The sequence below is a fragment of the Vibrio sp. Y51_MX_L26 genome (assembly GCF_024181935.1).
GTDB lineage: Bacteria > Pseudomonadota > Gammaproteobacteria > Enterobacterales > Vibrionaceae > Vibrio > Vibrio diabolicus.
Window position 1 is genome coordinate 57,672 of the sequence record NZ_JAMZAS010000013.1, and the last position, 57,671, is coordinate 115,342.

The 57,671-nt window shown below is 46.4% G+C and carries 54 protein-coding genes (2 of these 54 cut by a window edge); 31 read left to right on the forward strand and 23 right to left on the reverse strand.

Going from position 1 to position 57,671, the window contains the following annotated elements; translation table 11 throughout:
• Positions 1–196 carry the final stretch of a hypothetical protein gene (locus tag NL645_RS20080; protein WP_253652286.1) on the forward strand. 242 nt of this gene lie to the left of the window's left edge, so only the last 196 of its 438 coding nucleotides appear in the window; its start codon lies off the left edge, out of view; it ends in the stop codon at positions 194–196.
• Positions 197–386: 190 nt separating this feature from the next.
• On the opposite strand, the gene NL645_RS23220 is transcribed toward NL645_RS20080, so the two are convergent.
• The 3 genes from NL645_RS23220 to NL645_RS20095 all read right to left on the reverse strand — a co-directional run bounded on the left by NL645_RS23220 (position 387) and on the right by NL645_RS20095 (position 2,785).
• Positions 387–752, reverse strand: coding sequence for a hypothetical protein (locus NL645_RS23220; protein WP_309248900.1), 366 nt, complete (start codon positions 750–752; stop codon positions 387–389).
• A 411-nt stretch (positions 753–1,163) separates the two neighbouring features.
• A complete protein-coding gene (locus NL645_RS20090; protein ID WP_253652288.1) occupies positions 1,164–2,021 on the reverse strand; it encodes a hypothetical protein in 858 nt (285 codons plus the stop codon).
• 437 nt (positions 2,022–2,458) lie between these two features.
• On the reverse strand, positions 2,459–2,785 hold the full coding sequence (locus NL645_RS20095) for a helix-turn-helix domain-containing protein (protein ID WP_253652289.1): 327 nt from the start codon (positions 2,783–2,785) through the stop codon (positions 2,459–2,461).
• A gap of 93 nt (positions 2,786–2,878) precedes the next feature.
• Here NL645_RS20095 and NL645_RS20100 point away from each other — a divergent pair, with 93 nt between their 5' ends.
• Positions 2,879–3,262 carry a hypothetical protein gene (locus tag NL645_RS20100; protein WP_253652290.1) on the forward strand — a complete coding sequence of 128 codons (384 nt, stop codon included), beginning with the start codon at positions 2,879–2,881 and terminating at the stop codon, positions 3,260–3,262.
• A 289-nt stretch (positions 3,263–3,551) separates the two neighbouring features.
• On the opposite strand, the gene NL645_RS20105 is transcribed toward NL645_RS20100, so the two are convergent.
• Complete coding sequence (locus tag NL645_RS20105; RefSeq protein ID WP_253652291.1) at positions 3,552–4,613, reverse strand: LacI family DNA-binding transcriptional regulator; 1,062 nt, start codon at positions 4,611–4,613, stop codon at positions 3,552–3,554.
• Between the two features lie 233 nt (positions 4,614–4,846).
• On the opposite strand from NL645_RS20105, the gene NL645_RS20110 reads away from it, so the two are divergent.
• The 21 genes from NL645_RS20110 (at position 4,847) to glmU (ending at position 29,052) form a co-directional block, all read left to right on the forward strand.
• Positions 4,847–6,949, forward strand: a complete 2,103-nt coding sequence (locus tag NL645_RS20110; protein ID WP_253652292.1) for an alpha-galactosidase — start codon at positions 4,847–4,849, stop codon at positions 6,947–6,949.
• A gap of 132 nt (positions 6,950–7,081) precedes the next feature.
• On the forward strand, positions 7,082–8,803 hold the full coding sequence (locus NL645_RS20115; RefSeq protein WP_253652293.1) for a solute:sodium symporter family transporter: 1,722 nt from the start codon (positions 7,082–7,084) through the stop codon (positions 8,801–8,803).
• A 130-nt stretch (positions 8,804–8,933) separates the two neighbouring features.
• Complete coding sequence (galE, locus tag NL645_RS20120; RefSeq protein ID WP_253652294.1) at positions 8,934–9,944, forward strand: UDP-glucose 4-epimerase GalE; 1,011 nt, start codon at positions 8,934–8,936, stop codon at positions 9,942–9,944.
• An 84-nt stretch (positions 9,945–10,028) separates the two neighbouring features.
• Positions 10,029–11,081: a UDP-glucose--hexose-1-phosphate uridylyltransferase gene (locus tag NL645_RS20125; protein ID WP_253652295.1), complete on the forward strand. Its 1,053-nt coding sequence runs from the start codon at positions 10,029–10,031 to the stop codon at positions 11,079–11,081.
• A 111-nt stretch (positions 11,082–11,192) separates the two neighbouring features.
• Positions 11,193–12,365 (forward strand): galactokinase, encoded by a 1,173-nt coding sequence (gene galK, locus NL645_RS20130; protein ID WP_253652296.1) that lies wholly within the window; start codon positions 11,193–11,195, stop codon positions 12,363–12,365.
• Positions 12,366–12,857: 492 nt separating this feature from the next.
• Complete coding sequence (locus tag NL645_RS20135) at positions 12,858–14,096, forward strand: sensor domain-containing diguanylate cyclase (protein WP_253652297.1); 1,239 nt, start codon at positions 12,858–12,860, stop codon at positions 14,094–14,096.
• A gap of 1,161 nt (positions 14,097–15,257) precedes the next feature.
• Positions 15,258–15,692, forward strand: coding sequence for an FMN-binding protein MioC (mioC, locus tag NL645_RS20140; RefSeq protein WP_005394096.1), 435 nt, complete (start codon positions 15,258–15,260; stop codon positions 15,690–15,692).
• Between the two features lie 477 nt (positions 15,693–16,169).
• Complete coding sequence (gene mnmG / locus NL645_RS20145) at positions 16,170–18,065, forward strand: tRNA uridine-5-carboxymethylaminomethyl(34) synthesis enzyme MnmG (protein WP_253652298.1); 1,896 nt, start codon at positions 16,170–16,172, stop codon at positions 18,063–18,065.
• A complete protein-coding gene (gene rsmG, locus NL645_RS20150; RefSeq protein ID WP_005378902.1) occupies positions 18,065–18,700 on the forward strand; it encodes a 16S rRNA (guanine(527)-N(7))-methyltransferase RsmG in 636 nt (211 codons plus the stop codon). The genes mnmG and rsmG overlap by 1 nt, the downstream gene beginning before the upstream one ends.
• 10 nt (positions 18,701–18,710) lie before the next feature.
• A complete protein-coding gene (locus NL645_RS20155; protein WP_005383838.1) occupies positions 18,711–19,484 on the forward strand; it encodes a ParA family protein in 774 nt (257 codons plus the stop codon).
• Between the two features lie 24 nt (positions 19,485–19,508).
• Positions 19,509–20,390: a ParB/RepB/Spo0J family partition protein gene (locus tag NL645_RS20160; RefSeq protein ID WP_253652299.1), complete on the forward strand. Its 882-nt coding sequence runs from the start codon at positions 19,509–19,511 to the stop codon at positions 20,388–20,390.
• A gap of 189 nt (positions 20,391–20,579) precedes the next feature.
• Complete coding sequence (locus NL645_RS20165; protein ID WP_005378921.1) at positions 20,580–20,969, forward strand: F0F1 ATP synthase subunit I; 390 nt, start codon at positions 20,580–20,582, stop codon at positions 20,967–20,969.
• Between the two features lie 8 nt (positions 20,970–20,977).
• Positions 20,978–21,790 carry a F0F1 ATP synthase subunit A gene (gene atpB / locus NL645_RS20170; RefSeq protein ID WP_005378922.1) on the forward strand — a complete coding sequence of 271 codons (813 nt, stop codon included), beginning with the start codon at positions 20,978–20,980 and terminating at the stop codon, positions 21,788–21,790.
• A 57-nt stretch (positions 21,791–21,847) separates the two neighbouring features.
• The gene (atpE, locus tag NL645_RS20175) at positions 21,848–22,102 is read left to right on the forward strand and encodes a F0F1 ATP synthase subunit C (protein ID WP_002540812.1); all 255 of its coding nucleotides are present in this window, start codon (positions 21,848–21,850) and stop codon (positions 22,100–22,102) included.
• Positions 22,103–22,176: 74 nt separating this feature from the next.
• Entirely contained in the window at positions 22,177–22,647 is a 471-nt protein-coding gene (gene atpF, locus NL645_RS20180; protein WP_031780375.1) for a F0F1 ATP synthase subunit B, read from the forward strand.
• 14 nt (positions 22,648–22,661) lie between these two features.
• Complete coding sequence (gene atpH, locus NL645_RS20185; protein ID WP_005394085.1) at positions 22,662–23,195, forward strand: F0F1 ATP synthase subunit delta; 534 nt, start codon at positions 22,662–22,664, stop codon at positions 23,193–23,195.
• 13 nt (positions 23,196–23,208) lie between these two features.
• Positions 23,209–24,750 (forward strand): F0F1 ATP synthase subunit alpha, encoded by a 1,542-nt coding sequence (gene atpA, locus NL645_RS20190; protein WP_005394084.1) that lies wholly within the window; start codon positions 23,209–23,211, stop codon positions 24,748–24,750.
• 44 nt (positions 24,751–24,794) lie between these two features.
• A complete protein-coding gene (atpG, locus tag NL645_RS20195) occupies positions 24,795–25,661 on the forward strand; it encodes a F0F1 ATP synthase subunit gamma (protein WP_005394082.1) in 867 nt (288 codons plus the stop codon).
• Positions 25,662–25,696: 35 nt separating this feature from the next.
• Positions 25,697–27,100: a F0F1 ATP synthase subunit beta gene (atpD, locus tag NL645_RS20200; RefSeq protein WP_005383849.1), complete on the forward strand. Its 1,404-nt coding sequence runs from the start codon at positions 25,697–25,699 to the stop codon at positions 27,098–27,100.
• Between the two features lie 18 nt (positions 27,101–27,118).
• Positions 27,119–27,541, forward strand: a complete 423-nt coding sequence (locus tag NL645_RS20205) for a F0F1 ATP synthase subunit epsilon (RefSeq protein ID WP_005378937.1) — start codon at positions 27,119–27,121, stop codon at positions 27,539–27,541.
• Positions 27,542–27,690: 149 nt separating this feature from the next.
• Complete coding sequence (gene glmU, locus NL645_RS20210) at positions 27,691–29,052, forward strand: bifunctional UDP-N-acetylglucosamine diphosphorylase/glucosamine-1-phosphate N-acetyltransferase GlmU (RefSeq protein ID WP_005394079.1); 1,362 nt, start codon at positions 27,691–27,693, stop codon at positions 29,050–29,052.
• Positions 29,053–29,133: 81 nt separating this feature from the next.
• Here glmU and NL645_RS20215 read toward each other — a convergent pair whose 3' ends face one another.
• Positions 29,134–29,874, reverse strand: coding sequence for an amino acid ABC transporter permease (locus NL645_RS20215; protein WP_006742913.1), 741 nt, complete (start codon positions 29,872–29,874; stop codon positions 29,134–29,136).
• Positions 29,875–29,989: 115 nt separating this feature from the next.
• On the opposite strand from NL645_RS20215, the gene NL645_RS20220 reads away from it, so the two are divergent.
• Positions 29,990–30,766 (forward strand): transporter substrate-binding domain-containing protein, encoded by a 777-nt coding sequence (locus tag NL645_RS20220; protein WP_048625599.1) that lies wholly within the window; start codon positions 29,990–29,992, stop codon positions 30,764–30,766.
• Positions 30,767–30,811: 45 nt separating this feature from the next.
• Here NL645_RS20220 and punC read toward each other — a convergent pair whose 3' ends face one another.
• A complete protein-coding gene (gene punC / locus NL645_RS20225; protein WP_031780373.1) occupies positions 30,812–32,017 on the reverse strand; it encodes a purine nucleoside transporter PunC in 1,206 nt (401 codons plus the stop codon).
• Between the two features lie 152 nt (positions 32,018–32,169).
• Between punC and punR the strand changes: the two genes are divergently transcribed.
• Positions 32,170–33,072: a DNA-binding transcriptional activator PunR gene (gene punR, locus NL645_RS20230; RefSeq protein ID WP_005394068.1), complete on the forward strand. Its 903-nt coding sequence runs from the start codon at positions 32,170–32,172 to the stop codon at positions 33,070–33,072.
• 55 nt (positions 33,073–33,127) lie between these two features.
• Here punR and ilvA read toward each other — a convergent pair whose 3' ends face one another.
• Genes ilvA through ilvG form a run of 5 tightly spaced genes read right to left on the reverse strand, consistent with a single transcriptional unit; the run spans position 33,128 to position 39,427 of the window.
• Positions 33,128–34,675: a threonine ammonia-lyase, biosynthetic gene (gene ilvA, locus NL645_RS20235; RefSeq protein WP_253652300.1), complete on the reverse strand. Its 1,548-nt coding sequence runs from the start codon at positions 34,673–34,675 to the stop codon at positions 33,128–33,130.
• A gap of 2 nt (positions 34,676–34,677) precedes the next feature.
• Positions 34,678–36,519: a dihydroxy-acid dehydratase gene (ilvD, locus tag NL645_RS20240; protein ID WP_253652301.1), complete on the reverse strand. Its 1,842-nt coding sequence runs from the start codon at positions 36,517–36,519 to the stop codon at positions 34,678–34,680.
• Positions 36,520–36,533: 14 nt separating this feature from the next.
• Entirely contained in the window at positions 36,534–37,472 is a 939-nt protein-coding gene (gene ilvE / locus NL645_RS20245; RefSeq protein WP_005378953.1) for a branched-chain-amino-acid transaminase, read from the reverse strand.
• Positions 37,473–37,484: 12 nt separating this feature from the next.
• Entirely contained in the window at positions 37,485–37,769 is a 285-nt protein-coding gene (ilvM, locus tag NL645_RS20250; RefSeq protein WP_005378958.1) for an acetolactate synthase 2 small subunit, read from the reverse strand.
• A gap of 11 nt (positions 37,770–37,780) precedes the next feature.
• On the reverse strand, positions 37,781–39,427 hold the full coding sequence (ilvG, locus tag NL645_RS20255; protein ID WP_005394061.1) for an acetolactate synthase 2 catalytic subunit: 1,647 nt from the start codon (positions 39,425–39,427) through the stop codon (positions 37,781–37,783).
• Between the two features lie 464 nt (positions 39,428–39,891).
• Here ilvG and NL645_RS20260 point away from each other — a divergent pair, with 464 nt between their 5' ends.
• The gene (locus NL645_RS20260) at positions 39,892–41,415 is read left to right on the forward strand and encodes a YifB family Mg chelatase-like AAA ATPase (protein WP_253652302.1); all 1,524 of its coding nucleotides are present in this window, start codon (positions 39,892–39,894) and stop codon (positions 41,413–41,415) included.
• A 57-nt stretch (positions 41,416–41,472) separates the two neighbouring features.
• Here the strand turns inward: NL645_RS20260 and NL645_RS20265 are convergent, their stop codons facing one another.
• Entirely contained in the window at positions 41,473–42,429 is a 957-nt protein-coding gene (locus NL645_RS20265) for a DUF2860 domain-containing protein (RefSeq protein WP_253652303.1), read from the reverse strand.
• A gap of 149 nt (positions 42,430–42,578) precedes the next feature.
• On the opposite strand from NL645_RS20265, the gene NL645_RS20270 reads away from it, so the two are divergent.
• The gene (locus NL645_RS20270) at positions 42,579–43,457 is read left to right on the forward strand and encodes an acyltransferase (protein ID WP_114324056.1); all 879 of its coding nucleotides are present in this window, start codon (positions 42,579–42,581) and stop codon (positions 43,455–43,457) included.
• Positions 43,458–43,502: 45 nt separating this feature from the next.
• Here the strand turns inward: NL645_RS20270 and NL645_RS20275 are convergent, their stop codons facing one another.
• The 5 genes from NL645_RS20275 to NL645_RS20295 all read right to left on the reverse strand — a co-directional run bounded on the left by NL645_RS20275 (position 43,503) and on the right by NL645_RS20295 (position 47,505).
• Positions 43,503–44,105: a thiol:disulfide interchange protein DsbA/DsbL gene (locus tag NL645_RS20275; protein ID WP_005379036.1), complete on the reverse strand. Its 603-nt coding sequence runs from the start codon at positions 44,103–44,105 to the stop codon at positions 43,503–43,505.
• A 34-nt stretch (positions 44,106–44,139) separates the two neighbouring features.
• A complete protein-coding gene (locus tag NL645_RS20280) occupies positions 44,140–45,126 on the reverse strand; it encodes a serine/threonine protein kinase (RefSeq protein ID WP_253652310.1) in 987 nt (328 codons plus the stop codon).
• 48 nt (positions 45,127–45,174) lie between these two features.
• Positions 45,175–46,596, reverse strand: coding sequence for a cytochrome c oxidase accessory protein CcoG (ccoG, locus tag NL645_RS20285; protein WP_005379038.1), 1,422 nt, complete (start codon positions 46,594–46,596; stop codon positions 45,175–45,177).
• Positions 46,597–46,904: 308 nt separating this feature from the next.
• Positions 46,905–47,171, reverse strand: a complete 267-nt coding sequence (locus tag NL645_RS20290) for a YihD family protein (RefSeq protein WP_048625604.1) — start codon at positions 47,169–47,171, stop codon at positions 46,905–46,907.
• Positions 47,172–47,337: 166 nt separating this feature from the next.
• Entirely contained in the window at positions 47,338–47,505 is a 168-nt protein-coding gene (locus NL645_RS20295) for a hypothetical protein (protein WP_005379043.1), read from the reverse strand.
• A 296-nt stretch (positions 47,506–47,801) separates the two neighbouring features.
• On the opposite strand from NL645_RS20295, the gene NL645_RS20300 reads away from it, so the two are divergent.
• A complete protein-coding gene (locus NL645_RS20300; protein WP_005394045.1) occupies positions 47,802–48,608 on the forward strand; it encodes a sporulation protein in 807 nt (268 codons plus the stop codon).
• A 70-nt stretch (positions 48,609–48,678) separates the two neighbouring features.
• On the forward strand, positions 48,679–49,332 hold the full coding sequence (locus tag NL645_RS20305) for a hemolysin III family protein (protein ID WP_005394044.1): 654 nt from the start codon (positions 48,679–48,681) through the stop codon (positions 49,330–49,332).
• A gap of 38 nt (positions 49,333–49,370) precedes the next feature.
• On the opposite strand, the gene NL645_RS20310 is transcribed toward NL645_RS20305, so the two are convergent.
• The 6 genes from NL645_RS20310 to def all read right to left on the reverse strand — a co-directional run bounded on the left by NL645_RS20310 (position 49,371) and on the right by def (position 55,741).
• Positions 49,371–49,955 carry a DUF3157 family protein gene (locus NL645_RS20310; protein WP_248382021.1) on the reverse strand — a complete coding sequence of 195 codons (585 nt, stop codon included), beginning with the start codon at positions 49,953–49,955 and terminating at the stop codon, positions 49,371–49,373.
• A gap of 25 nt (positions 49,956–49,980) precedes the next feature.
• On the reverse strand, positions 49,981–51,426 hold the full coding sequence (locus tag NL645_RS20315) for a TrkH family potassium uptake protein (RefSeq protein WP_006742925.1): 1,446 nt from the start codon (positions 51,424–51,426) through the stop codon (positions 49,981–49,983).
• 9 nt (positions 51,427–51,435) lie between these two features.
• A complete protein-coding gene (gene trkA, locus NL645_RS20320; RefSeq protein ID WP_005394041.1) occupies positions 51,436–52,812 on the reverse strand; it encodes a Trk system potassium transporter TrkA in 1,377 nt (458 codons plus the stop codon).
• Between the two features lie 63 nt (positions 52,813–52,875).
• A complete protein-coding gene (gene rsmB / locus NL645_RS20325) occupies positions 52,876–54,159 on the reverse strand; it encodes a 16S rRNA (cytosine(967)-C(5))-methyltransferase RsmB (RefSeq protein ID WP_253652304.1) in 1,284 nt (427 codons plus the stop codon).
• Positions 54,160–54,241: 82 nt separating this feature from the next.
• On the reverse strand, positions 54,242–55,189 hold the full coding sequence (gene fmt, locus NL645_RS20330; protein ID WP_253652305.1) for a methionyl-tRNA formyltransferase: 948 nt from the start codon (positions 55,187–55,189) through the stop codon (positions 54,242–54,244).
• A gap of 33 nt (positions 55,190–55,222) precedes the next feature.
• Entirely contained in the window at positions 55,223–55,741 is a 519-nt protein-coding gene (gene def, locus NL645_RS20335) for a peptide deformylase (protein ID WP_005379068.1), read from the reverse strand.
• A gap of 138 nt (positions 55,742–55,879) precedes the next feature.
• Between def and NL645_RS20340 the strand changes: the two genes are divergently transcribed.
• Positions 55,880–56,974 carry a LysM peptidoglycan-binding domain-containing protein gene (locus NL645_RS20340; protein WP_253652306.1) on the forward strand — a complete coding sequence of 365 codons (1,095 nt, stop codon included), beginning with the start codon at positions 55,880–55,882 and terminating at the stop codon, positions 56,972–56,974.
• Positions 56,958–57,671, forward strand: partial view of a DNA-processing protein DprA gene (dprA, locus tag NL645_RS20345; RefSeq protein ID WP_253652307.1) — the 5' portion only. Its footprint extends 396 nt past the window's final position; only the first 714 of its 1,110 coding nucleotides appear in the window; its start codon is at positions 56,958–56,960; its stop codon lies beyond the right edge, outside the window. The genes NL645_RS20340 and dprA overlap by 17 nt, the downstream gene beginning before the upstream one ends.

Below are 57,671 nucleotides of genomic sequence, written 5' to 3' on the forward strand. Positions count from 1 at the left end.
TGCTTTCCTGCTGTCGCTTATAGATAACCCAGCCCAGCTGGAACATCGTTCTGATTACCAGGTTCAACAAGACACAATCCTCGCCCTTGTTAACAATTTTACCAATGTTGATTTAGAGAATGTACCAAGCTTAGTGGTAGGTAATATCCAAGAAGCTAAACGGGTGCTAGAGGACACTATACAGCGTTTGTTGTAATCACTACTTCAGTTTGACCGTTGAACAATGTGAAATGCGATCGCTGGAACTGGATCGAATCGAGCTGGAATTTGTTATCGCCTTGGATGCTGATGAAAGCGATGAACCTTGGGAGAAAGTTTTAAGTATCGATGAAGCTGTTCGTTGATCGTGAAAAAAGCCGGGTTTCCCGGCTTTTTCCGTTTCTGATCTAGCGTTCGTAGGTGGTGATAAGTGTTCTAATGCCCTGATCATTTAGTACTAGGAAGTAGAGCTCACTGCTCGGATGGCCCCATTCCTCTATATTGTCAGCGGTGCCGTACTTTTGGGCTTTGCGACGACGCTCTCGTTCCGCAAGAGGGTAAATGCGAAGCTCCGGGTTCTGGATGCGTTTGACCAGTGATAGCCACGGGGCTTTGGGCTTGCCTGAGGTTATCCGCTCGCTGTATCGTGATACAGCGTGAGCTGTTACCAAGACCGTGCCCATTGCAGGTGTTTCGATAGCATCAAAGGTACCTGCGTATCGCTTTCGTTCAGCCAGCAGTAGTTCCGTAGCCTCTTCCTCAATGTTGGCCATGTACTCTGTTTTAGTGGAGACCTCGAGCTGCACTCCTGCCAAACGAGATTGTAGGAAGGCCGAAAACTTTTGGGCGCACTTTTTGTCAGATCTTCCCCGTACCAGTTTCTTGATGGCACCTTTTGATACAACAAGTTTGTAGCCTCTTCCTGTTCCTGGGACTCGGCCAAAAACTTGTTTTTCGAGCAGCAGGTAGCGAATGGCGCATAACTCGCAGAGTAGGGCGCTATCGTTGCTTTCAAAATCGAGGGTGACATTGAGTATGCCCTTTCGTTGGGTACCCACACGCCAAAATACTCTGCTCTGAATGCTACTAAGTTGTTCTGATACGGTCGTTAATGTCATCATAATTTTGTTTCCATTGAGGAACTGGTATGCAGCGTCGCCAGTTTCGCACTTATATGGTTTCAGTTAGCTTTGAGGAGTTACGAACATAAGCTGTTGACCATGTTCATAAAGCACCGGGTAAGGTAGTGTTTGCCCATCCTTAAGGACGGTATTGGGAGGAAAGTACATAGCTGACCATGCAGGGAGGCTGGCACTTAACTGCCGATAGAATTCATCGACCGGAAAGGAAACCTTTTCAGTTGTCTGCTGGAAAATAATTCGGCTGTATTGACTAGGGTGATTAGAATCTAGAATAAAACTTGCACCTGGCCCAGAAGTGATAAATTCAGGTGTTTGCCAATCATTTATCCGAGCAACGTGAGTTGCAATTACGCAATGCTCAGGTTTGCAGCCGAACTGAGGCGCATCCACTGTCCATATATTGATATCCCAGCCATTCAGTTCTGGCATCGTAATACCTTTATCGGCCAGTTTTTCAACGATTATTCCCATATTCTGGGCTGTATTTATTAGGCCTGCATCCACAAGTTCCTCGAACTTGATACGTGCATCATCGTTATTAGTAGCTTCTGTTTTGGGCATCCAGGCCATTAACGATGGGCGAGCGGACGGGTTATCAGGCGTCGCCATGATATTTCCTGCATTGAATGCTAGAGTCTGAGCGCCAGTCATCCCAGACAATGGCGCATCGAGTGAAGTTAGTAGGGCTGTTGCATTTAGTGCGCGAAGCAAAAGTGATTTTTTGTAGGAGTTGGTACCATCTGAGGAGTCTTGTAAATCTTGATCGTAAATCCCGCCAGCTCTAGCAATGTTTAGTGCTCTACTCTGTTGTGTATCGTATTGCTTTGGTGATACAGCGCAGCCGTTTAAAAAGAGGCTGCAAATGATAGTTGATAATAACAGTGTCAATTTGTGGTTCATTCGTCATTCTCCATTTGTTGAGATTAGTTTCATATATAACATCTCATGGAAAACCATAAACGCAAGTCTAAGAAAGTGGCTTTTTCAAATGTTTTTAATCTGTCACGAAAGAACAATTTAAAGTAAATCCCGATTGCTCCCAAAGTGGGCTTTCAGAAGCTGATCCGTTATGGGGAAGACGACTCGCAAGTATGGAGCAAGCCTAAAGGAAACATTTATTTTCAGTTAATTAAGTCTGAAGAAGCACTTGCTACTGGTGACCGTTTTTTCAAAACTCAGCCACTCATTTACGGATTTAAGAGCTTAGGAAGGCTAAGCTAAACATTAAAAAATTATCGAGGAGATGTTATGGAACTTTGGATATGGTTGTGTGGCTTACTATTGACTGTAGCGGCTGTAGGTGGCGTCTTCTGGTACGCTGGGCGGGAGAAGTAGAACTAAGCGCTATCTGACTTATCCAGCTCTTGCTTAAGGTGAGTGATGAGTGCTTGTTTTTCCTTTTCATTAAGCTGTTCTATTAGGCAAGCCAGCTCAGCTGAACTATCAGAGTCAGAGAAGAAAAATGCAACAGGTACACCCAACTCTTTTGCCAGCTTCTTGAGTGTACCGACATCTGGCATGTGGCGGCCTTTTTCATAATGATTCATTCGGCCACTCGCAGAACTTGGATCCATACCCAAACGGATACCGAGCTCTCTTTGGCTGATGCCAACTCGATTTCTAGCCTGTTTAAGGCGCTGCGGGAATACGTTTGTTCTAGACAAGTGAGAATCATCATCAACTTTTGATGCTTAGATTCTCTAAGTTTTTATTATACCTGTATACTTAGGATAACTAAGCACAAGATGGAGACTAAGATGAAAACACTAAAAAAGTTCGCACTATTTTGCGTTTTTTGTCTTGGTGCGTTAATGACTGTATATCAAAGCTGGGGTGTGATGTTGATGGCCTTTCCAAGCGTTATTTGGTTACATAAGCCTCTGGATGTTATCCACACAAATAAGTACATCGCGTTATTATTTTGGTTGGTACTCTTTTATATAAACTGGCTATTCACCACTGCCGCCGCCCTCACCAATTTCTTCATTCATGTCTGGCATTTGCACCAACAGAATATTCCGCTCAATGAGTCGTCTTGTACCAAGCGAACGCCTCGACGCATTAACCCAAGCACTGGTTTGTTGATGAAGAACAGGCACTTTGATATCGCAGGTAATGCTTATGGTTGGAGTGACGATTAAGATGAGAAAGCTCCTTCACTTCTTAAAATATTTGCCGGGTATGCTGATGATCCTTGCTGGGTTAATGATCGTCGATCCATTTTGGCGCCAAGTTACGCTTTGCTTGAAACTCACTTTCACATGTGATGGTCGAGAGTGATTATAACCTTTGTCGAATAAAAGCTAGTGAGATATGACCGACGTTACGCCCTCTATCGAGATATTCCCACTAATACTTGATTTCATTGGTGATAATTTCTATTTGAGGTTTAAAAGATTACTCAGTCAATACCTACAACAAAGATTAGAGTTATGGTAATAAACGACGGATGTTTTCTAGACAAGCAAGCACTTCTTGCTTGTCATATAGATTATCCGCTTTTCTACTTGTACTTTGCCTTACAACTAAACTCACAGGCAATATTTCAGAGACAACACCTTGTCCTTCCTCCATCTGTCTCAGCGCTAACTTAACTGCCCTACGTCCAAGTTCGTTGAAATCTTGCTTAACCGTTGTCAGAGGAGGTGAGAAAAATTGACTATCTTGAATACCATCAAATCCAACCACAGAGACTGTTTTAGGTACATGAATACCCGCCTCCGAAAGAGCGCATAATACACCGAGCGCCATCTGATCATTGGCCACTAATACGGCATCAAAAGGCACACCTTTTAACACTGCATCTTTAACTGCGTTGTAACCACTGGCCGCTTGCCAATCCCCCTCATAGTATGCCGCTTGTACCAATCCATGTTGCTGAATCTGTGATTGCCACTCTTGGTAACGAATCTGAGAAGCGGTGGATGCCTTAGGCCCAGAAATACACACAAAGGATTCGCGCTTATGTTCGATCAAATGAGACACCAACAAGTTTGCCCCGGCTTTATGATCACAACTGATATAATTAACAGGCGTCCCCTCTGGTACATCGATAAAAACTAACGTGAGCTGACTGAATTGCTCCACAAGGTTCTCTGCTATCTCTTTCGTTACTGGGGCGTTGATAATAATAGCATCCACTTGTTGGGCAATGAGTTCTCGAAGTGCTACGCGAAATTCATCAATCGAGTTGTCACCTAAAACGGCCAGCGCCGTTGCATAATTCATCTCATGCGCTTGGTTGCGAACGCCATTAGCAATAAGAGCCACACCGTGCAGTGAGATATCCAAAGAAACAATACCGATGATCCGTGATTTAGCTCGACTCAACATTTGAGCCCCTTTGTTTGGCACATAGCCAAGCTTTTTGATTGCGTCGTTGACTCGTTTTCGTGTTTCTTCTGCGACGTTATCTGCACCATTGGTTACGCGGGATACGGTTTGCGTCGAGACCCCTGCTAACCGAGCAACATCTTTAAACGTAACTGCCACTGCCTTCTCCTGTACTGGTTGGCTGTTCACTCTACCAAATTTTATTCGAATGTTCTCGTGAAAAATGTCGTAAAAAACATATAAAAATGTTCCCGAAAACAACAGATCTGTCACACAAAATCACATTCTAAAACCTGACAAATATCACATTTAAAGGGTTATCCAATCGAAATAAAGCCAAAAGCGCGCATGATTACCCTTAGATTAAATGTTTGCGAAAACAGAGAAACAACATGCAAAAAATTGTTCACTTAAAATCCAAGAATCACAGCATGATCATCAAAGTGGATCGTGTACCTGAAATCCTCCATTGGGGAGCAAAGATCGCGCAAATCGATCCTGATTTAATGCTCTCAACCGAACGCCCTATCTCTCAAGCTCGTCTTGATGTCGACGTCCCGTTATCACTCTGTCCTGAACTTGGTAGTGGCCACTTTAATGCACCAGGTATTGATGGGCATCGCAATGGCGAAGATTGGGCACCAGTGTTCACAACTAAATCCATTGAGCACGATGACAACAGCGCGAGATTTACCCTGCAAGATAACATTGCAGGTCTTGAATTATTGATTGAGTTACAACTGGACTTTAATAGTGATGTGGTACAAAAACGCATCACTGTAAAAAACACAGCTGCCGGTGAATATTACTTGGGTAAGCTCTCCTCTACCTTGCCACTTCCTAATCATGCCAACGAGCTGATGACTTTCCACGGACGCTGGTGTCATGAATTTCAAACTCAACGTTTGCGCTTTGAACATGGTGGCTTTATGCAAGAAAACCGCCGTGGCCGAACCTCTCATGAAAATTTCCCTGGTCTGTTCGCTGGGACGAATGGCTTTAGCGAGCAGTTGGGTCACGTATGGGGCTTTCACCTTGGTTGGAGTGGTAACCACCAACTTCGTGCTGATGTCCGTAGTGACGGTCGTCGCTTTGTTCAAGCCGGTGAACTATTGTTGTCTGGTGAAAAGCGTCTACAAAGCGGTGAAATATATCAATCACCATGGCTTTACGCGACATACAGTCACTCTGGTTTGAATGGTATTTCAGAGCGATTCCACGAGTTTGTTCGTGCCAATATTATTCAATTTCCAAACAACAAACCCCGCCCTGTTCACTTAAACACGTGGGAGGGTATCTACTTCGATCACAACCCTGACTACATCATGCAGATGGCAACCGAAGCTGCTGAGATGGGTGTGGAACGCTTCATCATTGATGATGGCTGGTTCATTGGTCGTGATGGTGAACGTGCCGCACTTGGTGACTGGTATTTAGATGAAACGAAATACCCAAATGGTCTTGAGCCTGTCATCGAGCACGTAAACAACAAAGGTATGGAGTTTGGTCTTTGGGTTGAACCAGAGATGGTCAGCCAAGACTCAAACCTCTATCGCCAACACCCAGATTGGGTATTGAGTCTGCAAGGTTACCACCAGCCTTCAGGTCGTTGGCAATACGTATTGGATTTGCAAAACCAAGATTGCTTCAACTATCTGTTTGAGCGTTTGAATGACTTATTAACTCGCTACAATATTGGTTACCTCAAATGGGACATGAACCGTGAATTAGTGCAACCAGGGCATCAAGGGAAACCGGCTGTTCATGGTCAAACTAAAGCTCTTTACCGCCTATTAGATGAACTTCAAGCTGCGCACCCTGCGGTTGAAATTGAGTCTTGCTCTTCGGGTGGTGGCCGTATTGATTTTGAAATTCTTAAACGCACTCATCGTTTCTGGGCTTCTGATTGTAACGACGCGTTAGAGCGTCAAGCGATTCAACGTGGTATGAGCTACTTCTTTCCACCTGAAGTTATGGGGGCTCACATAGGCCCTGCCGAGTGTCACTCAACCAATCGTCGCCATGCCATCAATATGCGTGGTGTCACAGCGTTAAGTGGCCACATGGGCGTTGAGCTTGATCCAGTAAAAGAAAGCACAGAAGAAAAACAAGCTTTTGCTCATTACATTCAGCTGCATAAGCAATATCGCGATTTACTTCATTCCGGACGCACTTTCCGCATCGATCCCGCTGATCAAAATCAGAACATCTATGGCGTAGAAAACGGACAAGAAATGCTGATCACTGTTTGCCAGTTGGCCATGCCAAATCACGCGCTTCCATCTCCACTTCGAGTCAGCTGTGCGGATGAACACGCCTGTTACGAAGTTAAAATTGTAGAAATGCCAAAGACCAGCTTCCAGTTGATGAAGCAACGTCCTCAATGGTTAGACAAAACCCTAACGTTAAGTGGCGATAACTTAAAAGAAATAGGGGTGACACTTCCGATTCTTGATCCAGAGTCAGCACTGATTGTTCACCTTAAAAAAATGTAAACCTCTAACTGCCCTCTAGCGACCGGATTTCAACCTCTCGTTGTTCCTGATAAAACACTCCTATTATGCGCTAGAGGGACACCCTACAACTAACAAGCAAAACTTAATTGCTTAACTTGTTAAGGAAACAAAATGTCTATTACAGTATTAATATCGTTCTTGCTGTTTACAGGCTTTGTTGTGGTGTTCACTTACAACAAAGTTAAAAATGATAAACACAACTCTCAAGACGGCTTCTTCCTTGGTGGACGAAGCTTAACAGGCGGGCTCATTGCCAGCTCTTTGATTCTTACCAACCTGAGTGCCACTAGCTTTGTTGGAATGAGCGCGCAATCCTACACCCACAATATGAGTGTGATGGGCTGGGAAGTCGCCTCTGGCGTTACACTGGTTATCATTGCGCTACTGCTTGTACCACGTTATCTCAAACAAGGCATTACCACCATTCCAGACTTCTTAGAAAGCCGTTACGACATGTCGGTGAAGAAGTTCGTTACCCTATTGTTCTTGTGTCAATACGTCATCAACATTCTTCCTACCACTCTTTACGCTGGCGCAGTGGTACTGGGCGAAATCTTTGATGTGCAAGCTTTATTGGGCATTTCTGAGTTCAGCGCTATCGCCCTTATTTCTGCCACCATCGGTTTACTAGGCTTCTTCTATGCGATTTACGGAGGCCTAAAAGCGGTGGTCATTGCAGACACAATTAACGGTGTAGGCTTGATTATCGGCGGTTTGATGATCCCAGTGTTTGGTCTGATGGCATTAGGTAGCGGCAACTTCATGGAAGGCTTAGACGTATTGCTGACTGCCGCACCAGAAAAGCTGCAATCGGTAGGTAAAGAAACCGATCCACTGCCATTTTCTACCCTGTTCACAGGTCTATTGTTGGTGAACTTGTACTACTGGGGTACTGACCAATCAATTATCCAACGTGCACTTGGTGCGAAGAACCTAAAAGAAGGTCAAAAAGGTGTCATTCTGGCAGGGGCGATTAAGGTTATCTCTCCACTCTTTCTTATCATTCCGGGCATCATTGCGTTCCACATGTTTGGCGCAGATGCAGGCAACCCAGATACGATGTACACACGTTTGGTTAACGAAGTATTGCCTAAGCCACTTGTTGGCTTCTTCGTTGCAGTGATGTTCGGCGCTATCCTAAGTACCTTTAACGGTGTATTGAACAGCTCAACAACCTTGTTTGCTTTAAACGTTTACAAACCATTATTTGGCAAAGACAAATCGGATGAGGAGTTAGTCGGTAAAGGTCGTATCTTCGGCGTTATCATTGCGATCATTTCAGTCTGTATTGCACCTTTCATCATGTATGCACCAGAAGGTTTGTTCCAATACTTACAAATGGTTGCGGGCTTCTTTAGTGTGCCTATCTTCACCATCGTATTTGTGGGCTACATTTCAAAACGTGTACCTGCTATTGCCGCAAAAATTGCACTGACCGTATTTGTTAGCTCGTATGCTGCGATGCAGTTGATCTTTGACACTCCAATTCACTTCCTACACCAATTAGCAATTCTGTTCGTTGCGTGTACTGTTCTGATGTTTGTGATTGGTCACTTCATGCCACGTGATACAGATTACGTGATGCCAGTGAATGAGAATATCAACGTGACGCCGTGGTCATTCCGCTTTGAAGCATCAGCAGTCATCATATACATGGTATTGGGGGCTTACGTTATGTTCTCAGATTTTGGCTTTGTTTCGAACGATCCGACCATTATGCAAGTATACGGTTTCTGTGGTGTGATCTTGATGCTTGGTGTGATTTCTAACTACCTCATCAAGCGTAGAAAGCACAAAGAAATATCAAAGCTAAATGACATGTACACACCATAAGCAAACAATGTCTATTGTTTAGTCATAGAAAATCAGCAGTAAATAAATGTTCTGTGTACTCAAACGACAAACATACTTTGAGTGCACAGGCTCTAGTTATATAAATGTTTAAAGGTTGAAATAGATATTTATGACAGTTCTCGTCACAGGCGGTATGGGATATATCGGCAGCCACACATGTGTTCAGATGATTGAAGCAGGAATGGAGCCAATCATTGTCGATAATTTGTGTAATTCCAAAATGGAAGTGTTAAATCGCATTGAAGCACTAACAGGTAAAAAACCGACTTTCTACCAAGGTGATATTCGTGATGAATCCTTTTTGGATTCGGTATTTTCCAAGCATAACATTCAAGCTGTAATTCACTTTGCTGGTCTGAAAGCCGTAGGGGAATCTGTCGAAAAGCCATTGGAATACTATGACAACAATGTAAATGGCTCACTTGTTTTGGCGCGCAGCATGCGTAAAGCGGGCGTAAAAAGCATTGTATTTAGCTCATCAGCAACGGTTTACGGCGATCCTGACATTGTGCCGATTACGGAAGAATCTCCAACAGGGGCAACCACTAACCCTTATGGCCGCAGCAAGTACATGGTGGAAGAGTGCTTTAGCGATTTGTTCAACGCAGAAAACGATTGGAGTATCACCTTGTTACGCTACTTCAACCCTGTTGGTGCACATCCATCAGGCACCATGGGTGAAGACCCTCAGGGTATCCCAAACAACTTGATGCCGTTCATTGCGCAAGTAGCAGTAGGTCGCCGTGAAAAACTGTCAGTATTCGGCAATGACTACCCAACGCCAGACGGCACAGGTGTGCGTGATTACATCCACGTAATGGACTTGGCAGACGGCCATATTGCAGCGTTGAAATCGGTGGGCGAAAAAGCTGGTTTGCACGTTTATAACTTAGGCACGGGTAAAGGATCTAGCGTGCTTGAGATGGTCGAAGCGTTCGCAACGGCTTGCGGTAACCCAGTGCCTTACGAACTTTGCCCTCGTCGACCTGGAGATATCGCAGAATGCTGGGCAAGTACAGAAAAAGCAGAGAGAGAGCTAGGTTGGAAAGCGACTCGCAGCATTGCTGAAATGACGGTAGATACATGGAATTGGCAATCGAGTAATCCAGATGGATATTAGTTAATTTGAAATTTCTTACAAACAAATTGATGAATTTGGGTGTGTGCCAAATCGAAAACAGACTAAAAAAGATGAGCAAGTAATATGTCAAATATTGAATTCAATCCAATAGATCATCCACATCGCCGTTACAACCCATTAACTGGGCAATGGGTTTTAGTATCTCCACATCGAGCTAAACGTCCTTGGAGTGGGGCTGATGAGAAACCAGAGATTGACGAACAATCAAGTTACGATGAGAAGTGCTTCCTTTGTCCAACGAATGAGCGTATTTCTGGGGATGTAAACCCAGATTACCAAGGTACATACGTATTCCAAAATGACTTCGCAGCGTTGATGGTGGACTCGCCGGATGCACCTAAGTCAGATAATCCACTGTTCAAAACTCAAGGAGTACGAGGTTTGAGCCGCGTCATCTGTTTCTCGCCTGATCACAGCAAAACCTTACCGGAACTGCCAGTTGATAAAATTCGCGGCGTGATTGATACATGGAATGATCAAATCGAAGAGTTAGGCAAAGACTACGTTTGGGTTCAAGCATTCGAAAATAAAGGCGAAACCATGGGTTGTTCTCAGCCTCACCCACACGGTCAAATCTGGGCGAACAGCTTCTTACCAAACGAAATTGAGCGCAAAGAGCGCAACTTAAAAGCGTATTACCAAGAACATGACAGCAACTTGCTGGTGGACTACGTACAAGCTGAACTTAAAGACGGTTCACGCACAGTAGTTGAGACTAAACACTGGGTTGCTGTTGTTCCTTACTGGGCAGCGTGGCCATTCGAAACCATGCTACTTCCTAAAACGCATATTCGTCGAATGAGTGAGCTAACCGATGAGCAACGCGATGACCTTGCGGTTGCAATCAAAAAGCTAACCAGCCGTTACGACAACCTATTCCAATGCTCTTTCCCTTACTCAATGGGCTGGCATTATGCGCCATTCTTTGAAGAAGGCACCGATATTGACCATTGGCAATTACACGCGTTGTTCTACCCACCATTATTGCGCAGTGCAACGGTTCGTAAGTTTATGGTCGGCTATGAAATGCTGGCAGAAAGCCAACGAGACCTAACCGCAGAACAAGCGGCGCAGCGTCTACGTGACCTAAGCGATGTGCACTACAAAGAGCAATAACGTCTCAAAGTAGACTGATAATGAATAACGGGATAGCGCACCTTTACAGATAAAAAGTTAGGATCACAACGATATCCCAATACCAAATTTATAATTTAAGAGAACGTCCCAATGTCTGATCTAATCCAACATGTGAATACTTCTTTTGAACAAGTTCTGGGCTATGCACCAAGCCACATTATTCAAGCGCCTGGCCGTGTAAACCTGATTGGTGAGCATACTGACTACAACGACGGTTTTGTATTGCCATGTGCGATCAACTACCAAACGGTAGCGGCGGCAGCAAAGCGTGAAGACAGCCTAGTGCGTGTGGTTTCTGTGGATTACGGTAATGCTGTTGATGAGTTCGATATAACGCAAGAAATTACATTCCAACCAGACAAAATGTGGGCGAACTACATTCGCGGTGTGGTGAAATGTCTTCTTGCTCGTGGCTACCAATTCACGGGGGTGGATATTTCAGTAAGCGGCAATGTACCTCAAGGTGCGGGTTTAAGCTCATCGGCAGCGTTGGAAGTGGTGATAGGCCAAACGTTTAAAGTTCTGTTTAATCTAGAAATCAGCCAAGAGGAAATCGCCCTAAATGCACAACAAGCGGAGAACGAATTCGTCGGTTGTAACTGCGGCATTATGGACCAAATGATTTCAGCAAAAGGTCGTGAAAATCACGCGATGCTGTTGGACTGCCGTAACCTAGAAACTGAAGCGGTCTCGATGCCAGAAGATATAGCGGTTGTGATCATTAACTCGAACAAAAAACGTGGCTTGGTAGACAGTGAATACAACACTCGCCGTGATCAATGTGAAGAAGCCGCGCGTATCTTTGGTGTGAAAGCACTGCGTGATGTCACCATTGAGCAGTTTAACGAAAAAGTATCTGAGCTGGATGGAATCGTCGCAAAACGAGCTCGTCACGTGATAACTGAAAATAATCGCACTGTAGAAGCCGCACAAGCACTTCGTGCACACGACTTAAAGCGTATGGGGGAACTCATGGCTGAATCTCATGCATCTATGCGGGATGATTTCGAAATCACAGTAAAAGAAATCGATATTTTGGTTGAGATGGTGAAAGAGGTAATCGGCGATCAAGGTGGGGTGCGCATGACGGGTGGCGGCTTTGGTGGTTGTATTGTGGCACTTGTGCCGCCAGCTCTGGTTGAAGACGTGAAAGCGACAGTTGAAGCGAAGTACCAAGCAGCAACGGGATTAAAAGAGTCGATTTATGTTTGCCAAGCCCAAAATGGCGCTGGATTAATAAATAACGCCGAAGAGCGAACTTAATCAACCGTCAAATGATGCATAAGTAGGACAAAAAACACTCTAAAATACCTAATGTCAGTCAGTTCATCTGGCTGGCTTTCTTTTTATTAGAAGTCCTAGTTGTTTTCTGCTGGTGTACTGTCGTCAGAAAATTCGCGACAATGTGCCTATTTTGAATACGAACGGAACGCTGTGCGTAAACGCTGTAGCTGAGCAGGGTGAGCAGTTGAAATGGCATATGAGAACGTTAATTGGATAAAATCGATTAAAATGTAATGAAACACTTTAATCAAAGTGGTGGAGCCCTGAGCCTGAATCGTTGAGAGTTTTTATTTTGGTGTAAGGCTCATACGAGCCCACGAGAATCATGTATTCTTTGTTGGCTATATTTCTCACACATATTTCATCAAAAAGGAGGAATAATATACGATCGAAAGGATAGCAACACTATAATCTCGGTCGTATGATGTAACTTCGACAGCATATTTGTTCGTAATTACTATTAGGACAGCCATGGCAAAGTTAACCATCGATACACAATATGGCATCATAATTATCCAAGACTTAGAAATTGTATTCGTAAATGAATACTACGCACACCTTTATGGATACTCCAGCGTATCTGAGCTACTGAGGTCGATAGACTCATTTCTTGATTTAATCGATCCGTCTTACCACTCACAAGCTATTGATAACTACTATCAAACGTTGAAGGGTGCTGTTATGCCACGAGGGAGAACCATTAAGAATCACGATCGCAACGGTCGAGAGTTCTCAGTGTTTGCCATCGATCACGTGATTGAGTGGAACGGAGAACCCGCTTTACAAGTCACCATTATCGACCTTTCAGCGCAAGAACGAGCCCAACAACAACTTAAAGAAAATGAACGGAAATTCAAGCAGCTGATCACCGAATCAAGGCAAGGAATTAGCGTCCACCGAGACTTTAAACCTATATTTGTTAATCAAGCTTGGGTCGACTTGATGCGCGCGCCGTCGATCGACGCCGTACTTAATGATGTGAACTTGCTTTCTTTAGTACCAAAGGAGGAGCACACCAACGCTCAGTTACGTTATACATCACTCATTAGTGGTCGGTTATCGGGGGCCAAGACGGTTGTAAAAAATCGATGTTTTGATGGAGAAATTCGTTACTTTTGTGTCTACGACAACTTGATTGAATGGGATGGAGAGCCAGCTGTTCAAGCCGTTATCGAGGATATTACCGATCGCGTAAAACTCGAAGCGAAGTTAAGACAGCTTTCAGTGACCGATCCACTTACCGAGATCTATAACCGTAGGGAACTCGATCGTGTGCTCAACCAAGAGTTTCAAAGAGGGCAACGTTATGACCACCCATTTTCGGTTATCCTGCTCGATATCGATCACTTCAAGATCATCAATGATACTTATGGCCATGATGTGGGCGACAGTACATTAAAAGCTATTGCCAACACACTTCGTGACACCCTACGCCAGACTGATGTGTTAGGCCGTTGGGGAGGAGAAGAGTTTTTAATTGTTTGCCCGTCCACAGGCATTCAAGGAGCCTTGCATCTCGCAAATACTTTGAGGGCACGCATTGCGAACATGACACTACGCGATGTGAAGTCCATCACAGTCAGCATCGGCGTCGCCAGTCTACACAATGACGACACACAAATTTCCGATATCCTTAAAAGAGCCGACAACGCGCTCTATGACGCAAAGCGCAACGGAAGAAACTGCGTGAAGGTTGTTCACCACCCGTAATATTGTCAGACGACCATTTCAACACTAACGAATCAAATACTGATACAATATACCATGAACGACACTTAATTCAGGCAATGCTCATCCACTCGAAGTCCCCAAATCTCAGTGGCCTCGTCTATGTTTTCATTCATGTCCGACACTTTCACCAACAGAACATTCCGCTCAATGATTCGCTTAGTATCAAGCGAACACCTCAACTTATCAACCCAAGCATTGATGTATCGATGAAGAACAAACACTTTGACACGACGGAGGAAACTTATGGCTGGAAGAATGGTTGAAATTGATAGGTGATGATCACTCCGCTCCCAAAGGAAAGGATCGTGAATAGAAAATGATCCATGCACCATGGTAAAGCCCTCACTCAACAGCTTGTGAGTTTAATGATCAAAAGATATCTCCTTCTTATCCACAACAAGTTAACTTAAGCTCGCCTGCACGCTCATAACATTGCCCACGTATATAGTCCCTGCCAAACAGAAGACTATTTATAACAAAAGATAAAGTTCTATATCTATAGATCAGGATACCCATGTCCAAAATACCAAGTTGGTATGGCAAACCAGGACCTATGCTATATCACCGCAGAAGTTTTCGAACCGAGAAGAGCGATGTCACCGTCTTTCGTCAACTATGGACAGGAAAGTGATGCATTTGAATCTAACCATCACGTCTACTACCAGAGATTTAGAATTTCTCCAGACAAGAATAGTGACATATCTTCTGATGCATTTTATGCTGTTATTTAGTAGTTAATTGCCCGATTGGATCTTCATTTATATAGCAAAAGGGAACATTCACTTTGGTAAGGAAACGATCATCGCCCCTAACCAGCTAGCGAGTGGAAACCTCTCTTGTTTTTCGTCGCTGAAGAGAAAGATCGCGAAAGCTAATCCGGTTTCCCACTATTCCCACTTTTCCCATCCTAATCTATGATGGAAGTCATCTTGGGAAGTCAGTATTTGACCATAAATTGCAATTTGGTCCCCAATCGGTCCCCAAGACGTCGCGCGAGGCCAGCTATTATGGGAAACTTCACTTTCTGTATCGGGAAGTAAATAATCGAACGCGCGGTGCTGAGCTTAACTCACACCGCGTTTCTTTTTGTACGGCAAGCCATCCATGAGCTTTAGCCGTCGCATTCAATAAGGAAGAAGTATGATCCACATTATTACAGGCAGCACGCTAGGTGGCGCAGAATACGTAGGGGATCACCTGAGTGATCTACTCAACGAGAATGGATTTGAAACAACGATCCACAACCAACCGTCCCTCGATGAGATCGAAAATCAAGGAACGTGGTTGGTGATCACCTCAACCCATGGGGCTGGTGAGTACCCTGACAATATTCAACCTTTTATCGCGGCATTACAAAATACCCCGCCGAAAATGACCGACGTAAAGTTCGCAGTGATTGCGATTGGTGATTCAAGCTATGATACGTTCTGCGCCGCTGGTCAACACGCTTATGATTTACTAGAGGACATTGGTGCCACACCGCTCGCTGATTGTCTTAAGATTGATGTACTGAGCCATGCTGTACCCGAAGACGCCGCAGAGGCATGGTTAAAAGAGAATATCGAACGCTTTTAAGCTCCCCGCTTTCCCTTCAACAGAGTCGAAATTCGGCTCTGTTTTCCCCAATGTGAATAACTCCCGTCAAATTATTTTGTTTAACTGCTCAAAAACCAACCAAACGAGTTGTGGATAACTACGATAAGATCCAGTGGTTTTCCTTTAGTTATCCCAATAACAACTTTGATCAATTTCACCACCTGTGTATAACTACCACTTTTGATCCCAGGTAATCCTCGATCTGATCCAATCATGATCACAAGATATGATCCAAAGAAGAACCATGATCTTGTTGATCATTTTTAGGTTATCCACAGAAACGGTCGATCCTAATAGTAGATCTAATAAAAGATCATATATATAGATCTTATATATATTTATCTTGAAGCTTAAAACGGATAAAACGAGAAAACGTTTTTCTCTGTGGCATAAAGCAGGTAAAATACGGCTCCTTTATCTGTCCATTAAATCCCTTTGAATACCTGAGGTCAGTTCATGCTTTATCACGAAAACTTTGACGTCATTGTTGTCGGTGGCGGACACGCAGGAACGGAAGCCGCGCTCGCATCTGCACGCACAGGACAAAAAACGCTTCTCCTTACCCATAACATCGATACATTAGGCCAGATGTCTTGTAACCCGGCGATTGGTGGTATTGGTAAAGGTCACTTAGTAAAAGAAGTGGATGCTATGGGCGGTTTGATGGCTGAAGCCATCGACCATGCAGGTATTCAATTCCGTACACTAAATGCCTCCAAAGGTCCTGCAGTTCGAGCGACTCGAGCTCAAGCCGATCGCGCTCTGTACAAAGCGTACGTCCGTAACGCATTAGAAAATGCACCTAACTTAACACTGTTCCAGCAGTCAGTGGATGATCTGATTGTTGAGCAAGACCGCGCGGTTGGAGTGGTGACTCAAATGGGACTTCGCTTCCATGCGAAAGCCGTCGTACTAACGGTAGGTACGTTTCTTGGTGGTAAGATCCACATTGGCATGGAGAGCTCTTCAGGCGGACGTGCAGGAGATCCACCGTCGATCGCATTAGCGGATCGATTACGTGAACTGCCATTCCGTGTGGATCGTTTAAAAACGGGTACCCCACCGCGCATTGATGCTCGCACCGTTGATTTTTCAGTGCTTGAAGCTCAGCACGGTGATAACCCTACCCCTGTATTTTCATTCATGGGTAAACGCGAACAACACCCGCGTCAGATCCCATGTTTTATTACGCACACCAATGAGCAAACGCACGACGTGATCCGTAGCAACTTGGATCGCAGTCCGATGTACGCGGGTGTGATTGAAGGCATTGGTCCGCGTTACTGCCCGTCGATTGAAGACAAAGTGATGCGTTTTGCGGATAAAAATAGCCACCAAATCTTCATTGAGCCAGAAGGTTTAACGACGCACGAGCTATATCCTAACGGTATCTCGACTAGCTTGCCATTTGATGTGCAAGTACAAATCGTTCGCTCAATGAAAGGCTTTGAAAATGCGCATATCGTTCGTCCTGGTTATGCGATTGAATACGATTTCTTCGATCCACGTGATTTGAAGCAAACGTACGAAACCAAGTTTATTCATGGTCTGTTCTTTGCTGGTCAGATTAATGGTACGACTGGCTACGAAGAAGCCGCAGCGCAAGGCTTGATGGCCGGTCTAAACGCAAGCTTGTACAGCCAAGACAAAGAAGGCTGGAGCCCACGTCGTGACCAAGCTTACATGGGCGTATTGATTGATGATTTATCGACCATGGGTACGAAAGAACCGTACCGCATGTTCACTTCTCGTGCGGAATACCGCTTGTTGCTACGTGAAGATAACGCCGATTTACGTTTAACGGAAAAAGCACGCGAGTTAGGCTTGATTGACGATGTTCGTTGGGCTCGCTTTAACGAGAAACTCAATAACATGGAAACGGAACGTCAGCGTTTGAAATCAACGTGGATGAATCCGAAATCAGAAGGCGTGGATGAGCTGAACAAGCTGCTGAAAACCCCAATGGCACGTGAAGCGAGTGGTGAGGATCTTCTGCGTCGTCCAGAGATCACTTATTCGCAACTGACGCAACTTGAAGCGTTTGCTCCTGCACTTGAAGATCAGCAAGCGGCTGAGCAAGTTGAAATTCAAGTAAAATACGATGGTTACATCAAGCGTCAGCAGGAAGAGATCGAAAAATCACTACGTCACGAAAATACCAAGTTACCTGCTGATTTGGATTACCGCGATGTAAAAGGTTTATCAAACGAAGTCGTTGTTAAACTGAGTGAAGCCAAACCAGAGAGCATCGGTATTGCATCGCGCATTTCTGGTATTACGCCTGCAGCAATCTCTATTCTACTTGTTCACTTGAAAAAGCATGGTTTGCTGAAGAAAGGTGAGGAAGAATAATGAGCGCATTGCGAACAAAGCTGGATTCACTGATCGCGAAAACCGATTTAGAAGTGTCAGAGCAACAAAGAGAGCAATTGGTCGGTTACGTCGAACTGCTCGACAAGTGGAACAAAGCGTACAACTTAACGTCGGTGCGCGATCCGCTTGATATGTTAGTGAAACATATCCTTGATAGCATCGTGGTGAGCGCACACCTGCCCGGTGAGCGCTTTATTGATGTTGGTACTGGTCCGGGCTTACCGGGCATACCTTTGGCAATCATGAACCCTGAGAAGACCTTCTTCTTGCTCGACAGTCTTGGCAAACGCATCCGTTTTATCAAGCAAGTCGTGCACACATTAGGGCTGAAAAACGTGACACCAATTCAAAGTCGCGTCGAAGAATTCCAACCTGAAGAAAAATTTGATGGCGTTTTGAGTCGAGCTTTTGCTTCAATGACAGACATGGTGGAATGGTGCCACCATTTGCCGAAACAAGAGCATGGGGTGTTTCTAGCGCTGAAAGGACAGCACCCTAAAGATGAAATGGATCAGCTTCCTGAATGGTGCAGTGTGACAGAGATCATATCTTTAGCTGTTCCTGAGTTGGAAGGTGATCGTCATCTAGTAATCTTATCGCGCAAGGAAAATTAGCGAGGTAATCGTGGGTAAAATTGTAGCAATCGCCAACCAGAAAGGTGGGGTCGGCAAAACAACAACGTGCATTAACTTAGCGGCTTCGATGGCGGCAACAAAGCGCAAGGTTTTGGTGATCGATCTCGACCCGCAAGGCAATGCTACGATGGCCAGTGGCGTGGATAAATATATGGTCGATGCCACCGCATACGATCTTTTGGTCGAAGATACACCGTTCGATCAAGTCGTTTGTACCCAAACCACAGGGAAGTATGATTTGATCGCGGCGAACGGAGACGTAACCGCGGCAGAGATCAAATTGATGGAAGTGTTCGCTCGCGAAGTGCGTTTAAAAAATGCATTGTCGTCAGTTCGCGATAACTATGATTTCATCTTTATTGATTGTCCTCCTTCTCTAAACCTTCTTACAATCAATGCGATGGCGGCAGCTGATTCTGTGCTGGTGCCGATGCAATGTGAATACTTTGCGTTAGAAGGTTTAACTGCTCTTATGGACACAATCAGCAAGTTAGCGGCTGTGGTTAATGAAAACCTCAAAATCGAAGGTTTACTGCGTACTATGTACGACCCGCGCAACCGCCTATCGAATGAAGTGTCCGATCAACTTAAAAAACACTTTGGCAATAAAGTTTACCGTACCGTCATTCCGCGTAATGTGCGTTTGGCTGAAGCGCCAAGTCACGGTAAACCAGCGATGTACTACGATAAGTACTCTGCAGGGGCCAAAGCGTATCTTGCTCTAGCGGGCGAAATGCTCCGCCGCGAAGAAATCCCAGTTTAACTCTAACCTAAGGAATTCAATCCCATGTCTAAGCGTGGTCTCGGAAAAGGACTGGATGCGTTATTGTCGACCAGTTCGTTTGCTCGTGAAAAACAGCATATTGCATCGCATAGCCAAGAATTATCGGCAGACGGTGAGTTAACCGACTTAGCGATTGCTCAATTGCAACCGGGCGTATACCAACCGCGTAAAGATATGGCGCCTGAAGCGCTAGAAGAATTAGCGGCTTCGATTCAGTCACAAGGCATTATTCAGCCAATCGTGGTTCGCCAGGTTGAAAACGGCCAGTTTGAGATCATCGCTGGTGAGCGCCGCTGGCGTGCGGCAAGGCAGGCTGGTTTAAAACGCGTGCCGTGTTTGGTGAAGAAAGTCGAAGATCGCGCGGCGATTGCCATGGCGTTGATTGAGAACATTCAACGTGAAGACTTGAATGTAATTGAAGAAGCACAAGCGCTTGAGCGCTTACAAGACGAATTTACGCTTACGCATCAACAAGTCGCAGAAGTGATTGGTAAGTCGAGAACGACGGTCAGTAACTTGTTACGTTTAAACCAGCTTGAGTCCGATGTGAAAAGCTTGGTTGCGGATAAATTGCTAGAAATGGGTCATGCGCGAGCGCTATTGGCCTTGCAGGGTGAGAAGCAGGTTGAGGTTGCTCAACAAGTCGCGAAAAAGCAAATGACTGTTCGCCAAACCGAACAGTTAGTAAAAAAGTGCTTAGCCCCACAAAATGAGCAAAAAGGGCAACAAGAAGATACCGAAGCTGAGCAAATGTCGCATAAATTGAGTCAGCTGCTTGATGCAAAAGTTTCTCTGACCCGTTCTGCAAACGGAAAAGCGAAATTAACGATAAGTATTGATGAGCCTCACAAATTGGACCAACTAATTGCCAAGCTTGAGGCCTAGATGAGATAATTGATTTAGGTCAATTAATCTAATTAATCTAATTTTGTGCGAAAGTTGTCGTTTTGTAAACAAAACTGTAAGTTTTTGATGCAATCGAATTGCTTTACGTTGAACTGAACGTATAATTTTCGCCAATTTCCCAGCACAGAGAGTTTAGTGCGAAGTGGATATTACTAGAGGTACGAATACATGGTAGCTGCGTTAGCTAGACCAGGACGAGAGCTCGCAAGGCAATTGTTAATGATCCAGTCTGGCGCGGTTATTTTTGTGGCAGCAGGAATGGCGGTAGCCATAAATCCTGACTGGGGATTTTCAGCGTTGATTGGCGGAGGCATTTTTGTTGTTGCCAATGCAGTATTCGCGTTGTGTGCTTTCATGTTTAGTGGGGCTCGCGCTGCCAAGCGCATCGCGGCTTCCTTCTATACGGGTGAAGTACTGAAAATTCTCATCACGGTTGCACTGTTCTATGTTGCCTACATGTATATGCAGGTGGAACTTGTTCCCCTCAAACTAACCTATTTGCTGGTACTAGGTATTAATATCTGTGCACCAGTGCTATTCATTAACAACAAAAAATAGGATGAGTTATGGCTGCGCCAGGTGAAGCGCTAACATCGTCCGGTTACATTGCCCACCACCTTTCTAACCTATCGCTGTATAAGTTGGGTTTAGTAGGGTCGGAGACAAGTTTCTGGAACGTACATATCGATAGCCTGTTTTTTTCTTGGTTTACTGGTTTAATCTTCCTCGGAATTTTTTACAAAGTAGCGAAGAGAACAACAGCGGGTGTACCGGGTAAGCTTCAGTGTGCTGTAGAAATGATCGTTGAATTTGTCGCCGATAACGTCAAAGACACGTTCCATGGACGCAACCCACTGATCGCGCCTTTAGCACTGACTATCTTTTGTTGGGTATTTTTGATGAACGTGATGGACTTAGTTCCTATCGACTTCTTACCGTACCCAGCAGAACATTGGCTAGGTATCCCTTACCTTAAGGTTGTACCGTCTGCTGATGTGAATATCACCATGGCTATGGCTCTAGGCGTTTTTGCATTGATGATTTACTACAGTATCAAAGTGAAAGGTCTAGGTGGATTCGCAAAAGAACTTGCACTACATCCATTCAATCACCCACTTATGATTCCGTTTAACCTACTGATTGAAGTGGTATCGCTACTGGCGAAACCTCTATCACTTGGTATGCGTCTATTCGGTAACATGTTCGCGGGTGAGGTTGTATTCATTCTTTGTGCGGCAATGCTACCATGGTACTTACAATGGATGGGTTCACTACCGTGGGCAATCTTCCATATCTTGGTTATTACGATTCAAGCCTTCGTATTCATGATGTTGACAATTGTTTACCTGTCAATGGCACACGAAGATCCTGATCATTAATTTTTTTAAAGCTTTTTATTTGGGCACTAAGCCAACAACTATAAATTGGAGATAGTAATGGAAACTTTACTGAGCTTTTCTGCAATCGCCGTAGGTATTATCGTCGGTCTTGCTTCTCTTGGTACAGCGATTGGTTTCGCACTGCTAGGTGGTAAATTCCTAGAAGGTGCTGCACGTCAACCAGAAATGGCTCCTATGCTACAAGTTAAGATGTTCATCATCGCGGGTCTACTTGATGCGGTTCCAATGATCGGTATCGTAATCGCGCTACTATTCACTTTCGCAAACCCATTCGTTGGTCAACTAGGTTAATCACCTTTAACTCGGGACGAGCGATTAGCGCTTGTCACTGATTAACACTAAGTCCAAATAGAGGGGTAGCTGTTGTGAACATAAACGCAACTCTGCTAGGTCAAGCAATCTCGTTTGCACTATTTGTGTGGTTCTGCATGAAGTATGTATGGCCACCATTGATGAAAGCGATCGAAGAGCGTCAGAAGAAAATTGCTGATGGCCTTCAAGCAGCAGAACGTGCTGCGAAAGACTTGGATCTAGCACAAGCCAACGCTTCTGATCAATTGAAAGAAGCGAAGCGCACAGCAACTGAGATCATCGAACAAGCGAACAAGCGCAAGTCTCAAATTCTTGATGAAGCTCGCGAGGAAGCTCAGGCAGAACGCCAGAAAATCCTAGCGCAAGCAGAAGCAGAACTTGAAGCTGAACGCAATCGTGCGCGCGATGACCTGCGCAAACAAGTTGCTACTCTGGCTGTAGCTGGTGCTGAGAAAATCCTTGAGCGTTCTATCGATAAAGATGCGCAAAAAGATATTCTCGACAACATTACTGCAAAACTTTAAGTCTGGGGGCGCATATGTCTGATTTGACTACTATCGCACGCCCCTATGCTAAAGCAGCCTTCGACTTTGCTTTAGAGAAAGACCAGTTGGACCAATGGGGCCAAATGTTATCTTTTGCTGCTGAAGTGGCCAAAAACGAACAAATGAACGAACTTCTAACCGGTTCGGTTTCTGCTGATAAAATGGCAGAGATTTTTGTTGCAGTTTGCGGCGAACAAGTTGATACGCACGGTCAAAACCTTTTGAAGGTGATGGCTGAGAATGGTCGTTTAGCGGCCCTTCCTGATGTTTGCACAGAGTTTTACACTCTGAAGAAAGAGCATGAGAAAGAAATCGATGTTGAAGTCATTTCAGCAACAGAACTTTCTGATGAGCAACTTGCAAACATTGGCAGCAAACTTGAAAAGCGTCTTGAACGCAAAGTGAAGCTGAATTGCAGTGTAGATGAGACCCTACTTGGTGGGGTTATTATTCGAGCCGGAGACCTAGTCATCGATGACTCAGCGCGTGGTCGTTTGAACCGCCTGAGCGATGCATTGCAGTCTTAATGGGGATTGGAGCATGCAACTTAATTCCACGGAAATTAGCGATCTAATCAAACAACGTATCGAATCTTTCGAAGTTGTTAGTGAAGCTCGCAACGAGGGTACTATCGTATCGGTAAGCGATGGTATCATCCGCATCCACGGCCTAGCGGACGTGATGCAAGGTGAAATGATTGAATTACCGGGTGGCCGTTATGCACTGGCACTTAACCTTGAGCGTGACTCGGTTGGTGCGGTTGTAATGGGCCCATATGCTGACCTTAAGGAAGGCATGAAAGTTACAGGTACTGGCCGCATTCTTGAAGTGCCAGTTGGTCCAGAACTACTAGGCCGCGTAGTAAACACGCTAGGTGAGCCTATCGATGGTAAAGGTCCAATCGAAGCGAAAATGACTTCGCCTGTAGAAGTGATCGCACCAGGTGTAATCGACCGTAAATCGGTAGACCAACCTGTGCAAACTGGTTATAAGTCAGTTGACTCAATGATCCCTATCGGTCGTGGTCAGCGTGAGCTTATCATCGGTGACCGTCAGATTGGTAAAACAGCACTGGCGATCGACGCGATCATCAACCAGAAAGACTCTGGTATTTTCTCTATCTACGTAGCAATTGGTCAGAAAGCATCGACTATCGCTAACGTAGTTCGCAAACTAGAAGAGCACGGCGCACTACAAAACACTATCGTTGTAGTTGCATCAGCTTCTGAATCTGCAGCGCTGCAATACCTAGCGCCATACGCAGGTTGTGCGATGGGTGAATACTTCCGCGATCGCGGTGAAGACGCACTGATTGTTTACGATGACCTATCTAAGCAAGCGGTAGCTTACCGTCAGATCTCTCTACTACTTAAACGTCCACCAGGCCGTGAGGCATTCCCAGGTGACGTATTCTACTTACACTCGCGTCTACTAGAGCGTGCAGCTCGTGTAAACGAAGAGTACGTAGAACGTTTCACTAACGGTGAAGTGAAAGGTAAGACTGGTTCATTGACTGCTCTTCCTATCATCGAAACTCAAGCAGGTGACGTTTCAGCATTCGTACCGACTAACGTAATCTCGATTACCGATGGTCAGATCTTCCTACAAACTGAGCTATTCAACGCCGGTGTTCGTCCAGCGGTTGACCCAGGTATCTCAGTATCTCGTGTAGGTGGTTCAGCTCAGACGAAAATCATCAAGAAACTATCAGGTGGTATCCGTACAGCACTAGCTGCATACCGCGAACTAGCAGCATTTGCTCAGTTCTCTTCTGACCTTGATGAAGCAACGAAGAAACAGCTAGACCATGGTCAAAAAGTAACAGAACTAATGAAGCAGAAGCAGTACGCTCCAATGTCTGTATTTGACCAAGCTCTAACTATCTTCGCGGCAGAGCGCGGTTACCTTGATGATGTAGAACTTAACAAAGTTCTAGATTTCGAGGCGGCTCTACTATCGTACGCTCGCGGTCAATACGCTGAACTAGCAGCTGAGATCGACAAGTCTGGCGCTTACAACGATGAAATCGAAGCTCAGTTGAAGAAACTGACTGACGACTTCAAAGCAACCCAAACTTGGTAATTAGGTCGGTGGCAGTTTCTGCCACCAACTAACGGAGAGTAACGATGGCCGGCGCAAAAGAGATACGTAATAAAATCGGTAGTGTTAAAAGCACGCAGAAAATTACGAAAGCGATGGAAATGGTAGCAGCTTCAAAAATGCGTCGTTCTCAAGATGCAATGGAAGCTTCTCGTCCATACGCTGAAACAATGCGTAAAGTGATCGGTCATGTGGCTAACGCAAACCTAGAGTACCGTCATCCGTACCTAGAAGAGCGTGAAGCTAAACGTGTTGGTTACATCATCGTTTCGACAGACCGTGGTCTGTGTGGTGGTTTGAACATTAACGTGTTCAAAAAAGCCGTTACAGACATGCAAGCATGGAGAGAGAAAGGTGCTGAGATTGAGCTTGCCGTTGTTGGCTCAAAAGCAACAGCTTTCTTTAAACATGGTGGCGCAAAAGTTGCGGCACAGGTTTCTGGCCTGGGTGATAACCCAAGCTTAGAAGACCTAATCGGTTCTGTTGGCGTAATGCTGAAGAAATACGATGAAGGTGAACTGGACCGTCTATACGTAGTATTCAACAAGTTTGTGAATACTATGGTTCAGCAACCAACGATCGATCAATTGCTACCTTTGCCTAAATCGGACAGCGAAGAGATGCAGCGTGAGCACTCATGGGACTACATCTATGAGCCTGAGCCAAAACCTCTACTGGATACGCTACTAGTGCGTTACGTAGAGTCTCAGGTATACCAAGGTGTGGTTGAGAACCTTGCTTGTGAACAAGCGGCTCGAATGATTGCGATGAAGGCTGCAACGGATAACGCAACCAACTTGATTGACGATTTGGAACTTGTGTACAACAAAGCCCGTCAGGCTGCGATCACACAAGAACTATCGGAAATCGTTGGTGGTGCAGCTGCGGTTTAAGCTTAGGTAAAACGAAATAGTTTAGAGGATTAACGATGGCTACAGGTAAGATCGTACAGATCATCGGTGCGGTAGTCGACGTAGAGTTCCCACAGAGCAATGTACCTAGTGTATATGACGCTCTAAACGTAACGGACTCAAAAGAGCGTCTAGTTCTTGAAGTTCAACAACAGCTAGGCGGTGGCGTAGTTCGTTGTATCGTAATGGGTAGCTCTGATGGTTTACGTCGTGGAGTTGAAGTGGTTAACACTGGCGCTCCAATTTCAGTACCAGTCGGTACTAAAACTCTAGGTCGTATCATGAACGTCCTAGGTGACGCGATTGATGAGCGTGGTGAAGTGGGCGCGGAAGAGGTTTACTCTATCCACCGCAGCGCACCAAGCTACGAAGAACAATCAAACGAGATCGCACTTCTAGAAACGGGCGTTAAAGTAATCGACCTAATTTGTCCATTCGCTAAGGGTGGTAAAATCGGTCTGTTCGGTGGTGCTGGTGTAGGTAAGACCGTTAACATGATGGAACTTATCAACAACATCGCACTACAGCACTCAGGTCTATCCGTATTTGCGGGTGTTGGTGAGCGTACTCGTGAAGGTAACGATTTCTACTACGAGATGCAGGAAGCGGGCGTTGTAAACGTTGAGAAGCCTGAAGAATCGAAAGTAGCGATGGTTTACGGTCAGATGAACGAGCCACCAGGTAACCGTCTACGTGTTGCACTGACTGGTCTAACAATGGCAGAACGTTTCCGTGACGAAGGTCGTGACGTACTACTGTTCATTGATAACATCTACCGTTACACACTTGCAGGTACAGAGGTATCGGCACTGCTAGGTCGTATGCCTTCTGCGGTAGGTTACCAGCCAACTCTTGCAGAAGAGATGGGTGTACTTCAGGAGCGTATCACGTCAACGAAATCAGGTTCTATCACGTCTGTACAGGCGGTATACGTACCTGCGGATGACTTGACTGACCCGTCTCCAGCAACCACGTTCGCGCACTTGGATGCAACGGTTGTACTTAACCGTAACATCGCTGCAATGGGTCTATACCCTGCGATCGACCCACTAGATTCAACATCTCGTATGCTTGATCCACTAGTAGTTGGTCAAGATCACTACGAAGTTGCTCGTGGCGTTCAGCAGACACTTCAGCGCTACAAAGAGCTGAAAGACATCATTGCTATCCTAGGTATGGACGAGCTATCTGAAGAAGATAAGCAAGTTGTATCTCGTGCACGTAAGATTGAGCGTTTCCTAACTCAGCCTTACCACGTAGCAGAAGTATTTACAGGTGACCCTGGTATTTACGTACCTCTAAAAGAGACTCTACGTGGCTTTAAAGGTCTACTAGCTGGTGAATACGACGACATTCCTGAGCAGGCATTCATGTACTGCGGTAGCATCGACGATGCTATTGAGAATGCGAAGAAGCTATAAGGCTAACTAGGAGGCGATATGGCAGCAATAACCTTTCACCTAGACGTAGTAAGCGCTGAGAAGAAAATCTTCTCTGGTCGTGTTGAAACGTTTCAGGTGACCGGTAGCGAAGGTGAACTTGGTATTTTCCATGGTCACACACCGCTGCTGACCGCTATCAAGCCTGGTATGGTGCGTATTGTGAAACAGCACGGCCACGAAGAAATCATTTATGTTTCTGGTGGTATGGTAGAGATTCAGCCTGGTACAGCGACTGTACTGGCTGATACCGCTATCCGTGGTGAAGAGCTAGACGCAGCGAAGGCAGAAGAAGCCAAGCGCCGCGCTGAGGAGCAAATCCAGAATCAGCATGGTGACATGGACTTCGCACAAGCGGCCAGTGAACTGGCTAAAGCCATTGCTCAGCTACGAGTTATCGAGCTGACAAAAAAGCGTCGCTAAGCTCAATTAGCAACGTTGCATGACAAAAGGCGGCCAAATGGTCGCCTTTTTGATTAATTTTAGTTGGAAATTTACCTTACTCCATTAACTATTTTAAAAGAGCTGTTTAAAATAACGGCCAATTAACATAAAACGTCAATAGGTTCTCAATGAAATTCAGTGCAGTGATTCTTGCTGCGGGTAAAGGTACCCGTATGCATTCGAACATGCCTAAAGTGCTTCACACTTTGGCAGGGAAGCCAATGGCAAAACATGTGATTGATACATGTACTGGTCTTGGTGCACAAAATATTCACTTAGTATTTGGTCACGGTGGTGATCAAATGCAAACCACTCTTGCTGAAGAGCCAGTAAACTGGGTGCTGCAAGCGGATCAGTTGGGAACTGGCCATGCAGTTGACCAAGCATCTCCTCGCTTCGAAGACGATGAGAAAATCCTCGTGCTTTATGGTGATGTGCCATTAATTTCAGCTGAAACCATCGAGAACTTGTTGGATGCTCAACCAACTGGTGGTATTGCACTGCTTACAGTGATGCTTGATAACCCAACAGGTTATGGTCGTATTATTCGTAAAAATGGTCCTGTTGTTGCGATTGTTGAGCAAAAAGACGCAACGGAAGAACAAAAGCAAATTAAAGAGATCAACACTGGCGTGATGGTTGCGACTGGTGGGGATCTTAAGCGTTGGTTGTCTGGCTTAAACAACAACAACGCGCAAGGCGAGTACTACCTAACTGACGTTATTGCAGCCGCACACGATGAAGGTCGCGCCGTTGAAGCTGTACACCCAGTCAATGCCATTGAGGTGGAAGGGGTCAACGACCGTGCTCAACTGGCTCGTCTAGAGCGTGCCTTCCAATCAATGCAAGCTCAGAAGCTACTAGAGCAAGGTGTGATGCTACGCGACCCAGCACGCTTTGATTTGCGTGGTGAGTTGCAGTGCGGTATGGACTGTGAAATCGACGTGAATGTTATCATCGAAGGTAAAGTATCACTCGGTGATAACGTGGTTATCGGTGCGGGTTGTGTACTGAAAGATTGTGAAATCGACGACAACACCATCGTTCGCCCTTACAGTGTGATTGAAGGTGCAACGGTTGGTGAAGAATGTACCGTTGGTCCATTTACTCGCCTTCGTCCTGGTGCTGAGATGCGTAACGATTCCCATGTGGGTAACTTCGTAGAAGTGAAAAATGCGCGTATCGGAGAAGGCTCAAAAGCGAACCATCTAACTTACCTTGGTGATGCTGAAATCGGTCAACGTACGAACATCGGTGCCGGTACGATTACTTGTAACTATGATGGTGCGAACAAGTTTAAAACCATCATCGGTAATGATGTCTTTGTTGGTTCTGATAGCCAGTTGGTGGCGCCTGTCACTATCGCTGATGGCGCAACCATCGGTGCAGGTACGACGCTGACAAAAGATGTTGAAGAAGGCGAGTTAGTGATTACTCGCGTCAAAGAGCGCAAAATTAATGGCTGGCAACGCCCTGTAAAACAGAAATAAGCAGTACCTGCACTCTGTCGCTATATTGTCAAAGCCGCTCAACAAGAGCGGCTTTGTTGTTTCTAGCTAAAGGCTTCATCGTTAGTAACTGGGAATGGCGATGCGTTTTTCGAGCCAACGAACAGCTTGGGATACGAATAGAATGAGCAACAAGTACTCCAAAACGAGGAAGGTATAAATCTCTAGGGGTAAGTACTCATTCACCACCAGCTCATTGGCACGGCGAGTGAGATCGCTCAAACCAATCACACTAACCAAAGAACTCATCTTCAGGATATACACAAATTGATTTCCCAATGGTGGGAGAATTTGTCGAAACGCTTGGGGAAGAATTACCAAGTGCATCTTTTGCCAATAGCTTAAGCCCAAAGATTCAGCCGCTTCATGCTGGCCACGACTGATGGCTTGGATTCCGCCGCGAAACACCTCCGCCATAAACGCACTCTCAGCAATGGTCAGGGCAATAACACCCGCCCAAAAGTGATTGAGTGAGACATCCAACAGCGTTGGCATGCCGTAATACACCCAAAGTAGTAAGACTAAAACAGGCACTGAACGGACTACCTCGACATAAATGCGGTTGATCCACTTCAAGTAGGGGGAGTTCGACAGAGCCGGTAGGGCGATGATTAAACCTAAGGTCATCGCAAATAACATACTGAGGAGTGATACTTGGATGGTGTCACTAAATCCGGCGATTAAAAACTTCAGATTGGTGAGTCCTTGCTCCGTGGAGGGATCGAGCACATACCAGCCCCATTGATAATCTGAGCAACCTGTGAGCAACAGCAGCGAAATCAGCCATAGAGTTCGAAAGGTCACATTTACTCCCTGAATTAACTAAAAAACTTCCATTGTTGCTGCTATGTTATCAATAGAGCTTTAATAAAGGTTAATCATTAAACCGCATAAGGTCATTATTTTTAAGGGAATAAAAATGAAAAAGATTTTACTAGCGCTAGGAATGTGTTTACTTGCTGCAACTCAAATTGCTCATGCTGAAAGCCGTCTTCAATCCATTTTAGACAGTGGTGTACTCCGTGTTGGAACGACGGGAGATTGGAATCCGATGACGATGAAAGACCCTGCAACCAACAGTTATCGTGGCTTTGATATCGACGTAACGACAGAGCTTGCTAAAGATCTCGGTGTAAAAGTAGAGTATGTAGCCACGGATTGGAAGACACTAGTCAATGGCATTACCGCCAACAAATACGATATTACTGGCAGCGCGTCCCTGAATATGTCGCGCGCGAAAGTCGCTGGATACAGCCAACCGTATTTCTACCTTGCCTTTGTACCCGTTGTGCAAAAGAAAGATCTCGCCAAATTCTCTGATTGGGCAGATTTTAATACGCCTGATGTGAAAGTCGCGGCGACACTAGGAACGGTGCAAGAAAAAATGGTGAAAGAGTTTTTCCCGCTGGCTCAACACATTGTGATTGAAGCGCCAGCGCGCGACTTCCAAGAATTACTAGCTCGCAGGGCCGATGTATCGGTGACGTCCAATGTGGAAGCAGCGACGTTGGTGGACAAGTTTAAACAACTGGCGATAGTACCAGTGACCGCTCCGCGTAAACCGACACCAATTGCGATGCTGTTGCCGCAAAACGATCAAGTATGGATTAATTACATCAACCATTGGGTTGAGCTGAAAAAGACCCAAGGCTTTTTCAAGCTGACTGCCAAGAAGTGGGGGTTGAAAAGCTTATAATAAAAAAGAGCCGCATTACGCGGCTCTTTTTTATTATCTGAACAATTAAAGTTCGTCTTCACTCACTACACGAGCATTGTCTGGAGTCGTGAAGTGCTGAGACAATTCACGGTTAGATAAGATGTAACCCATCCAAAGACCACCCATACAGATGATGATTGCAACGCCCGTTACCATTTGAGCTTGGCTTGCCATTGCAGCAACTAATGCGCTTGATAGACTGCTCACAGTAATTTGTAAGCTGTTTTGCAGGCCTGCAGCTGTTGCAGGGCTTTGTTTAGCACTTGCCAACGCGCGGTTTACTACGATTGGGTATAGCGCACCATTGGCTACCGCAATTAAACAGAAAGGCGCTAGAATTGGCCAGATAGAAGACAGTTCCCATTGTGAGGCAATGAATATCATTATTGCCGCGACACTAAATAGGCCAATCAATTGACGTAGAACTTTTTCATCACCAAATTTACGAACGCCGACTTTACCCAAGTAACCACCAGCCATAAACGCGATAGTTTGTGGGATAAAGCTCAAACCAATATCTTTTGCTTCATAGCCTAGTTGCGCCATGATTTCTGGCATACCAGTTAGGTAAGCAAAGAATGCAGCCGAAGCCGTCGCAAACATAAACACGTTGCCAAGGTATTTTTTAGAACTCAGCAGCGCTTTGATGTCGGCAGACATACTGGTTTGTTTGATTTCTGCTTTCTCGTCTTTTTGGGCCATTGTCGCAAAGACCAAGAAGACACCAACTAGTGTCAGCGTAATAAAGATACTGTGCCAGCCGAAGTTATCTGCCAACACTACCCCTAATTGAGGTGCTAGTGCTGGTGATAGCGCGACTAACGGCATGATCGTTGCAAAAATTTGCTGACTGCTGCTTGAGTAGCGTTTAATGACCATGGCTTGCCAGATCACGGCTGGTGCACATACACCGATAGCTTGGATAAAGCGCAGTGTCAGTAGTTGCCATACTTGGTCACAGAAAGCCAAACCGAATGACGCGATAGTAAACAGCACTAACCCGGCCGCGAGTGTATTGCGGTGGCCAAATTTATCGGATGCCAATCCCCACATTAGCTGGCCAACCGCCATACCAACTAGGAATACCGTTAAAGAGAGCGCTATTTGCTCAGGGCCTGTTGCAAAGTCGATTTCCATCGCTTTGAATGCTGGCAGATACATATCGGTAGCAACGAAGCCAAGCATCGATAATGCTGCCAGATAAATGAGCTGTAGTTTTGATATTTTCATGATTCAACCAGTCAAATTATTTAATCATTTTTTAATCAACATCAGTTGGCGCCAACCCTGATTTATTTACCTTATTATTCTATTTTTCGATTTTGATAAAATAAAACGCTAAAATTGTTGGTTATCAATCAAATTTTTTGAAAGGTTAAATCATGTTCTCTAAAGCGTCTCTGGAAATGCTGGATACGGTTGCCCGTTTAGGCAGTTTCACCGCTGCGGCTGAGGTGCTGCATAAAGTCCCTTCAGCCATCAGTTATGGAGTAAGGCAGGTCGAGCAAGATTTAGATGTGGTGCTGTTTCGACGCTTACCGAGGAAAGTGGAGTTAACTCCAGCAGGTGAGCTTTTTATGGCTGAGGCTCGCTCTTTGCTGCGTCAAATGGAAGAGGTGAAAGCACAAACACGCCGAGCAGCTCAGGGATGGAAGAGCACGTTAAAGCTGACCTTAGATAACGTGGTGAAGTTAGAAAAACTCAAACCTTTGGTGGAAGACTTTTATCGCGAGTTTGAATTTGCTGAATTGCAGATCAATATGGAAGTATTTAATGGCTCTTGGGAAGCCATAGCACAAGGTAGAGCCGACATTGTCGTTGGCGCGACATCTGCGGTTCCCGTTGGTGGAGATTTTGAAGTCAAAGATATGGGCGTATTAGATTGGGCATTTGTAATGTCTCCCGCTCATCCCTGTGTTCGCCAACAAGTGCTTACTGAAGAGTTTGTGAGTCAATTTCCGGCGATCTGCCTTGATGATACTTCGAACGTGCTGCCAAAGCGCCATACTGGCCATTACCCGCAACAACGCCGATTGTTACTACCCAACTGGTACAGTGCAATTGAATGTTTGAAAAATGGAGTTGGCGTGGGTTACATGCCACGTCATATTGCAACGCCACTGATCAATGATGGTGTGCTGGTGGAGAAGGTGATGCCAGATGATAAGCCGCTCAGTCATTGTTGCTTGGTCTGGCGCAAAGATGATAATCATAAATTGATCCAATGGATGGTGGATTACCTAGGATCGCCTAATCAGCTACATCAAGATTGGTTACAGTCATAAAAAAACACCTCGCAATAGCGAGGTGTTTTATTTGATATGTTTGGAGCGTGGCGTTTTATGACAGGAAGAACTTGTAAGACGGGTTGTCTGTTTCGTCTTTGCATTGATAGCCAAGTTCGCGCAAATGTGCCGAAAACTGAGCTAAATCTCCTTCATCTAACTCGAAACCACATAAAACGCGTCCATAGTCGGCGCCGTGGTTACGGTAGTTGAACAAGCTAATATTCCAATGGGTACCAAGAGTGCTTAAGAATTTCAGTAAGGCACCAGGGTACTCTGGAAATTCAAAGCTGTAGAGTCGCTCTTTGAGTTGTTTCGATGGCTTCCCGCCGATCATGTAGCGAATGTGTAGCTTCGCCATTTCATCGTCAGAAAGGTCAACCACCGGATAGCCACCTTCACGTAGATCGTGAATGATGTTTTCCAACTCTTCTTGACCACCTTGCAGACGAACACCGACAAAGATATTAGCGAGTTCGTCATCGTTGTAACGATAGTTAAACTCCGTTACGGCACGACCGCCAATCAAGTTACAGAACTCAAAGAACGCTCCTTGGCGTTCAGGGATCGTCACTGCCAATAAACCTTCACGTTTTTCACCTAGCTCGCAACGTTCTGACACATAGCGTAACCCGTGGAAGTTGGTGTTTGCGCCAGACAGTACCGTGCCTAGGTTTTTGTCTTTCAGCTTGTTCTGTTCAGCAAATTTCTTCAAACCGGCCAGAGCAAGCGCACCCGAAGGCTCAGCAATCGCACGGGTATCTTCAAAGATGTCTTTTACGGCTGCGCAGATTTCATCACTAGAGACCGCAATATGGCCATCAATGTACTTCTGGCACAGACGGAAAGTCTCTTCACCAATGCGCTTTACTGCGACGCCATCGGCAAACATGCTGACTTGGTCTAGTACGACAGGTTCACCAGCATCCAGCGCGGCTTTAAGACAAGATGAGTCTTCCGGCTCTACAGCAATGACTTTGATTTCTGGCATGAGCTGCTTCACGAGTACCGCAACACCGGCAGCTAAACCGCCACCACCGACAGGAACAAAGATGTAATCAAGGTGACCATTTTGCTGCAGCATTTCCATACCGATGGTGCCTTGACCTGCGATCACCAGTGGGTGATCAAAGGGGGGCACAAAAGTATAGCCATATTGCTCTGACAAACGTTCGGCTTCTGCTTTTGCTTCATCAAAGTTGCTGCCGTGTAGTACCACATTGCCACCAAAGCTGCGTACTGCGTCGACTTTGATATCCGGCGTGGTCTTTGGCATCACGATGGTGGTTTTGATGCCCAGCTTAGTGCCAGACAGCGCCATGCCTTGAGCGTGGTTACCTGCCGATGCTGCGATGACACCAGCGGCTTTCTGCGCTTCAGATAAACTCGCCACCATGTTGTATGCACCGCGCAATTTGAACGAGTGCACGGGTTGGCGATCTTCACGCTTGATCTGCACATTATTCCCGATACGTGCAGATAAACGAGGCATTTCTTGCAGTGGCGTCACTGTTGCTACTTCATAAACAGGTGCGCGAAGGATTTGGCGCAGATAGTCTGCGCCAGTTTGATTTACTTTCTTTTCGGGTTGAGATTCCATCATTGCTAGTCCTCTAGCTTCGACTTGTCTCGTACTGCACCCTTGTCAGCACTGGTGGCCATGCTCGCGTACGCTTTAAGTGCAAAGGAAACTTCTCTTTGACGATCAACAGGTTTCCAGCCAAGTTCATCTTGTTTTGCACGGCGCTCTGCAAGTTCTTGTTCAGACACTTCGAGTGAAATTGAACGGTTCGGAATATCAATCGCGATCATATCGCCCGGTTTCACCAGTCCAATAGCACCGCCGTTAGCGGCTTCAGGAGAAGCATGGCCGATAGAGAGTCCTGATGTACCACCAGAGAAACGACCGTCAGTCAGCAGTGCACATTCTTTACCAAGGCCCATCGATTTTAGGTAAGTGGTTGGGTAAAGCATTTCTTGCATGCCCGGACCACCTTTAGGGCCCTCGTAACGGATAACAACCACATCACCGGCTTTCACTTTACCGCCTAAGATGCCTTCCACCGCATCTTCTTGGCTTTCAAATACCACAGCCGGACCAGTGAACTTAAGAATGCTTTCATCAACACCGGCTGTCTTAACGATACAGCCATCCAATGCGATGTTGCCTGATAGAACGGCTAGGCCACCTTCTTGGCTGAAGGCGTTGTCTTTCGCGCGAATACAACCTTCTGCACGGTCGTCATCAAGGCGATCCCAGCGGCAATCTTGTGAGAACGCTTGGGTGGTACGAATACCAGCCGGACCGGCACGGTAGAATTTAAGTACCTCTTCGTCTTCAGTTTGGATGATGTCGTATTTCGCCAGCTGCTCTTTCATCGAAAGGCCAAGCACGGTGCGCGCATCATTGTGTAGAAGACCTGCACGATCTAACTCACCGAGAATCGCCATGACGCCACCAGCGCGGTGTACGTCTTCCATGTGATATTTCTGGGTAGATGGTGCCACTTTACATAGGTGTGGGACTTGGCGTGATAGGCGATCGATATCTTCCATATCGAAATCCACTTCACCTTCTTGCGCTGCAGCCAACAGGTGCAAAATGGTGTTGGTTGAACCACCCATGGCAATATCCAGTGCCATTGCATTTTCGAAGGCATCAAACGTAGCGATGTTGCGTGGCAACGCGGATTCGTCATCTTGCTCGTAGTAACGACGAGTCAGTTCAACAATGCGTCTGCCCGCGTTAAGGAATAGCTGTTCACGATCAGCGTGAGTCGCCAGCATAGAACCGTTGCCCGGCTGAGAAAGACCCAGTGCTTCTGTTAGGCAGTTCATCGAGTTTGCCGTGAACATGCCTGAACACGATCCACAGGTTGGACATGCGCTGCGTTCGATTTGCTCGCTTTGCTCATCAGATACTTTTGGATCCGCGCCTTGGATCATTGCATCAACAAGGTCTAGTTTGATGATCTGATCAGAAAGCTTGGTTTTACCCGCTTCCATCGGACCACCAGAAACAAAGATAACTGGGATGTTAAGACGCATAGATGCCATCAACATTCCCGGAGTGATTTTGTCACAGTTAGAGATACATACCATGGCATCAGCACAATGCGCATTCACCATGTATTCTACTGAGTCTGCAATCAGCTCACGCGATGGCAGTGAATACAGCATGCCACCGTGACCCATTGCGATACCATCATCGACCGCGATGGTGTTGAACTCTTTCGCGATGCCGCCTGATTTTTCAATTTCACGTGCGACAAGCTGACCCATGTCTTTAAGATGTACGTGACCCGGAACAAATTGAGTAAACGAGTTCACTACGGCGATGATTGGTTTACCGAAGTCTTCTTCTTTCACGCCCGTTGCACGCCACAGCGCGCGTGCCCCCGCCATGTTACGACCATGTGTGGTGGTAGCTGATCTATATTTTGGCATTTCTTAAATCCTTCTTACTTCTGTTCTGGGTACACATAGTCTAACCAGCCCCACTTATCTTCCGTGGTGCCGTCAAATAGGCCAAAGTAGGCTGCTTGTAGTTCTTTAGTGATTGGGCCGCGTTTACCTGTGCCCACTTCAATTTTGTCGATGGTTGCCACTGGCACAATTTCAGCCGCAGTACCTGTCATGAAGACTTCATCGGCAAGGTAAAGGGCTTCACGAGCAATGTTGGCTTCACGTACTTCGTAGCCTTTATCGCGTGCAATCGTCATGATCGAATCACGAGTGATGCCCGGTAGAATCGCGCTAGTTGCTGGTGGTGTGGTGATTACGCCATCTTTGATAACGAAGATGTTTTCACCGGCGCCTTCCGATAGGTAACCATCTACGCTTAGCGCAATACCTTCGTCGTAACCGTGACGACGCGCTTCACCACCAACCAGTAGTGAAGATAGGTAGTTACCGCCTGCTTTAGCCGCAGTTGGGATGGTGTTTGGCGCAGCGCGGTTCCAGCTTGAAATCATCGCATCGACACCTTTTTCTAGCGCTTCTTCGCCTAAGTAAGAGCCCCAAGGAAATGCCGCAATGATTAGATCCATTTCAGTGCCAACTGGTGGGCACACGCCCAAACCAACATTACCGACAAAACCTAATGGACGAATGTAAGCACTATCGAGTTTGTTTTGGCGCAGTGTTTCGCGGGTAGCTTCCATGATTTCTTCTACAGAAAAAGGGATCGGGAAACGGTAAATCTTGGCGGAATCTTTTAAACGTTGTGCATGCTCACGGTGACGGAAGACAATTGGGCCTTTTGGTGTGTTGTAACAGCGCACGCCTTCAAACACGGATGTACCATAGTGCATTGCGTGAGTCAGAACGTGAACGTTAGCCTCTGCCCATGGAACCATCTCACCATTAAACCAAATGAAATCTGCAGTTTTCGTTGCCATTTGTTGCCTTCCTTATGCACTTACGTGTTGTTGTAAGTTGTGATTTGGCAGTTCATCGTTGCGGATTTTTAGCACCTCAACCTTACGAACGTCCCACAACTTCTCTATTTGATTGATCAAAAACGAGATTGGTCGATCGCTGTCGACGATGATCTCGACGCTGGCTACTTTACTTTCATGGTTTTGCGTAGCAGCGACTTGTTTGATCACGAAGCCTCGGTGACGAATCACACGTAGAACGCGCTCCAACAGTACCGGTTTGTCATCGGCTTTGATGTCGAGTAAATATCTGTCCATGCGATTGTCTCCTATGTATTTTCCAACATATCACTGTTTGATGCGCCTGGTGGCACCAATGGCCACACGTTTTCTTCTTCATCAATCAAAACGTGAAGCATGTAAGAAGTTTCACTCGCTAGCATCTCTTTCAGCGCTGGCTCCACTTCTTCTTTCTTGGTGATGGTCTTGCCCGGGATATCGAACGCTTTTGCTAGCATCACGAAATCTGGGTTGTCATCAAGAATGGTTTCACTGTGGCGACCGTCGAAAAACAGCGATTGCCATTGGCGAACCATGCCAAGACGTTGGTTATTAAGAAGGACAATCTTCACTGGAATCTGACGACGCTTCAGCGTGCCCAATTCCTGCACGTTCATCATAAATGAACCGTCACCTGTAATAAGGATAGACTGATCATCAGGACGTGCGACTGCTGCACCCATCGCTGCTGGCAAGCCAAAGCCCATGGTGCCAAGGCCAGCAGAAGTGATGAAATTTTGTGGTTCGCGTGGCTGGATATGTTGCGCTGCCCACATCTGGTGCTGACCGACATCAGTCGAGACAATTGAGCTGTCTGGCATCATGTCTGACAGTTGTTTAAGCAATAGCGGTGCGTAGATTAACTCGCCCGGATGGTCGTAACGCCACTTAAAGCCGCTGCGCAGACTTTCACTGTGATGTACCCACGGTGAGATATCTTGAGTCAGCTCTAGCTGAGGAAGAATGGTGTTGATGTCGCCACGCAATGGTGCGTTGGCGTGGCGCAGTTTATGAATTTCTGCGGCATCAATGTCGATGTGAATCACTTTCGCATTTGGTGCAAACGTGTCGAGCTTACCCGTCACACGGTCATCAAAGCGTGCGCCAACCACGATCAATAGATCGGCTTCTTGAACCACTAGGTTAGCGGCTTTGGTGCCGTGCATGCCCAACATACCAAGATAGTGAGGATCATGGCGTTCAATGGTACCGAGGCCTTTTAGTGTACTAACTGCTGGCATTGGGTTTAAGCGAAGGAATTCGCGTACTGCATCGGTTGCTTTCGCGAGTTGCACGCCACCACCAACATACAACACTGGGCGAGTTGATGCTGCCAGTACATCTTGCGCACGTTTGATATCTTCAGCGCTGACATCTTCGATTGCAGGCGCAACATATGGAGGCAGTAGATCTGTTGGGGTTTGAGCCAGTTGAACGTCTTTGGCGATATCGACAATGACTGGACCCGGACGACCCGTTTTGGCCACTTCAAACGCTTCGGCTAGCGTTGGCGCTAGGTCTTCAATTTCGGTCACGAGATAGCTGTGCTTAGTACAGGCTAGGGACATTCCGATCACATCCATTTCTTGGAATGCATCGGTACCGATATGAGAGCTAGCAACCTGGCCTGTGATGGCAACTAGAGGTACGGAGTCAAGGAAAGCGTCGGCAAGGCCGGTAACAAGGTTAGTGGCCCCTGGGCCGGAAGTTGCCATACATACAGCAACGTCTTGAGTGGAACGAGCCATACCGATGGCGGCCATGGCGGCCCCTTGCTCATGACGGCATAGGATGTGCTCCACCCCTCCGTCATACAAAGCATCGTAGATTGGCATGATGGCCCCGCCAGGGTAGCCAAAAACGGTTTCGATGCCTTGCTGTCTTAAAGCGGCTACGACAAGTTGTGCACCAGTCATCGTAAACCTCCTTTGCTACGTTGTGGCTCGTAGCGATTGCCATATTTATTGCACTTCATGTGCACTCCCATTCTTCCCGTTAAACTGTCCGAGGGTTAGACAGATGACAACTTGTAGTTGTAAAAAAACCCCCGGACTTTTCAGTGCGGGGGTTTTTTGTAATTTGTGGTTACCTTTCGCCCACAATACCCCGCGCGGTGCCAATAATGACCACGATAATCAGGGCTAGCAGTGCGTTGATATGAGCGAAAAGGTTCATCTGTCTGTCGTTCTTTTTTCGTTAAAAAATGTTGTGTAATGTTCTACGAAATTGTTTGCGTCATTAGTGGTATCACACAATTCCGCTGCATGACAAGCAAAAAGTCATTCTTTTTTCACATTAACTCTCAATTGGGACGCGGTATATAACATAACCAACTAGATAAAACATTTGTTTACAGAGTGTTCAATAAATTGAGGAACGTATGGGGCTGGCAATCATTCATAGTCGAGCAAGCGTCGGGGTGCAAGCGCCATCGGTTAGTGTAGAAGTTCATATTAGCAATGGTATGCCCGGGTTTACCTTGGTAGGGCTGCCAGAGACGACGGTAAAAGAGTCCAAAGATCGCGTTCGTAGCGCGATCATTAATTCTAATTTTCAGTTTCCAGCTAAGCGGATCACCGTTAATTTAGCTCCAGCAGATTTGCCCAAAGAGGGAGGGCGTTTTGATCTTCCTATCGCATTAGGGATTTTGGCCGCTTCGGAGCAAATCGCGACAGATAAGCTTAAAAACTACGAATTTGTTGGCGAGTTAGCGCTATCTGGTGGTCTGAGACCTGTAAAAGGTGTGCTGCCTGCTGCGCTGGAAGCCAGTAAGATTCAACGTCATTTAGTGGTCCCACATGTCAATGGCGATCAGGCGGCGCTGGTGGGGAAGGAACAACATAAATCGGCCCAATCATTACTGGAAGTATGTGCTGAGCTTTGTGGTCAACATCGACTGAATCTTTTTCAAGCGCCTAAGCGAAAAACGATCGAAAAACATGGTCGAGACTTACAAGATATTATTGGCCAACAACAAGGTAAGCGCGCACTGGAGATTGCTGCCGCTGGAAACCACAACTTACTTTTCCTTGGCCCGCCAGGTACCGGGAAAACCATGTTGGCTTCGCGCTTGTGTGACTTACTACCGGAGATGAGTGACGAAGAAGCAATGGAAACCGCTTCGGTGGCATCGCTGACACAAAGTGAAATTAATGAGCATAATTGGAAGTCGCGTCCGTTTCGTTCGCCGCATCATTCAAGTTCAATGGCAGCATTAGTTGGCGGTGGCTCGGTACCCAGACCCGGGGAGATCTCTTTAGCCCACAACGGCTTGTTGTTTCTCGACGAAATGCCCGAATTTGACCGAAAGGTGCTGGACTCGTTACGCGAACCGCTCGAATCTGGTGAGATCATTATCTCTCGAGCGCAAGGTAAAACACGCTTTCCGGCTCGCTTCCAATTAGTTGGAGCATTGAACCCAAGTCCGACAGGATATTACGAAGGCAATCAAGCTCGCACCAATCCACAAGCTATTTTGCGTTACCTTGGTCGATTATCTGGACCACTGTTAGATCGCTTTGATATGTCTTTAGAAATCCCAGCTTTGCCCAAAGGAACATTAGCAGAAGGTGGGGATCGCGGTGAGCCGACCGCTATCGTTAAAGAACGTGTGAATCATGCGCGTACCAATATGTTGAACCGCAGCGGTAAGGTAAATGCACTGTTAGGCAGTCGAGAAATCGAGGCGTTTTGCCCCTTACACAAAAGTGATGCGGAGTTTCTTGAAACCGCTTTACATCGTTTGGGGCTTTCGATTCGCGCGTATCATCGCATTATCAAAGTAGCACGAACGATAGCAGATCTTGATGGGGCGGAGCAGATTGAACGAGCGCACTTAGCCGAGGCGCTTGGGTATCGAGCGATGGATCGCTTACTGAAACAACTCACGGCGCAAGCGGTATAGAGACGTGCAAATATCACCGCAACAAGTGTTGTAAGTGCCTTGTTGCGATGAAGGACGTTAGAAGGTGTAGTTGAGACCAAGAGACAACAGGTACTCTTTCTCATCATAGAACGTGATATTGGATTCCGTTTGGCTGTAGCCGGCTAAAGAGATGAACGACCAGTTTTGCCAGTCAAATACGTTTTGATATTCATAGGCTGCAAATAGGCTGAAGGTGTCGTCATTTCGTGTTTTAGCAAAAGTTTGGCTAGCGGCTTGATAGTCTTTCCATGCATAACCTGCGGTGAGGGCCAATCGATGGCGGTTGATAAATTTAAACCAGCTGATGTCAAACCCGTACGAATCAAATGATTCCGCCTTACCGTCGGCATCTTGATTGATGTAGGTGAAAGCGGGTTGCAACATGGATGTTTGATTAAGTGAAATCCGATAGTCACCTTTAACGTAGTAAAGGCTCGCATCGCGAGCGAGTGAACGGTCCGTTACTTCTTCTTGCTCAATGTCTTTATCAGCATAAGCGAGATCAAGGTTGAAGTTTTTATCAATCAATCCCTTGATTTGAAAGCGATAGGCATTGCCGTCCACATCCGTTTCTTGACGGGCGATTCCGACTTGATATGGGTTACGCCAAGTTTCGCTTTTGAGCACGGTCGGTAGATAGGAAATATCGAGCACGGTGCCGGATGGCAACTCGTGTTGATAGCCCAGCTGAAAAGCGAGTGTACCAACCGCGACATCGGAACGTGTGGTACCCGCGTACACTTGGTGATTGAGTCGGTTACCAAAAGTGTAAGTAATGCTTCCTAGCGGCGCAGCGATAACGGAACTGTCACTATCGGCGCGCTTATCGAGAGAATCGATGGTGTTACTATTTTCCGTATTGAAGTTGGATTCTGATGATACAAATCCGGCATTCAGCGAAATTTCACCGCCAAAACCTGTGGTTTCAGCGAGTTGAGCCTGAGCAGAACTGACGACAAAGGCCAAAGGCAAGAGAATTAGCCTTGGTTTCATTCGTTATCTCCTTATTGTCGAATGAGTGGTGCAAATATTGGTTGAGGTAACAAATCTGACCATTCCCACGCATATTCCAATGTGGCAAAGGCGCAGTATAATTACACGCTGTTTTATTCTTCACACATTATCACTGTTGTTTGACTATCATGTTGGCATATTTGTTATTTTTTTTTAACGCTTCTTTTGTGATTCTCAATTCTGCGCTGTGTTCACTCGCAATTTGTATTATCGCTGTGTTTAAAGTATTGCTTCCAAGCGTGGAGCTAAAAGCGAAAGCGACCGCTTGTGCCAACAAGGTGATGTGGTTATGGGCTACAGTCAATGCGGGCATTTTGGCGGTTTCTAACCGTGTTGACTGGGATGTTCAGGGCGGTGAGGCGCTGAAAAAAGACGGGTGGTATCTGTTGATCAGTAATCATCTCAGTTGGACCGATATTGTGGTGCTTTGCTGTGTGTTTAAAGATCGCATTCCTATGCCGAAGTTTTTCCTCAAACAACAACTGTTGTATGTGCCTTTCATTGGGATGGCGTGTTGGGCGCTCGACATGCCATTTATGCGTCGTTATTCGCGAGAGTATCTGATCCGCAACCCGCACAAACGAGGTCAAGATTTAGAGACGACACGTCGCTCGTGCGCCAAGTTCAAAAATGCCCCAACCACAGTGGTTAATTATGTCGAAGGCACTCGATTTACCGAAGAAAAACAGCGTAAGAGCAAGGCGAGCTACCAATATTTGCTGCAACCAAAATCGGGCGGGATCGCATACACGTTAGCGGCAATGGGGGAGCAGTTCGAGAACATTATCGATGTGACGCTGGCGTACCCAGAAAATACAAATAAGCCATTCAAGGATTTATTAATGGGCCGAATGGGCAAGGTTGTTGTGCGTGTGAATGTGTTGCCCGTCGATGAACGAGTGCTTGGTGATTACTTTAACGATAAGCCCTATAAGCGACAATTTCAGCAATGGTTGGGTGATGTGTGGCAAGAAAAAGATCGGTTGCTACAAGAGATTTACAAATAAACAAAGGGGAGCGATGAGCTCCCCTTTTGATTGATATCGATGCGCTTATTTTAGTGTCAGCAAGTAGTTCACCAGAGAGAAGTACTCATCCATCGTCTTGATGCTTTGTGCTTGAACTAGGTATTTGTTGTTAACGATAACCGCAGGAACGCCGGTTAGACCGCTGTTTTCAAATTGCTTGTCCATACGGCGAACCATGGAATCAACCGCAAAGCCTTTGAATGCAGAGTCGAATTTCTTCGCGTCTACACCTTCATCAAGGAAGATTTGGCGAAGCTCTTCATCGTTACGTGGCGCCTTCTTTAGATTGTGGATGCGGTTAAACATCACTGGCACCATTTTGTCTTCCACTTTTAGTGCAACCATGGTCGCGTAGGCTTTGCTCATTGATGGGCCCATGTTGCCACCCATGAAAGAAACGTGGTTTTTTAGTAGTTTAGTGCCTTCTGGCAACTGCTTTTTCAGTTGCTGGATAACAGGTTCAAAGCTATTACAGTGCGGGCAGTAGAAAGAGAAAAACTCCGTCACAAGAGGTTTTTTTGATGCCTCAAGATCCAATACTTTGTAATGTTCACCTTCTTTGAATTGCGCTGCATGTGCCGACAGGCTTAGCATCAGCATAGAAAACAGTGCGAACAGTTTTTTCATCGAAATATCTCCATTTTTGAATTTGTGGCCTGACTTACCATTGAGGCATTAAAGACAGCGGTGCTTCTTCTAAAGCGGCGATCTGCTCTTTAAATGCAAGGACCTGACCTTCCCAGTATTTTGGCTCATTAAACCATGGAAAAGCGAGAGGAAACGCAGGGTCATGCCAACGTTTTGCTAGCCATGCCATATAGTGCACCATTCGTAGACCGCGAAGTGGCTCAATTAGTTTCAATTCTGCGGGGTTAAAGTCGCAAAACTCTTGATAAGCTTCTAAAACAATATCCAGCTGCATAAGTTTGTCTTGGCGTTCACCGTTCAGTAGCATCCATAAGTCCTGCACAGCAGGGCCGTTACGAGCGTCATCCAAATCAACAAACATAGGGCCATCTCGCCACAAAATATTGCCTGGGTGGCAATCGCCATGCAAACGAATGATATTGAAGCTTTCTTGCCAGTGGCTTTCAATCGATTTGATCAGCATATCCAAGTCATTGAAGAAGCTGTTCTCCAAGTGCATTGGAATCATGTTGGCGTTTTGCAGAATCTCTCTTGGTTGATACAGGTATTCTTGTAAGCCGATCGTAGGGCGATGTTGGAAGGCTTGGCGGCTGCCGACTTTATGGATTCGGCCAAGGAAACGCCCTACACCTTCGAGCTGATCTAAATTGTCAACCTCGTATTGGCGACCACCCACGCTATCAAACAGCGCAAAAGCATAGCCTTGATAGTGATGCAGGGTTTCACCGTTGATGCGCACAGGTGGTGCGACGGGGATCTCATTGCCAATCAGCTCTAAAGTAAAGTCGTGCTCCTCTTGGATCTGTTCATTGCTCCAACGTTCAGGACGGTAAAACTTGACGACATAACGACGACGCTCTTCGTCAGTAAATTGATAAACACGGTTTTCGTAGCTATTGAGGGGAAGAAAGCCTGATTCTGCGCGAACGCCGATGCTTTCTAACGCGTACCACATAAAGTCTGGGGTAAGGGCGTCAAAGTTAAACATACTTTGGGACATATAAACAAAAAGGCTCATTACTGAGCCTTTTTCCATTAGTCATCGAAGTTATAGCTTCTTGATAAATCGGCTTTCCACTTCAATGGTGAATTCGTTGCTCTTATCGGTGAGTATAAACTGAATTGTCGTAATCGCAGAGTTTAGCTTGTCAGGATCGGCACCAAGACTCATTGGCAGGTTCAATACCTCACCTGGCTGGACCTGAATTGTCTGCTTACCGTACCAGCTTACATCGGATAGCCCTTCAACATCCAACGAGTACTCTTGCACTTGCTGAGTTTTGTTGATCACCTTGAGGGTGTAGGTGTTTTCTACTTCTCCCGAGCTATTAACGCGGAACAGTTGGTTACGGTCGCGAATAACACTCATGCCGGCTGGGTCTACCGCTGCAATTTGGGCAAAGAAAAGACCGACCATGACGAGTAGTACGGCACCATAGCCTAGCAGCTTCGGACGCATGACTTTGGTACTCTTACCCGATAAGCGATGCTCGGTGGTGTAACTAATTAGGCCTTTCTCGTAGCCCATGCGATCCATGGTGTTGTCACACGCATCAATACAGGCGCCACAGTTGATACATTCATACTGCAAGCCGTCACGAATATCGATACCTGTTGGGCACACCTGCACACACAAATCACAATCAATACAATCCCCCAAACCAAGCTGCTTTGGATCGGCTTTACGCGGACGTGGGCCACGTTTTTCCCCACGTTTTGCATCGTAGCCAACGATGAAGGTGTCTTTATCAAACATGGCAGACTGGAAGCGCGCGTAAGGACACATGTGAATACACATGATGGAACGCATCCAACCAGCATTACCATAAGTACAAATGGCAAAGAACATTACCCAAAAGACGGGCCAGAAGTTGGCGTTAAAGGTGAAAAAGTCGATAACCAATTGCTTCATTGGTACGAAGTAGCCAACAAAAGTAAAACCAGTGGCGAGTGCAATGGCAAACCAAGCTATATGTTTGACGGCTTTACGCATCGCTAAATTCGCCGTCAGCTTATTGGAGTCTTGTTTACGGCGTTTATTGGCACTACCTTCGAGCTTCTCTTCAAACCAGATATACATGAAGGTCCAGACGGTTTGTGGGCAGAGATAGCCACACCAAACCCGACCTAAGAAGGTGGTAATAAAGAACAACCCAAACGCCGCGATCACAAACAGCAAGGCGAGTAGGGTAAGATCTTGTGGGTACAGGGTGGTACCGAAAAAGTTGAACTGCTGGTTGCCAATATCAAGCAAGATCGCTTGACGTTCACCGTAAGGGATCCACGGTATCAAAGCGAAGAGAAGCAGTAAGAACCAACCACCGTAACGACGCAGTTTCTGGTAAGTCCCTTTGCTTTCGCGTACATAGATGCGATTACTTGGGTTGAACCGATCCCCGTTTCCTTTATGGGTTTTGGGATTATAGGTTTTAGGAGTCACATCTTTGATATCGATCTTGTCCTGACTCATGCACTCATCCTTCTTAGGCTTTTATAATGTACGGCGTCATTTCTATTGATGTCGCTCGATGACATTGCTGCTCGTTCCGTCATAAAGATGACCGAACATAATTATTTTAGTAAATACTGATGAACGGCGATTATACAATCAATAACAATTCCGTTTCTTTAACGCAGTCAATGTTTAACAACAAAAATCAGTACAGTTAACCTGATAATTGGCTGAACAGTTATAACCAATTGTGGGACTAAAAACTTTGGTTATAAAAAAGCGACTCACAGAGAGAGTCGCTTAAAGAATACTGGCTGTTGAGCTGGTTATTTGATGATGCCACGAGCGCGTAGGATCGCCGTTTTAAAATCGTCCTCTTGGTCTTTTTTGAGTCCAGGGATCATTTCATCTTTGCTGCTATTACGCATTTTAAGGTGGTAGATCAGTACATCGTCGGTCAGATCTTCTAGCTTACCTTCGTAGCCTGCTTCTTTCGCTAGCTTCACGATGAACTGCAGTAGGTTCATTTCTTGGTCTTTATGCCATTCAGGCTCTAGTAGCTCAAGCAGCTCTTCAATGCGATGACACTTCATTTCTTTCTCCACAGAATTTATAGGTGTAATTAGCTGTAAAGGTACCAAATTGCTTTGCGAAGACCAAATAGGAAAAACTATCTATTTCACTGTGTTTTGTTCTAAGTCGTTGAGGTGGTTTGAGTCGCGTGCAAAGAAAAAAGCGCAGCTGGCGCCGCGCTTTTGATTAAGCTGCTTTGATAACTTTGGCCGGAACACTCGACATCATTGCTGTCTTCTCAACCAATGTCATTGCTGGCGCAACTTGCTTTGCCTTTGGTGCAGTAGTAAAGCCACTGCGGCGGCGCATTGCACTAGTATTAGTGTGTGCGAACCTGACTGTTGTTGGGCGCATTAATTTACCTAACTGTCAGGCATATCCATTGCCGATGTAATGGCCTGAATCATTATGAGCTAGGCTCCAACAAGATTGAAGAATCACTCTTCTGGCTCTCGCCAATCCAGTTAATGAGTCAGGAATACCGATATGCATGCATATCAAGTGTAAGATTAGCATCCTTGTAATAATTGGTCGATAGTTGAGCAATTGAATTGTTTAGATTTTGTCATTTTGTCGCGATGTTCGAGGCAATTTTTGTTTGATCCCACGATCAGCAGTAGTAGTATGAGATCTCGACGAAGGAGGTGCCTATGTCATTTTTGAAGAAGACACTTGCCAGTTTTGGGATTGGGAGCGCTAAGGTCGACTCAATCCTAAATCAAGACGTGCTATATCCTGGTCAAAGTGTGGATGTGTCTATCCATGTTTATGGTGGTGCCACTGAACAAGCGATCGACAACATCGATTTAAAACTGTGTTGTCGCTATATCGCGGAAGCTCCTGATGACCGTGGTGCGCGAGAAGGACACAGCATGCGCCGAGTACCTCAGACTCATGTGCTTGCTAAGTGGAGCCTCCCTTATGCGTTTACCATCCATTCCGGCGAAGAGCGTACCTTCGATGTTCAGCTCGATGTGCCTTGGAATACGCCTGTCACCATTGGTGACGCCAAAGTGTGGCTCGAAACCGGCTTGGACGTTGCTGCTGCTTTAGACCCGACCGATAAAGACATCCTCACCGTTCGACCTGATCCACTAATGGATGCGGTGTTATCCGCATTTGAAGCGCAAGGTTTGCGTATTCGCCAAGTGGAGTGTGAGGAAGTAAAAGGGTTCGACCTGCCATTTGTGCAAGAATTTGAGATGGTGCCGACTGACGGGCCATACCATGGCGTGTGGCGTGAGTTAGAATTTGTCGCTCATCGTAGCGAGCAAGAACTCAAATTATGGTTTGAAGTTGACCGCACACGCAAGGGCGAGGGTGGCATGCTCGCAAGCTTACTGGGTAGCGGAAAACTCAAACGAGAGTTGACCATTCCAGCCACGACTAAGCTTGATCAAGTGGGTGAACTTGTACTTAATTATCTCGATCAAACCACGGCCGTTCATGAGTCTTAATTTAAGCTTACACGTGTAAGCCTAATGTGCCATACTAGAGCAAATTTCAAACTCTAGTATAGGCGCATTGATGTCTGAACTGCAGAAACCTCAATACAGTCAACGCGAAGAACTGGCCAATACCATCACTCATGGCATTGGGATGATTTTTGGTATTGTTGGCCTGATACTGCTGCTAATCAAAGCCATAGACCAGCAAGCTGATACGCTGACGCTGGCCAGTATGGCTGTCTACGGTGCGAGTATTATCGTGCTATTTTTGGCTTCGACGCTGTATCACGCAATTCCGCACCCCAACGCTAAACGATGGCTAAAAACTTTCGATCACTGCGCCATTTATCTGCTCATTGCTGGCAGTTATACGCCTTTTTTGTTGGTGAGTTTACGTACGCCGCTCGCGTTTGGTTTGATGATTGTTATCTGGACCATCGCTCTACTCGGCATCATCATGAAAGTCGCGTTTGTTTACCGATTTAAAAAGCTTTCCTTGATGACGTATTTGGTCATGGGCTGGCTGTCGTTGATTGTGATTTATCAGTTGGCGATCAACTTGGATATTGGCGGACTGACATTACTCGCAGCTGGTGGGATTGTGTATTCACTGGGGGTGATTTTCTACGTTGCGAAGCGTATTCCATTCAATCATGCGATTTGGCACGGCTTCGTTTTAGCGGGTTGTGTGTGTCACTTCTTCGCAATTTATTATTTTGTCGAGCCTATCTAACGGATAGATATGAACTCGACAAAACATGTGTTATCACATTAACGAGTTTTCACTTCTAACACTTTGGCTGAAAACTGGTATTGCTGAGACTGCGGCACTGCCAGTTTGATGCTTTTACCCTGTTCTGCTTGCTTTGGTCGCAGGTAAGTATCCGCCATTCGCTTGATGGATTGCCAAACTGTGACTTTTTCTTTCGCCAGTTGCTGGCCAGACATATCAAATACCAGAACTTCCACTTCAACTTGAATCACCGATTGTGAGCTTTGATTGGTAATGGACGTTGGCAGTACGAGCTCACCATCTTGATAGCTCGCGGAGCCAATCAGTACGTCGACACCAGAGTCAGACAGCTGCATGGTTGGCTTTTTGGCGTTTACCACCACAGTAGTGCCAACAGTTTTCGTCACAACTGGAATTGTCGCAATTGCGGGAGCTGCGATCGTTTCAACCGCGCCTATTGTCGCTTGCGTCTCTGTTGCTTGCTGCGCAGGTTTTTTCATGACGTATTCCCAAGTAAAGTCATCGTTTAACTTCACTTCTCGACCATCGGCTAAAGTGATGACTTCAGCGGCGTATGTGGATGAGGCGGCAAGTAGGGTCGCCAGAGTGATCCATGTTTTCATTGTTATACCTTTTATTTGTGTCTGCTTAACGGCGCCAAAACGCAGGGAAGAACAGTACAAGAATAGTCAGAATTTCCAAGCGGCCCATCAACATGCCAAAGCTCAGAAGCCACTTGGCGGTATCTGGCAGAGGCGCGAAGTTACCCGTCGGTCCAATCACGCTTCCCATACCTGGGCCGACGTTGGCTACCGCAGTGATGGCACCAGAGATGCTAGTGATGGGGTCTAAACCCAGCGCACTCAAGCAACCCGCGATAAAGATGATGGTGATAAAGAACATCAAGCCAAACGCGACCACTGAGCGAACAATGTCATCATTCACTGGGCGTTGGTTGTAGCGCTGTACAAACACACCTGAAGGGTGAATCAATTTCATCATTTGTTTGTTCAGCAGTGTCATTGCGATTTGGAAACGGAAGATTTTGATCCCACCAGACGTTGACCCCGAACATGCGCCCGCCATCATTAAGAAGGCAAAAAGAGTTGTGGGTAATGCGCCCCACGCGGTGAAGTCCTCTAAGCCAAAGCCGGTTGTGGTGACGACAGAGACGATATTAAACATCGACACTCGTAGCGCATCCAAAATGGTGTATCCGTCTCGAATCACTAACCAAGCTGAAATCACTAAGCTTGAGAACACGAACAGGTACGCGAATCCTCGAACTTGAGCGTCGTTAACCAACACATCAATACGGCGTTTACGTAACGCGGCGATGAAGAGCAAAAATGGCAAGCCACCTAAGAACATAAAGGTAGTGGCCACCCAGTGTGCGCCATTAGAGAAGTGGTTCATCGACCCGTCGGATGTAGAGTATCCGCCCGTTGATAGCGTGGTAAAGGCGTGATTGATCGCTTCAAACAGGTTCATGCCGGTGACCAAGTAGCCCACAATGCATAAGCCAGTAAGCATCAAATAAACCGCTACGATGTTTTTGGCGACCGTTTTCGCTCTCGGGCTACTTTTATCCGACCAATCTGATGATTCGGTTTGGAATAGCTTCATACCACCGACATTGAGCATAGGTAGCACCGCCACCGCCATTACGATAAAACCAATCCCCCCAAGCCACTGCAAAATAGAGCGCCACAGCAAGATGCTCGGCGCCATGTTGTCTAGGCCACTGAGCACCGTTGAGCCCGTCGTGGTGATACCCGACATCGTTTCGAAGTAGGCGTCGGTGAAGCTGATGTGGTTGATAAACACAAATGGCAAGGCGGCAAACGCACTCGCGATGGTCCAAACCAGACTGGTGATGAGGAACATATCGCGTACGCTGAGTTTGAACTTGGCGGTTCGACCGATCGTTAGGCAAATGAAGGCGGCAAGGTGCGTGATCACAACGGCTTGGGCGAAATCGAGGAATCCCCCCGTACCGGTAAAGAAAGCGACCAAAGTCGGCACGTACATAAACAGGGCCAGTTTGGATAAAACCAGCCCGATAACAAACAGTACGGGACGTAAGTTGACCATAGGAAAATCCTAGAGGAAGAATGGACTCGGCTGGAATAGCGCTTCGACGTCTGATACGTATTTTTTGTTGACCAGGAACATCACCACATGGTCATCCTGCTCGATGACCGTACGGTCGTGGGCAATAAGGACTTCTTCGCCACGAACGATAGCACCAATGGTGGTCCCAGGTGGGAGCTTAATATCTCCAATCGCACGTCCAACCACTTTGGATGTACTTTCATCACCGTGAGCGACGGCTTCAATGGCTTCCGCAGCGCCGCGGCGAAGTGAGGACACGTTTACGATATCAGCGCGACGCACGTGCGTCAGCAAGGCGGAAATGGTCGCTTGTTGTGGTGAGATCGCCACATCAATTACGCCGCCTTGTACCAGATCTACATAAGCGCCACGTTGGATCAGCACCATTACTTTTTTCGCGCCCATGCGTTTTGCCAACATCGCAGACATGATGTTGGTTTCATCTTCGTTGGTCAGCGCGATGAAGACGTCGACTTGGTCGATGTTCTCTTCCGAGAGAAGCTCTTGGTCTGCCGCGTCGCCGCAGAACACGATGGTGTTTTCTAGCTCTTCTGACAGTTTTTCTGCACGTTGGTAGTTACGTTCAATCAGCTTCACGCTGTAGTTTTGTTCTAAGCGCTTTGCGAGACTGGCACCAATGTTACCCCCGCCAACAATCATGATGCGGCGGTACGGTTTTTCTAGGCGCTGAAGTTCACTCATCACTGAGCGAATATGGTTGCTTGCGGCGACGAAGAACACTTCATCATCGGCTTCAATGATGGTGGTGCCTTGAGGACGAATCGGGCGACCTTGACGGAAAATCGCCGCCACACGGGTATCGATGTGCGGCATGTGCTCACGCAAAGCAGACAGCGCATTACCCACCAGCGGGCCACCGTAGTAGGCTTTTACCGCCACTAGGCTGACTTTCTGTTCAGCAAAGCTCACCACTTGCAGCGCGCCCGGGTATTGGATCAGACGTTCGATGTAGCTCGTAACGAGTTCTTCTGGGGCGATAAGGTGATCAACAGGAATAGCGCCAGATTTAAACAGGGCTTCTTTTTCGGCCAGATATTCTGGAGAGCGAATACGTGCAACGCGGTTTGGGGTGTTGAATAGAGTGAACGCGACTTGGCAGGCGGCCATGTTGGTTTCATCAGTGTTGGTCACCGCGACGAGCATATCGGCGTCTTGCGCACCAGCTTCGTGCAGCACGTCGGGGTGGCTCGCATGACCATTGACCACACGCAGGTCGTATTTGTCCTGTAATTCACGCAGTCGGTCGGCATTGTTGTCGACGATGGTGATGTCGTTGTTTTCACCCACTAGGTTTTCTGCCAGTGTGCCGCCAACCTGACCTGCACCAAGAATAATGATCTTCATACTCTTTTCTCGTATCTGAAAAAGGCGATTGAAATCACTCCAATCGCCCTATTTAGCATGCTGTTACGCGTGTGTTTTGGTTAGCACTGCGTAGTAGAAACCATCCATGTCTTCTTCGCCTGGTAGAATTTGACGACCAGGCTGGTCGGGATCAGAATCCAGCAGTTGCGCATCCGCGGTACGTGCTAAAAACGCTTTTACTTGCTCCACGTTTTCTTGCGGTGTGATTGAACAAGTCGCGTAAACCATTGTGCCGCCGGGTTTCAGTTGCGTCCACATGGCATCAAAAATTTCACTTTGTAGCTCTGCTAATGCGGCGATGTCGTCTGCACGACGTAGCCATTTTATGTCTGGGTGACGACGAATCACGCCAGTCGCAGAACATGGGGCATCCAGCAAAATGCGATCAAATTGCTCGCCTTGCCACCATTCTTGTGGATTACGCGCATCACCGCAAACCACTTTTGCCTGAAGGTTGAGACGCTTCAGGTTTTCGTGCACACGTTTAAGACGTGTGTCGTCGCAGTCAATGGCAACCACTTCGCTGCCTGATGTACGCTCAAGAATGTGTGCCGTCTTACCGCCCGGTGCTGCACAGCAGTCTAGGATCAGCTCGCCATCTTTTGGTTCAAGATAGTTAATCGACAGCTGTGCTGCCGCATCTTGCACCGATACCCAACCTTTTTCAAAGCCCGGCAGTTTCATCACATCGCATGGCGCGGCCAATTTTAGGGCGTCCATTGCTTGTGTGTGTGGCGTGCTATCAATGTTTTCATTTTTGAGTAGCGTTAGGTATTCATCACGAGTGTGGTGCTGGTGGTTTACACGCAGCCACATTGGCGCTTTTTGGTTGTTGGCTTCAACAATGCTTTCCCATTGCTCTGGGTAAGCTTCTTGCAGCAGTTTAAGTAACCAGCTTGGGTGGCCATACTTGCCCGCATTGTTGCTGACCGCCATTTGGTCTAGTTCTTCTTGGTTGCGCTGGTAGTTACGCAATACCGCGTTGATAAGACCGCGTAGACGAGGGCCTTTCAGCTCTTTAGTACCTTCAACCGTTTCACCGACTGCAGCGTGCGCAGGAATACGCATGAAGCTTAGCTGATAAATGCCTACCAAAATAAGGTGATGGAAAACGCGTTGTTTGCCTTTTAGCGGCTTATCCATCAACTGGTTTGCAATCATTTCTAGGCGAGGGAGGTAACGTAGAGCGCCGTAACAGATCTCTTGAAGAAGAGCGTGGTCACGTGGTCGTACGTTTTGTTGAGCCGCTGGAAGAGCGCTTGAAAGTGAGTGGCCCTTGTCGACGACAAGATACAAGACGTTGGCAGCCGCAGCGCGAACATTCATGATGAGTACCTTAAAGTAAAGGAGGGCATCTCTGCCCTCTAAAAGTTCGTATTATTGGTCTTTGACACTATTGTCTGGCTTTTTAAACCAGTTGGGTGCCAACTTCAAACCAAGATGCACGTGAGTTCAGAATATCTTGAACTGACATGGCTTTTTTGCCAGGAACTTGCAGTTGTTCTAGCACCAGTACGCCGTTGCCTGTCGCAACATAAATACCGGTTTTATCTGCTTGCACGATAGTGCCGGCTGGCTTGTCACTGGTTTGCTCTGCCACACGGCTTTGCCATACTTTGATGCTGTTTTCTGCCGCCTCAAAGTGGCTCATTGGCCATGGGTTAAATGCACGAACGCAGCGCTCAATGTGAGCCGCATCGTCGTTCCAGTTAATGCGTGCTTCTTCTTTGCTGAGTTTTTTCGCGTAGTTCGCTAGCTCATCGTCTTGCTTCACTGGCACTGCTTTACCCGCAGCAATGTCGGCTAAGCAGTCAATCAGGGCTTCTGGGCCAAGCTCAGCCAATTTTTCGTACATTGAAGCGCTGGTATCTGTCGCTTCGATTGGCAGCGTTGCAATCTTCAGCATATCACCAGTGTCGAGACCGATGTCCATCTGCATGATGGTCACGCCCGTTTCTGCGTCGCCCGCCCAAATAGAGCGTTGGATTGGAGCCGCACCACGCCAACGAGGTAGGATAGAGCCATGTACGTTGATACAACCCAGTTTAGGGGTATCAAGAACCGCTTGTGGCAGTAGCATACCGTATGCCACGACAACCATGAGATCGGCGTTCAGGTCGGCAAGTTCTTGTTTCGCTTCGTCGGACTTAAAGCTTTCAGGTTGGTAAACCGGGATGTTGTGTTCCAGCGCCAGTTGTTTTACCGGTGGCGCAGCCAATTTCTTGCCACGACCCGCTGGTCGATCTGGGTTTGTATAAACCGCGATGACTTCATGCTCCGAAGACAACAACGCCGCCAAGTGACGGGCGGCGAAATCCGGAGTACCTGCAAAGACAATACGTAAAGACTGACTCAAGGTAGACTTCCTTCTAATTGGTATGGGTCGAGATTAAGCGTTTTGCTGCTTCTCGTTAAAGCGTTTGATTTTTGCTAGCTTGTCCTGAATGCGTTTGCGTTTCAGTGGAGATAGGTAATCCACGAATAGCTTACCTTGTAAGTGATCAAGCTCGTGTTGAACACAAATCGCTAGCAGGTCGTCGGCTTCAAAGGTGAACTCTTTGCCATCACGATCCAGTGCTTTAACGGTAACTTCTGCAGCGCGAGGCACAAGTGCGCGTGCACCTGGTACCGACAGACAGCCTTCTTCGATGCCATCTTCGCCACGCTTTTCCAGAATCTCAGGGTTGATTAGCACCATCGGCTCATCGCGAGTTTCTGAAATATCAATCACTACGATACGTTTGTGGATATCAACCTGCGTTGCAGCAAGGCCAATACCTTCTTCGTCGTACATGGTTTCAATCATGTCATCGACGATTTTTTGAATCTCAGGCGTCACCGCTTCAACAGGCTTTGCGACTGTGCGCAGGCGATCATCCGGGAATGTTAATACTTGTAATACAGACATATTCACTCGAAATATTGAACTGTGCCGAAACAGCACAAACCTTGTTGGCTCAATTCTAGACATTTTATAGCCTAAATGACAGCATCCTTGCACCAATTTCCATTCTGGTTCCTGCTTAATAGACCAAGGACGAGGGTCATGAATCGAATTTTCCGCAACGTTGCCAGTGTTACGTTGCCGTTACTTTTCTCTTTCAACGCTGTAGCAAATGTGGATGCGAAACCACTAACTGTTAAAGATGATGCGCCACAAACATATGTAGTCGTGAAGGGCGATACGCTATGGGATATTTCGGCTATGTACCTAGATAGCCCGTGGCTGTGGCCTCGTTTATGGCAAGTAAACCCGGAAATCGACAACCCTCATTTAATTTATCCCGGAGATAAGCTGTCTTTGGTGTGGATTAACGGTCAGCCCGTGTTAAGCCTAAAACCAGTTAAGAAGCTTAGCCCGAAAGCACGCATCACGGAAAAGAAAGCGGTACCAACGGTCGCGGAAGGTTTAGTGATGCCGTACCTCAAATCGGATCGATTGCTGGATCAAGATGCGTTGAACAGTGCAGCAAAAGTGATGGGTAGCAGCAAAGGCAGTAAGTATCTGACGGCAGAAGATGTGCTGTACATCGATGGCAAGCAGACCGCTACAGGCTGGGCTATTTACCGACCGGTAGAAACCTTTTCGCGTGACGATGTGTCTAAAGAGATCACTGCGCTGCGTTTGATTGCAAAAGGCGAACTCGTTGAGGCTTCGAGCGATTATTCTGGTTTGAAGATCACGTCTCAATTGCAAGAAATCCTGCGCAACGATATCGCGTTGCCAAATCAATCGGTTGAGAACACTGACTTCACAACAACGTTCTACCCTATGCCGTCGCCACAAGGCAGTTCTGCAAAGTTGCTAGGCAATATCGAAGGTATTCGCTTTAGCTCAACCAACCAAGTCGTGGTGATTGATAAAGGTACGTCTGACAGTCTGAAACAAGGCAGTGTGTTTGATTTAAAAGAAGACGCGCACCCCGTTTACAAAGATGGCGATGAGTTCAAGAAAGAGTTTGGCGTGCTTGATAAGAAAATCACTTTGCCTCAAAGCAAAGTTGGTGAGTTGCTGGTCATTCGTCCTTATGAGTACTTTAGCTTGGCACTGATCACTAACAGTACGAAACCCATTAACCAAGATGTTTCGGTGGTGTCACCGTTGGCGGACGAATTAATCATCGATGAATCGACGAAATAAGGATGATCTCGCTGCCTGGTTAAAACTGAGTTGTTTACCAGGCATTGGCGGCGTCAAAATGAATAAGCTACTGGCAAGAGACACGCCACGTAACATCGTAAACTTCTCTCCTGAACAGCTACAACAACTTGGGTTAACAACTAAGCAAATTCAAGCTTGGGCTTCAACAGATAAAGAAGTCGATGCTTGTTTAAGCTGGCTTGAGGCTTCTACAAATCATCATATCCTGACACTGACTGACCCGCGTTATCCACCTCAACTCAAACAAATCGTTGCGCCGCCACCTCTGCTTTTTGTTCAAGGAAATTCTACTTGTCTCTCGCAGCCACAAATAGCAATGGTTGGCAGCCGAAATGCGAGTATTGATGGCTTACAGCATGCACGCCACTTTGCAGCAGAATTTGTTCAGCACGATTTTATTGTCACTAGTGGTCTAGCTTTAGGCATTGACGGTCATGCGCATGATGGTGCGTTGCAAGCCAAAGGTAAGACGATTGCGGTGCTGGGATCTGGCTTAGAAAATATTTATCCGGCACGTCATCGTGGTTTAGCGCAACGTGTTATTGAACATGGGGCTTTGGTGTCTGAGTTTCGCCCCAATGCCAAGCCGCGCCCGGAAAACTTCCCGCGTCGAAACCGCATTATTAGCGGATTATCGCTAGGTGTGTTAGTTGTGGAAGCGGCGGAAAGGAGTGGC

Excerpts from the sequence above, each read along its gene's own strand:
- NL645_RS20305 (WP_005394044.1), top strand. The coding sequence starts at position 48,679 with ATGTCTGAACTGCAGAAACCTCAATACAGTCAACGCGAAGAACTGGCC.
- trkA (WP_005394041.1), bottom strand. The coding sequence starts at position 52,812 with ATGAAGATCATTATTCTTGGTGCAGGTCAGGTTGGCGGCACACTGGCA.
- NL645_RS20270 (WP_114324056.1), top strand. The coding sequence starts at position 42,579 with ATGTTGGCATATTTGTTATTTTTTTTTAACGCTTCTTTTGTGATTCTC.
- mioC (WP_005394096.1), top strand. The coding sequence starts at position 15,258 with ATGATCCACATTATTACAGGCAGCACGCTAGGTGGCGCAGAATACGTA.
- ilvG (WP_005394061.1), bottom strand. The coding sequence starts at position 39,427 with ATGACTGGTGCACAACTTGTCGTAGCCGCTTTAAGACAGCAAGGCATC.
- ilvD (WP_253652301.1), bottom strand. The coding sequence starts at position 36,519 with ATGCCAAAATATAGATCAGCTACCACCACACATGGTCGTAACATGGCG.
- NL645_RS20340 (WP_253652306.1), top strand. The coding sequence starts at position 55,880 with ATGAATCGAATTTTCCGCAACGTTGCCAGTGTTACGTTGCCGTTACTT.
- galE (WP_253652294.1), top strand. The coding sequence starts at position 8,934 with ATGACAGTTCTCGTCACAGGCGGTATGGGATATATCGGCAGCCACACA.
- ilvE (WP_005378953.1), bottom strand. The coding sequence starts at position 37,472 with ATGGCAACGAAAACTGCAGATTTCATTTGGTTTAATGGTGAGATGGTT.
- NL645_RS23220 (WP_309248900.1), bottom strand. The coding sequence starts at position 752 with ATGGCCAACATTGAGGAAGAGGCTACGGAACTACTGCTGGCTGAACGA.
- atpA (WP_005394084.1), top strand. The coding sequence starts at position 23,209 with ATGCAACTTAATTCCACGGAAATTAGCGATCTAATCAAACAACGTATC.
- NL645_RS20300 (WP_005394045.1), top strand. The coding sequence starts at position 47,802 with ATGTCATTTTTGAAGAAGACACTTGCCAGTTTTGGGATTGGGAGCGCT.
- ccoG (WP_005379038.1), bottom strand. The coding sequence starts at position 46,596 with ATGAGTCAGGACAAGATCGATATCAAAGATGTGACTCCTAAAACCTAT.
- atpD (WP_005383849.1), top strand. The coding sequence starts at position 25,697 with ATGGCTACAGGTAAGATCGTACAGATCATCGGTGCGGTAGTCGACGTA.
- NL645_RS20135 (WP_253652297.1), top strand. The coding sequence starts at position 12,858 with ATGGCAAAGTTAACCATCGATACACAATATGGCATCATAATTATCCAA.
- NL645_RS20205 (WP_005378937.1), top strand. The coding sequence starts at position 27,119 with ATGGCAGCAATAACCTTTCACCTAGACGTAGTAAGCGCTGAGAAGAAA.
- NL645_RS20310 (WP_248382021.1), bottom strand. The coding sequence starts at position 49,955 with ATGAAAACATGGATCACTCTGGCGACCCTACTTGCCGCCTCATCCACA.
- atpE (WP_002540812.1), top strand. The coding sequence starts at position 21,848 with ATGGAAACTTTACTGAGCTTTTCTGCAATCGCCGTAGGTATTATCGTC.
- NL645_RS20315 (WP_006742925.1), bottom strand. The coding sequence starts at position 51,426 with ATGGTCAACTTACGTCCCGTACTGTTTGTTATCGGGCTGGTTTTATCC.
- galK (WP_253652296.1), top strand. The coding sequence starts at position 11,193 with ATGTCTGATCTAATCCAACATGTGAATACTTCTTTTGAACAAGTTCTG.
- rsmG (WP_005378902.1), top strand. The coding sequence starts at position 18,065 with ATGAGCGCATTGCGAACAAAGCTGGATTCACTGATCGCGAAAACCGAT.
- rsmB (WP_253652304.1), bottom strand. The coding sequence starts at position 54,159 with ATGAATGTTCGCGCTGCGGCTGCCAACGTCTTGTATCTTGTCGTCGAC.
- punR (WP_005394068.1), top strand. The coding sequence starts at position 32,170 with ATGTTCTCTAAAGCGTCTCTGGAAATGCTGGATACGGTTGCCCGTTTA.
- NL645_RS20280 (WP_253652310.1), bottom strand. The coding sequence starts at position 45,126 with ATGTCCCAAAGTATGTTTAACTTTGACGCCCTTACCCCAGACTTTATG.
- atpG (WP_005394082.1), top strand. The coding sequence starts at position 24,795 with ATGGCCGGCGCAAAAGAGATACGTAATAAAATCGGTAGTGTTAAAAGC.
- NL645_RS20125 (WP_253652295.1), top strand. The coding sequence starts at position 10,029 with ATGTCAAATATTGAATTCAATCCAATAGATCATCCACATCGCCGTTAC.
- NL645_RS20275 (WP_005379036.1), bottom strand. The coding sequence starts at position 44,105 with ATGAAAAAACTGTTCGCACTGTTTTCTATGCTGATGCTAAGCCTGTCG.
- NL645_RS20220 (WP_048625599.1), top strand. The coding sequence starts at position 29,990 with ATGAAAAAGATTTTACTAGCGCTAGGAATGTGTTTACTTGCTGCAACT.
- NL645_RS20260 (WP_253652302.1), top strand. The coding sequence starts at position 39,892 with ATGGGGCTGGCAATCATTCATAGTCGAGCAAGCGTCGGGGTGCAAGCG.
- NL645_RS20100 (WP_253652290.1), top strand. The coding sequence starts at position 2,879 with ATGAAAACACTAAAAAAGTTCGCACTATTTTGCGTTTTTTGTCTTGGT.
- NL645_RS20110 (WP_253652292.1), top strand. The coding sequence starts at position 4,847 with ATGCAAAAAATTGTTCACTTAAAATCCAAGAATCACAGCATGATCATC.
- ilvM (WP_005378958.1), bottom strand. The coding sequence starts at position 37,769 with ATGGACAGATATTTACTCGACATCAAAGCCGATGACAAACCGGTACTG.
- atpB (WP_005378922.1), top strand. The coding sequence starts at position 20,978 with ATGGCTGCGCCAGGTGAAGCGCTAACATCGTCCGGTTACATTGCCCAC.
- NL645_RS20290 (WP_048625604.1), bottom strand. The coding sequence starts at position 47,171 with ATGAAGTGTCATCGCATTGAAGAGCTGCTTGAGCTACTAGAGCCTGAA.
- NL645_RS20160 (WP_253652299.1), top strand. The coding sequence starts at position 19,509 with ATGTCTAAGCGTGGTCTCGGAAAAGGACTGGATGCGTTATTGTCGACC.
- NL645_RS20090 (WP_253652288.1), bottom strand. The coding sequence starts at position 2,021 with ATGAACCACAAATTGACACTGTTATTATCAACTATCATTTGCAGCCTC.
- punC (WP_031780373.1), bottom strand. The coding sequence starts at position 32,017 with ATGAAAATATCAAAACTACAGCTCATTTATCTGGCAGCATTATCGATG.
- atpH (WP_005394085.1), top strand. The coding sequence starts at position 22,662 with ATGTCTGATTTGACTACTATCGCACGCCCCTATGCTAAAGCAGCCTTC.
- def (WP_005379068.1), bottom strand. The coding sequence starts at position 55,741 with ATGTCTGTATTACAAGTATTAACATTCCCGGATGATCGCCTGCGCACA.
- NL645_RS20165 (WP_005378921.1), top strand. The coding sequence starts at position 20,580 with ATGGTAGCTGCGTTAGCTAGACCAGGACGAGAGCTCGCAAGGCAATTG.
- NL645_RS20115 (WP_253652293.1), top strand. The coding sequence starts at position 7,082 with ATGTCTATTACAGTATTAATATCGTTCTTGCTGTTTACAGGCTTTGTT.
- ilvA (WP_253652300.1), bottom strand. The coding sequence starts at position 34,675 with ATGATGGAATCTCAACCCGAAAAGAAAGTAAATCAAACTGGCGCAGAC.
- glmU (WP_005394079.1), top strand. The coding sequence starts at position 27,691 with ATGAAATTCAGTGCAGTGATTCTTGCTGCGGGTAAAGGTACCCGTATG.
- NL645_RS20295 (WP_005379043.1), bottom strand. The coding sequence starts at position 47,505 with ATGCGCCCAACAACAGTCAGGTTCGCACACACTAATACTAGTGCAATG.
- mnmG (WP_253652298.1), top strand. The coding sequence starts at position 16,170 with ATGCTTTATCACGAAAACTTTGACGTCATTGTTGTCGGTGGCGGACAC.
- NL645_RS20265 (WP_253652303.1), bottom strand. The coding sequence starts at position 42,429 with ATGAAACCAAGGCTAATTCTCTTGCCTTTGGCCTTTGTCGTCAGTTCT.